The 57,671-nt window shown below is 62.2% G+C and carries 47 protein-coding genes and 4 tRNA genes (1 of these 51 running past the window's edge); 43 read left to right on the top strand and 8 right to left on the bottom strand.

The features are described 5' to 3' along the window. The 8 genes from AB5Z25_RS01470 to AB5Z25_RS01435 form a co-directional block, all read left to right on the top strand. Positions 1 to 450: the 3' portion of an acyl-CoA dehydratase activase gene (locus tag AB5Z25_RS01470; RefSeq protein ID WP_347478383.1), read on the top strand. Its footprint begins 315 nt before the window's first position; the window shows 450 of its 765 coding nt (coding positions 316-765); its start codon lies beyond the left edge, outside the window; the stop codon is at positions 448 to 450. A 70-nt stretch (positions 451 to 520) separates the two neighbouring features. Beyond that, on the top strand, positions 521 to 1,570 hold the full coding sequence (gene selD, locus AB5Z25_RS01465; RefSeq protein WP_368134612.1) for a selenide, water dikinase SelD: 1,050 nt from the start codon (positions 521 to 523) through the stop codon (positions 1,568 to 1,570). Between the two features lie 59 nt (positions 1,571 to 1,629). Continuing rightward, a complete protein-coding gene (gene yedF / locus AB5Z25_RS01460; protein WP_347478385.1) occupies positions 1,630 to 2,256 on the top strand; it encodes a sulfurtransferase-like selenium metabolism protein YedF in 627 nt (208 codons plus the stop codon). Between the two features lie 19 nt (positions 2,257 to 2,275). Beyond that, a complete protein-coding gene (locus AB5Z25_RS01455) occupies positions 2,276 to 2,527 on the top strand; it encodes a putative Se/S carrier protein (RefSeq protein WP_117736415.1) in 252 nt (83 codons plus the stop codon). Continuing rightward, positions 2,524 to 3,663 (top strand): aminotransferase class V-fold PLP-dependent enzyme, encoded by a 1,140-nt coding sequence (locus tag AB5Z25_RS01450; protein ID WP_368134611.1) that lies wholly within the window; start codon positions 2,524 to 2,526, stop codon positions 3,661 to 3,663. Before AB5Z25_RS01455 ends, AB5Z25_RS01450 begins: the two co-directional genes overlap by 4 nt. A 67-nt stretch (positions 3,664 to 3,730) precedes the next feature. After that, positions 3,731 to 5,089, top strand: a complete 1,359-nt coding sequence (gene brnQ, locus AB5Z25_RS01445) for a branched-chain amino acid transport system II carrier protein (protein WP_347478387.1) — start codon at positions 3,731 to 3,733, stop codon at positions 5,087 to 5,089. A 91-nt stretch (positions 5,090 to 5,180) separates the two neighbouring features. Continuing rightward, positions 5,181 to 5,257, top strand: a tRNA-Pro gene (locus AB5Z25_RS01440). Positions 5,258 to 5,263: 6 nt separating this feature from the next. Beyond that, positions 5,264 to 5,337: transfer RNA gene (locus AB5Z25_RS01435), tRNA-Gly, on the top strand. A 210-nt stretch (positions 5,338 to 5,547) separates the two neighbouring features. Here AB5Z25_RS01435 and AB5Z25_RS01430 read toward each other — a convergent pair. From AB5Z25_RS01430 to AB5Z25_RS01420, 3 genes are all read right to left on the bottom strand, one after another. Then, a complete protein-coding gene (locus AB5Z25_RS01430; RefSeq protein WP_347478388.1) occupies positions 5,548 to 6,543 on the bottom strand; it encodes a hypothetical protein in 996 nt (331 codons plus the stop codon). Between the two features lie 267 nt (positions 6,544 to 6,810). After that, positions 6,811 to 7,287, bottom strand: coding sequence for a type II toxin-antitoxin system VapC family toxin (locus tag AB5Z25_RS01425; RefSeq protein WP_368134610.1), 477 nt, complete (start codon positions 7,285 to 7,287; stop codon positions 6,811 to 6,813). After that, the gene (locus AB5Z25_RS01420; protein ID WP_006234119.1) at positions 7,280 to 7,603 is read right to left on the bottom strand and encodes a type II toxin-antitoxin system RelB/DinJ family antitoxin; all 324 of its coding nucleotides are present in this window, start codon (positions 7,601 to 7,603) and stop codon (positions 7,280 to 7,282) included. The genes AB5Z25_RS01425 and AB5Z25_RS01420 overlap by 8 nt, the downstream gene beginning before the upstream one ends. A 429-nt stretch (positions 7,604 to 8,032) precedes the next feature. On the opposite strand from AB5Z25_RS01420, the gene AB5Z25_RS01415 reads away from it, so the two are divergent. The 29 genes from AB5Z25_RS01415 (at position 8,033) to AB5Z25_RS01275 (ending at position 44,587) form a co-directional block, all read left to right on the top strand. Continuing rightward, complete coding sequence (locus AB5Z25_RS01415) at positions 8,033 to 8,551, top strand: 4Fe-4S dicluster domain-containing protein (RefSeq protein WP_022095206.1); 519 nt, start codon at positions 8,033 to 8,035, stop codon at positions 8,549 to 8,551. 76 nt (positions 8,552 to 8,627) lie between these two features. Further along, on the top strand, positions 8,628 to 10,850 hold the full coding sequence (gene fdhF, locus AB5Z25_RS01410; RefSeq protein WP_347478391.1) for a formate dehydrogenase subunit alpha: 2,223 nt from the start codon (positions 8,628 to 8,630) through the stop codon (positions 10,848 to 10,850). A 78-nt stretch (positions 10,851 to 10,928) separates the two neighbouring features. Then, complete coding sequence (locus AB5Z25_RS01405) at positions 10,929 to 11,546, top strand: 4Fe-4S dicluster domain-containing protein (RefSeq protein ID WP_022095203.1); 618 nt, start codon at positions 10,929 to 10,931, stop codon at positions 11,544 to 11,546. Then, positions 11,539 to 13,557 (top strand): hydrogenase 4 subunit B, encoded by a 2,019-nt coding sequence (gene hyfB, locus AB5Z25_RS01400; protein WP_347478392.1) that lies wholly within the window; start codon positions 11,539 to 11,541, stop codon positions 13,555 to 13,557. The genes AB5Z25_RS01405 and hyfB overlap by 8 nt, the downstream gene beginning before the upstream one ends. Positions 13,558 to 13,574: 17 nt before the next feature. Continuing rightward, positions 13,575 to 14,498, top strand: coding sequence for a respiratory chain complex I subunit 1 family protein (locus AB5Z25_RS01395; protein ID WP_006234113.1), 924 nt, complete (start codon positions 13,575 to 13,577; stop codon positions 14,496 to 14,498). Between the two features lie 16 nt (positions 14,499 to 14,514). Beyond that, positions 14,515 to 15,972, top strand: coding sequence for a hydrogenase 4 subunit D (locus AB5Z25_RS01390; protein WP_006234112.1), 1,458 nt, complete (start codon positions 14,515 to 14,517; stop codon positions 15,970 to 15,972). Positions 15,973 to 15,982: 10 nt separating this feature from the next. After that, positions 15,983 to 16,636: a hydrogenase 4 membrane subunit gene (gene hyfE / locus AB5Z25_RS01385; RefSeq protein ID WP_347478393.1), complete on the top strand. Its 654-nt coding sequence runs from the start codon at positions 15,983 to 15,985 to the stop codon at positions 16,634 to 16,636. A gap of 3 nt (positions 16,637 to 16,639) precedes the next feature. After that, entirely contained in the window at positions 16,640 to 18,205 is a 1,566-nt protein-coding gene (locus AB5Z25_RS01380; protein ID WP_035138046.1) for a hydrogenase 4 subunit F, read from the top strand. 4 nt (positions 18,206 to 18,209) lie between these two features. Beyond that, positions 18,210 to 19,982 (top strand): hydrogenase large subunit, encoded by a 1,773-nt coding sequence (locus AB5Z25_RS01375; protein ID WP_349088028.1) that lies wholly within the window; start codon positions 18,210 to 18,212, stop codon positions 19,980 to 19,982. 1 nt (position 19,983) lies between these two features. After that, positions 19,984 to 20,700 (top strand): formate hydrogenlyase complex iron-sulfur subunit, encoded by a 717-nt coding sequence (locus tag AB5Z25_RS01370; protein ID WP_368134609.1) that lies wholly within the window; start codon positions 19,984 to 19,986, stop codon positions 20,698 to 20,700. A gap of 2 nt (positions 20,701 to 20,702) precedes the next feature. Continuing rightward, entirely contained in the window at positions 20,703 to 21,485 is a 783-nt protein-coding gene (locus AB5Z25_RS01365; RefSeq protein ID WP_022095195.1) for an NADH-quinone oxidoreductase subunit B family protein, read from the top strand. Continuing rightward, positions 21,486 to 22,067, top strand: coding sequence for a formate hydrogenlyase maturation HycH family protein (locus AB5Z25_RS01360; RefSeq protein ID WP_368134608.1), 582 nt, complete (start codon positions 21,486 to 21,488; stop codon positions 22,065 to 22,067). Then, entirely contained in the window at positions 22,067 to 22,570 is a 504-nt protein-coding gene (gene hycI / locus AB5Z25_RS01355) for a hydrogenase maturation peptidase HycI (RefSeq protein ID WP_117584085.1), read from the top strand. Before AB5Z25_RS01360 ends, hycI begins: the two co-directional genes overlap by 1 nt. A 39-nt stretch (positions 22,571 to 22,609) precedes the next feature. Next, positions 22,610 to 23,449 carry a formate/nitrite transporter family protein gene (locus tag AB5Z25_RS01350; protein ID WP_117790756.1) on the top strand — a complete coding sequence of 280 codons (840 nt, stop codon included), beginning with the start codon at positions 22,610 to 22,612 and terminating at the stop codon, positions 23,447 to 23,449. A 122-nt stretch (positions 23,450 to 23,571) separates the two neighbouring features. Beyond that, positions 23,572 to 25,689, top strand: coding sequence for a molybdopterin-containing oxidoreductase family protein (locus AB5Z25_RS01345; protein WP_368134607.1), 2,118 nt, complete (start codon positions 23,572 to 23,574; stop codon positions 25,687 to 25,689). A 52-nt stretch (positions 25,690 to 25,741) separates the two neighbouring features. Continuing rightward, complete coding sequence (gene selA, locus AB5Z25_RS01340; RefSeq protein ID WP_368134606.1) at positions 25,742 to 27,199, top strand: L-seryl-tRNA(Sec) selenium transferase; 1,458 nt, start codon at positions 25,742 to 25,744, stop codon at positions 27,197 to 27,199. Next, positions 27,196 to 29,163 carry a selenocysteine-specific translation elongation factor gene (gene selB / locus AB5Z25_RS01335; RefSeq protein WP_271748349.1) on the top strand — a complete coding sequence of 656 codons (1,968 nt, stop codon included), beginning with the start codon at positions 27,196 to 27,198 and terminating at the stop codon, positions 29,161 to 29,163. Before selA ends, selB begins: the two co-directional genes overlap by 4 nt. Before the next feature lie 135 nt (positions 29,164 to 29,298). Further along, positions 29,299 to 29,395 (top strand) — tRNA-Sec (locus tag AB5Z25_RS01330). A gap of 155 nt (positions 29,396 to 29,550) precedes the next feature. Beyond that, on the top strand, positions 29,551 to 30,183 hold the full coding sequence (gene mobA, locus AB5Z25_RS01325) for a molybdenum cofactor guanylyltransferase (protein ID WP_346979052.1): 633 nt from the start codon (positions 29,551 to 29,553) through the stop codon (positions 30,181 to 30,183). Positions 30,184 to 30,198: 15 nt separating this feature from the next. Continuing rightward, the gene (locus AB5Z25_RS01320; protein ID WP_195363849.1) at positions 30,199 to 30,594 is read left to right on the top strand and encodes a putative Se/S carrier protein; all 396 of its coding nucleotides are present in this window, start codon (positions 30,199 to 30,201) and stop codon (positions 30,592 to 30,594) included. 255 nt (positions 30,595 to 30,849) lie between these two features. Beyond that, on the top strand, positions 30,850 to 32,205 hold the full coding sequence (gene gdhA / locus AB5Z25_RS01315) for an NADP-specific glutamate dehydrogenase (protein ID WP_346979050.1): 1,356 nt from the start codon (positions 30,850 to 30,852) through the stop codon (positions 32,203 to 32,205). Between the two features lie 229 nt (positions 32,206 to 32,434). Then, positions 32,435 to 33,349: an FAD binding domain-containing protein gene (locus tag AB5Z25_RS01310; RefSeq protein ID WP_346979049.1), complete on the top strand. Its 915-nt coding sequence runs from the start codon at positions 32,435 to 32,437 to the stop codon at positions 33,347 to 33,349. Continuing rightward, positions 33,349 to 36,180 (top strand): molybdopterin-dependent oxidoreductase, encoded by a 2,832-nt coding sequence (locus AB5Z25_RS01305; protein ID WP_368134605.1) that lies wholly within the window; start codon positions 33,349 to 33,351, stop codon positions 36,178 to 36,180. The genes AB5Z25_RS01310 and AB5Z25_RS01305 overlap by 1 nt, the downstream gene beginning before the upstream one ends. A 140-nt stretch (positions 36,181 to 36,320) precedes the next feature. Next, a tRNA-Leu gene (locus tag AB5Z25_RS01300) sits at positions 36,321 to 36,404 on the top strand. A gap of 88 nt (positions 36,405 to 36,492) precedes the next feature. After that, positions 36,493 to 37,794 carry a trigger factor gene (gene tig, locus AB5Z25_RS01295; RefSeq protein WP_226812433.1) on the top strand — a complete coding sequence of 434 codons (1,302 nt, stop codon included), beginning with the start codon at positions 36,493 to 36,495 and terminating at the stop codon, positions 37,792 to 37,794. Between the two features lie 162 nt (positions 37,795 to 37,956). Continuing rightward, positions 37,957 to 38,577 carry an ATP-dependent Clp protease proteolytic subunit gene (locus tag AB5Z25_RS01290; protein WP_022095182.1) on the top strand — a complete coding sequence of 207 codons (621 nt, stop codon included), beginning with the start codon at positions 37,957 to 37,959 and terminating at the stop codon, positions 38,575 to 38,577. Between the two features lies 1 nt (position 38,578). Then, a complete protein-coding gene (clpX, locus tag AB5Z25_RS01285) occupies positions 38,579 to 39,985 on the top strand; it encodes an ATP-dependent Clp protease ATP-binding subunit ClpX (protein WP_368134604.1) in 1,407 nt (468 codons plus the stop codon). 287 nt (positions 39,986 to 40,272) lie between these two features. Next, a complete protein-coding gene (locus tag AB5Z25_RS01280) occupies positions 40,273 to 42,969 on the top strand; it encodes a valine--tRNA ligase (RefSeq protein ID WP_368134603.1) in 2,697 nt (898 codons plus the stop codon). A gap of 274 nt (positions 42,970 to 43,243) precedes the next feature. After that, a complete protein-coding gene (locus AB5Z25_RS01275) occupies positions 43,244 to 44,587 on the top strand; it encodes a bifunctional folylpolyglutamate synthase/dihydrofolate synthase (RefSeq protein WP_368134602.1) in 1,344 nt (447 codons plus the stop codon). A 350-nt stretch (positions 44,588 to 44,937) separates the two neighbouring features. Here the strand turns inward: AB5Z25_RS01275 and AB5Z25_RS01270 are convergent, their stop codons facing one another. From AB5Z25_RS01270 to AB5Z25_RS01250, 5 genes are all read right to left on the bottom strand, one after another. Next, positions 44,938 to 46,026: a M24 family metallopeptidase gene (locus tag AB5Z25_RS01270; protein WP_368134601.1), complete on the bottom strand. Its 1,089-nt coding sequence runs from the start codon at positions 46,024 to 46,026 to the stop codon at positions 44,938 to 44,940. A 217-nt stretch (positions 46,027 to 46,243) separates the two neighbouring features. Then, the gene (locus AB5Z25_RS01265) at positions 46,244 to 47,410 is read right to left on the bottom strand and encodes an IS110 family RNA-guided transposase (protein ID WP_225093809.1); all 1,167 of its coding nucleotides are present in this window, start codon (positions 47,408 to 47,410) and stop codon (positions 46,244 to 46,246) included. A 706-nt stretch (positions 47,411 to 48,116) separates the two neighbouring features. Then, entirely contained in the window at positions 48,117 to 48,515 is a 399-nt protein-coding gene (locus AB5Z25_RS01260) for a DUF1667 domain-containing protein (RefSeq protein WP_368134600.1), read from the bottom strand. A gap of 3 nt (positions 48,516 to 48,518) precedes the next feature. After that, on the bottom strand, positions 48,519 to 49,862 hold the full coding sequence (locus tag AB5Z25_RS01255; RefSeq protein WP_368134599.1) for an NAD(P)/FAD-dependent oxidoreductase: 1,344 nt from the start codon (positions 49,860 to 49,862) through the stop codon (positions 48,519 to 48,521). A gap of 1 nt (position 49,863) precedes the next feature. After that, positions 49,864 to 51,321, bottom strand: a complete 1,458-nt coding sequence (locus tag AB5Z25_RS01250) for an NAD(P)/FAD-dependent oxidoreductase (RefSeq protein WP_368134598.1) — start codon at positions 51,319 to 51,321, stop codon at positions 49,864 to 49,866. 302 nt (positions 51,322 to 51,623) lie between these two features. On the opposite strand from AB5Z25_RS01250, the gene AB5Z25_RS01245 reads away from it, so the two are divergent. From AB5Z25_RS01245 to AB5Z25_RS01220, 6 genes are all read left to right on the top strand, one after another. Beyond that, a complete protein-coding gene (locus tag AB5Z25_RS01245; protein ID WP_195535418.1) occupies positions 51,624 to 52,055 on the top strand; it encodes a double zinc ribbon domain-containing protein in 432 nt (143 codons plus the stop codon). 218 nt (positions 52,056 to 52,273) lie between these two features. Then, a complete protein-coding gene (gene thrS, locus AB5Z25_RS01240; RefSeq protein ID WP_368134597.1) occupies positions 52,274 to 54,037 on the top strand; it encodes a threonine--tRNA ligase in 1,764 nt (587 codons plus the stop codon). Between the two features lie 325 nt (positions 54,038 to 54,362). Continuing rightward, positions 54,363 to 54,953: a hypothetical protein gene (locus AB5Z25_RS01235; RefSeq protein WP_271737856.1), complete on the top strand. Its 591-nt coding sequence runs from the start codon at positions 54,363 to 54,365 to the stop codon at positions 54,951 to 54,953. A gap of 84 nt (positions 54,954 to 55,037) precedes the next feature. Further along, the gene (locus tag AB5Z25_RS01230) at positions 55,038 to 55,787 is read left to right on the top strand and encodes a sugar transferase (protein WP_368130108.1); all 750 of its coding nucleotides are present in this window, start codon (positions 55,038 to 55,040) and stop codon (positions 55,785 to 55,787) included. After that, on the top strand, positions 55,788 to 56,891 hold the full coding sequence (locus AB5Z25_RS01225) for a glycosyltransferase family 1 protein (RefSeq protein WP_195645084.1): 1,104 nt from the start codon (positions 55,788 to 55,790) through the stop codon (positions 56,889 to 56,891). A 9-nt stretch (positions 56,892 to 56,900) separates the two neighbouring features. Beyond that, positions 56,901 to 57,671 (top strand): polysaccharide pyruvyl transferase family protein (locus tag AB5Z25_RS01220; protein WP_368134596.1); only part of this gene is annotated, 771 nt, incomplete at its 3' end.

Genomic DNA, 57,671 nt, shown 5'->3' with positions numbered 1-57,671 from the left:
ACCAAGGTCATCCAACTTAAGGGTGGCCGCGTGGCCAAGTTTGCCATGAACGACAAGTGCGCTGCCGGCACGGGGCGCTTTTTGGAGATCATGGCCGACCGCCTAGGCATTTCCCAGCAGCAGATGGCCGTCCTGGCGCGTTCCGGTGAGCCTACCAAGATCAGCAGCATGTGCACGGTGTTTGCCGAAAGTGAGGTTATCAGCCTGATCGGTCGCGGTGAGCCGCGCGAGAACATTGCACGTGGCGTGATCGACAGCGTGGTCTCGCGCGTGGCGACCATGGCCGGGCAGGCCGCGGGCGCCCCGTACTACCTGACCGGTGGCCTGTGCGAGAACGCCTTCGTGGTGGAGCGGTTGGGCGAGCTACTGGGGTCGCCGGTGACCACCTCGCCCCAGGCTCGCTTTGCCGGAGCGATTGGCGCGGCGATTCGCGCACAGGCGCTCAATTAATGCATCCGCCGCAGGCTCGCATTCATGCGTATACTGGGAGAAAATGATTGACCGATGAGAGGAGGTATCGATGGCTGACGATCAGATTAAGCTCACGTCTATGACGGCCGCGAGCGGTTGAGCCGCTAAGTTGGCCCCCGGAGCCCTCGCCCAGGTCCTGGGCGATTTACCCAATGTGCATAACGACAACTTGCTCGTGGGGTTCGATACCTCCGACGATGCGAGCGTCTTCCGCGTAGGGGAGAACCTTGGGCTCGTGCAGTCCATCGACTTCTTCCCACCGATGGTCGACGACCCGTTTCTATTTGGCCAGATCGCCGCGGCAAACTCACTGTCGGACATCTACGCCATGGGCGGGCGGCCGAGCCATGCCATGAACTTGCTGTGCATCCCGAGCTGTCTGAGCGTTGAGGTTGCCGGTCAGATTCTGGCGGGCGGCGCCGACAAGTGCGTCGAGGCGGGTTGCTCCATCGCGGGCGGTCACACCATCAACGACGACGAGCCCAAGTACGGCCTGTCCGTGAGCGGGTTTGTCGCGCTCGACCGCATGCTCGCCAACAGCGGCGCGCGCGTGGGCGATGCGTTACTGCTGACCAAGGCGGTTGGCTCGGGCATCATCACCACGGCCATTAAGGGCGAGCTCATCGAGCAGGACGAGGCCGCAGCCATGTTTGACTCGATGCGCACCCTCAACGAGGCTCCGATTCGTCTGGCCGAGGGACTTGAGCTTCACGGCTGCACCGACATTACGGGCTTTGGTCTGATCGGGCACGCATGCGAGATGGCCGAGGGCTCGGGCGTGCAAGTTGAGCTTGCGTCGGGGGCGGTGCCACTCTTTGACCAGGTGCTCGACATGGCGCGTTTGGGCATTATCCCCGCGGGCTCCTACCGCAACCAGGACTTCTTTGGCCCGCGCGTGACGGCCGACGAGGACCTTGAGCCGGGCATGCTCGACGCGCTGTACGACCCGCAGACGTCTGGTGGCCTGCTTATCGCGGCACCTGCTGCCGATGTGGATGAGCTTGCGAGCCGTCTACATGCCGAAGGACGTATCGCCGCCGTCGTCGGGCGCGTGTACGAGCCGGTACCAGGCGGTCCTGCCGTTCGCGTTGTGCATTAAGGAAAACCGTTTATGCGACCGCCTACTGTTCTGGGCGGTCCCTTTTGAAAGGAAAAACTATGTCTACCAAAATTGAAGTCAATGCCATGGGCGATGCCTGCCCGCTGCCCGTCGTCAAGACGCTCAGAGCCCTGAAGCAGCTCGATGGCGAGGGCACAGTCGTGACCTCGGTCGACAACGAGACCGCCGTCAAGAACATCTCCAAGATGGCGCAGGAGAAGGGCTGCACGGCCTCAGTCGAGAAGGTTTCTGACGCTGAGTGGCACGTGACCGTCGCGACCGCCGGTGCCGTGGCCGTTGCGGACCCCGAGCAGGACGGCGCTGCTTTCTGCGACGCCAGCGCCGGCAAGGGCAAACTTGTCATTTCCGTCTATACCGATTGCATGGGCCGTGGCGACGACGAGCTGGGCCACAAGCTCATGAAGGCGTTTATCTTTGCCGTGACGCAGCAGGAGGAACTGCCCGCGACCATGCTGTTCTACAACGGCGGTGCCAAGCTCACCGTCGAGGGCTCGCCGGTGCTCGATGACCTGAAGGGCCTGGCCGAGCAGGGTGTCGAGATTCTCACCTGCGGTACCTGCCTCGACCACTATGGCATTAAAGACCAGCTTGCGGTGGGCGAGGTCACGAATATGTACGTGATCGTGGAGAAGATGGAGCAGGCCGTGCGCGTCGTGCGCCCGTAGCGTATTGGTTGGAGTTGCCATGAGGGAGAAGCGCCCGGCGCTTGTCATCACGTTTCCCACCACGGCGGCCGCCATGGGCTGCGAGTCCCTGTGCATCGAGCGCGGCCTTCCCGGGCGAACGATTCCCGTGCCCGGGGAGGTCGCTGCCGGCTGCGGTCTGGCGTGGAAGGCGTTGCCTGCCGATGAGGAGCTGCTGCGCAGCGAGCTTACCGCGGCGGGCGTTCCCACCGAGGGCTATACCGTGATTGATATGTGGGAGGTCGTGCGATGATCTACCTGGATAACGCGGCGACGACCATGCACAAGCCGCAGACAGTGATCGATGCCGTGACGCAGGCGATGTGTTCACTCGGCAATGCCGGGCGCGGCGCCACGTCGGGTGCCCTCGATGCTGCTCGTACGATTCACGCTTGCCGTGCCAAGCTCGCGCGCCTTTTGGGTTGCCCGAGGGCGGACCATGTGTGTTTTACGCCCAACTCTACGGCGGCGCTCAACACCGCCATCAACGGGGTGGTGCGCCCCGGCGACCGCGTGGTCACGACGGTGCTCGAGCACAACTCGGTGCTGCGTCCGCTCAACCGCCTGGCGGCAGAGCAGGGTGTGACGGTTGGGCATGCGGGTTGCGATGCGAGCGGCGTGCTCGACTACGACGAGCTCGAGCGGTTGGTCACGCCGGGCACGCGTGCTGTGGTGGTGACGCACGCCTCCAATGTGACCGGCAACGCGGTCGACATTGCGCGCGTGGCGGCCATGGCCCATGCGGCCGGCGCACTGGTAATCGTCGATGCCTCGCAGTCTGCCGGAACGGCGCATATCGATATGCAGGCCATGGGGCTTGACGTGGTGTGCTTTACCGGCCATAAGGGGCTCATGGGACCTCAAGGCACCGGTGGCCTGGCCGTGGCGGAGGGCATTGAGGTGGCGCCGTGGGCCATGGGTGGCACGGGTGTGCACAGCTTCGATCCACTGCAGCCGCTTGAGTGGCCCACGCGCCTTGAGGCGGGCACGCTCAACGGTCACGGCATCGCGGGACTTTCCGCAGGTCTTGACTTTATCGAGGCACAAGGCGGGGTCGAGGTGATTGCGGCACACGAGCGAGCACTGGCGGATCGCTTCCTTGCCGGTGTGCGCGAGATTCCGGGGATTAAGCTCTATGGTGCCTTTGGCCAACCGACGCGCTCGGCGATCGTCCCGCTCAACGTGGGCGATATCGACTCTGCCGAGATCTCGGATGCACTCATGCAAGGGTGGGGGATTGCGACGCGCCCCGGCGCCCATTGCGCCCCGCTCATGCACCGTGCGCTGGGGACCGAGCGTCAGGGCGTGGTTCGCTTCTCGTTTGGGTATTTCAACACGGACGAGGAAGTCGACACCGCGATTGACGCTTTGCGCGATTTAGCCTGCTAAAGCGTATATACTTGCGGGACGGGTCTTTTGCTCGTCCCGTTTTTGTTTTGATTCGAAAGGTGCTCTCATGGCCTCATCCGCCTCGCGTGGTCTGCGTTCCGACCATGTCGTTACCGTCGGCATCGCCCTGTTCTCGATGCTCTTTGGCGCCGGCAACCTCATTATTCCGCCGTTGCTGGCGCTGCAGGCAGGTTCTGCCACGCCGGTCGCCATGCTCGGCTTTCTGATTGCCGCCATCGGCCTGCCCGTCATGGGATTTATCGCCGTGGCGCTTGCCGGAACGGCGCGCGAGCTTGCCGGCCGCGTGCACCCCAAGTTTGGCGAATTCTTCGTTGCGGCGGTGTATCTGGCCATCGGCCCGTGCCTGGCTATTCCGCGCACGAGCTCCACGGCCTTCGAGATGCTGGTACCGCTGCTGCCCGAGGGCGTCTCGCTCGGCACGGCACGTCTGGTGTTTGCCGTTGGCTTCTTTGTCGTCGCGTTTGCGCTCACGCTGCGCCCGGGTGTCATCACACGCGTGCTCGGTCGCATTACGGGCCCTGCGCTCATTGCGCTTATCGTGCTCGTTGTCGGCGCCGCCGTGATCTCGCCGCTGGGACCGGCTGCTGCCCCGCAAGCTCCCTATGATGCCGGCGCTGCGGTCCAAGGCTTCTTGACCGGCTACCAGACCATGGACCTGCTTGCGTCGCTCGCCTTCGGCATCATCATCGCCGAGACCATTCACGAGCTGGGCGTGACCGATGACAAGCGCGTCGCTTTTGAAATTTCGCGCTCCGGTGTGATCGCCGGCGTGCTCATGGCCATCATCTACTGCGGCTTGGGCCTTGCCGGAATGCAGCTCGGCACCGTGATGCCCGACGCTACCAACGGCGCCGCCATCCTTGCCCGCTCTGCCTCCATGCACTTTGGCCTTGCCGGCACGGTCGTGGTCTTCGCCATCTTCTTCCTTGCCTGCATGAACGTGTGCATTGGCCTTATCAGCTGCTGCTCGCGTTACTTCTGCGAGACGTATGTGGTTAAAGGGGGAGCGGAGGCCTCCGAGGAGGCCATGCGCCGTCCCTTTGCGATTCTTGCCTTTGTGTTCGCAGCGTTTTCGTGCGTGCTCTCCAACGTGGGCCTCGACGTGATCCTCATGTTCTCGGTGCCCATACTCAATGCCTTGTATCCCGTCGCCATCGTGCTGGTTCTCATGGGTTTGGTACACGGCTTTTGCGACGCTCATCCGCAGGTGTGGGTCTGGGTCGGCGGTGTGGTTGCCGTGCAGAGCGTGATCACCTCGGTCCGCGATGCGTTCTTTGCGGGCGCGTGGCTGCCGTTTGATGTGCTGCCGCTGGCGGATATCGGTGCCGCGTGGGCGCCGGTTGCCGTGGTTGCCTTTGTGATCGGCCTGCTCCATAGTCGTTTTGTTGCACATTCGAGGAGCTAAGGCATCAATGCTTGCACAGGCGGGGAGTCTCCCCTATAATTTCCTTCGCTTTGGGACACGCAAGGTTTAGACCTTAGCTGCTCAACACCTTCGGGACGTGGCGCAGTTTGGTAGCGCGCCTGCTTTGGGAGCAGGATGTCGCAGGTTCAAATCCTGTCGTCCCGACCATATCTTGCGGGCGTAGTTCAATGGTAGAACCCCAGCCTTCCAAGCTGATGACGCGGGTTCGATTCCCGTCGCCCGCTCCATAGGATAGTTTTAACGGCTTTGGCTCCATTTGGTGCCAGAGCCGTATTCATATACATGTCGGGGACCCCACATCCCCTCCTAAGTTGCGGTGAAATAGTTCCTGGACTAGCCAATAGCTGTTATCCAGGAACTATTTCACCGCAACTTATTGAGGCCGAGCGGGCTGGGTCGATGATGGGTTCTTTTGTCGAGAAGATGAGGGCGGCCGGTCAGGAGTCTGCGTAGGGTTTTGTGGTCGGTATACCGTAGCCGCGCATCATGGAGCCGAACGCTTTGACATCGTAGGTGTCTAAGAGCTTGAAATGAATGACGTTGTGGCCCATAGCACGCAGGTTCGCGTCGCGCACGAGGGCAGCTCGATAGGTTTTTGCCGCAGTATGTTCCGGATCATTTTGGGCATCGCCCTCAAACTTGCCCAGTCCATGCAGCTCAGCCAGCATCCAAGAGCCGTTTGGCATCTGCCAGCCGTAATCTGCCAAATAATAGCCGGTGTTTCCCGGTCGAGTGATTTCAACCTGAAGTTCGGGAGCGGCAACTCCTGCCATAATCATTGCCGCCCGTGCTTCGGATTCTCCACCGTTATCCGACCTGCCATCCATGTGTTCAAAAACGTCAAATGCGCGCGCGATGCCGTGCAATCCGCGGCAGTTCGCTTGTGCATATGCACGCAATTCTTCACGCTCGACACCGTACTCACGAGCCAACCCGTCGACATAGCCTAGTGCATATCGAAAAGCGCTCGTTCGGGCGATGTCGACCACCGTGCGATATGGATCCGTTAGCGTAAACGGGCCGAGCTGCCATACGTCGCCCGGTCGCCAGCGTCGGTATTCAACGAATTCGTACATATCGCGTCTGGTGGAACGCGGTAGCAGCACTTGCACCTTGTCGAGAAGCGAATATGCAGAACCGATGCCATAGAGCAGCGCCGCCGTTGCTCCACAAAACACGGCATCCGGTTCAACGACCGCAATAGCGGATGCCAATTGAAAGATGCGATCTTCGACGCCGAGGTCATTCCAATACGCGGGATCAGCGTAGACATGGTTGTAGAGTCGAATAATCATCTCTTTTTGCATGAGCGCGTAGGCACAGCGTTCGTCCCATTTTTTGGTAGCTACAAACAGGTGCCCGCCATGATGGGCCTCGAATAATCGGAAGAACAGCTCTGCTTGCGGTTTGGAACAGCGTTTATCATGACTCATTTTCGACCCCATGGTCTCGAGGGGGAGTGAATGACACTACGCTATCCCATATTTGGTCCGCCAGACCTTGCCATGAACTGACCAAAAGCTTGACGGGGCAGGTCAGAGCCATGAGCCAGAGCCAAACATATCGGCAAACGGTTGATTAGTGCCCCTCGGTGGCACTAAAAACCACCCTTACAGAAAGTTGCGGTGAAATAGTTCCTGAAAAGCTCGAATAAGCCTAAATCCAGGAACTATTTCACCGCAACTTAGGAGGGGATGGGGTTAGCTGCGAGGGCGGTGGCGGAGCTTGTCGATGGTGGAGTCGGTGCTTCGGCTGCGGGCTTCGGCGGCGCGGTCGCGGGCGTCGGCAGCGGTTTGGCGCTTGTGGCGGTAATCGATCATGCCTTGGATGATGGGCTTGCCAAAGCTCACGACATCGTCGTTATAGATGGCGGTACGGGCGGCAAGCAGACAGTCGGTAAAATCCATATGGGTCTTGCCAAAGAGTTTGATGGCAAGGGCGACAACGGTGGGCTCGTCGACCATGACGTCATCGAGCAACCTCTTCATGGCCGCAGCAATCTCAACGCGGGGAACCTTATAGACGTCGCGCAGCGTGACCACGACGCGCGTGATGATTTCGGGGTAGACACGTGCGGTGCGCGTGGCGATGACCTTGGCGGCGCGCGGTGACAGGACCTCGTCGTCGTCAAGCAGGTAGCGAAGGATGACGGTCTCGTCGATGATGGTGCTACTCATGGATATCTACTTCCTCGGGACCCAAAATCGAATCGTCGCATTCTGTGGCAAGGTACTCAATCCAGGCATTGCGCTCCTCGGAGCGGCGATTGGGGTCCCCATATGCTTTGAGCGATCCATAGGCGGCGGTGCCGTCCTTTGAGCGCACGGCGACCGGCTGAAAGGGAAGCTTGCGCATCAAAATGCTCTGCGCGACAAATAGGCGAACGGCCTCGGCAAGCGATGTGCCCATGGCGTCGTAGAGGCGCTCGGCATGCTGTTTGTCCTCTTCGCGAATGCGCACCTGCAGGATGGCTCGTTTTTGCGTCGATGACATCACTGGCCTCCCTTAATGAGCGTGCAATATGAATGGTCAAATACAACATTGGCTAATAATAGCCAATCTTATAACCACTGCTTTATTGCACTCAAGTTAATGAGCGCGAAATATATATCAAACGTATTACATCCTTTATAAACGAGCATGAAATCTCCCCTGGATGTACGCGTGTAATACACTTACCTTTATAGCTACCCAAGAATAATCCTAACCAGCCAAAACCCCTGCAATACACCCGTATTGCAGGGCCTATGCTCAAGTTTGCCACCTACAACTGCGTATATTTAACCTGTATATCGTTGGAGGAATTCTATCGAAGTGCTTGTTTCGCCGCATGCACTCGATACGCCGATGCCGGACCACGGGCGGTCCGGGGCAACGTCGACAGGGTCTCTCCGGCATGGGATTCAGGAGGGAGTGAACAACATGGGCAATAAACGAGTCGTAGCCGATTCTTCGCGCTGCATTGGGTGTCAAACCTGCATGGCGGCGTGCATCGAGGCACACGACATTCCCGGCAACATCGCCGCGCCGCGCCTGCGCGTGACGCGTACGTACGAGATCTCCGCACCGGTGGCTTGCCATCACTGCGAGGATGCCCCGTGCGCGAAGGCCTGCCCCACGGGTGCCTTGTTCTTTGATCCAAAGAACCATCGTATCGGCGTCAACGAGGACAACTGCATCGGCTGCAAGAGCTGCGTCATGGCATGCCCCTTTGGCGCCGTGAGCGTGGCGACCACGCAGGTTCCGGTCTTGATGGGCGACGTTCGCGTGGGTTCGCAGACCAAGAGCTTCGTGCTCAAGTGCGACCTGTGCGTGGACCGTCCCGGCGGTCCGGCGTGTGCCGAGGCGTGCCCGACCAAGGGCCTCACCCTGGTAGACGAGGAGCGCCTGGCGGAACTGACTGCCGAGCGTGCCCGCGCCACCATCGAAAACGAGGCGTAAGCGGGCGGCCATACAGGCCCAATGATTGTCAAATAAGTACCGAGTATTCGGTAGCAGAGAAAGGAAGGAGGGTGTCATGGAGAAGCATAAAGTGATCTGCCCGTATTGCGGCGCCGGTTGCCAGTTTAACCTCTTGGTCCAAAACGGCCAGGTCGTGGGTACCGAACCGCTCAACGGCATCACCAACCAGAGCGAGCTGTGCCTTAAGGGCATGAGCGGCTACGACTTCATCAACGACACCAAGATCTTGACTCCTCGCGTACTGCACCCGATGATCCGCCGCACCAAGGGCGCGGATCTTGAGCGCGTAAGCTGGGACGAGGCACTGGATTTCACCGCATCTAAGATGCAGGCCATAATTGACGAATATGGTCCTAACGCTGTCATGACCACCGGCTCTTCGCGAGGCGGCGGCAATGAGGCGAACTACGTCATGCAGAAGTTTACGCGTGCGTGCATCGGCACCCACAGCGTGGACAACTGCGCCCGTACTTGACACGGCCCTACTGTCCTCGGTCTGATGGACACGGTTGGTTCAGGTTGCATGTCATGCTCCATCCCCGGTATGGAGGATGCGGGCTGCATTTTCCTCTTCGGCTATAACCCTGCCGATTCGCACCCCATCGTCGCAAGGCGTATCGTGCGAGCCAAAGAAAAGGGTTGCAAGATCATCGTCGCCGACCCGCGCCATATCGAAACCGCGCGTATCGCCGATCTCTACCTTCCGATCAAGAACGGTTGCAATGTCGCGTTCCTCAACGCCTTTGCCAACTGCTTGGTCAACGATGGCCTCTACGACAAGAAATTCGTCGCCGAGCACACGAACGGCTTTGACGAGTGGTGGGAGACCATCAAGAATTACACTCCCGAATCCGTACAGGACATCACGGGTGTCGAGCCCGCGTTGATCCACCAAGCTGCCGAGATGTACGCCACGGCGAAGCCCTCTGCCATCATTGGCTGGGGTATGGGCGTATGCCAGCAGAAGCAGAACCTGAAGACGGTGCACACCATCGCCTCCATCGCCTGCGTTGCCGGTCAGATCGGCAAACCCAATTCCGGCCTCGCGCCCGTGCGCGGTCAGAACAACGTCCAGGGCTCCTGTGATATGGGCATGCTGCCCAACCTGTACCCTGGCTACCAGAAGGTCACCGACCCGGCTGTGCGCGCCAAGTTTGCCAAGGCTTGGGGCGTGCCCGAGGAAAAGCTCCCGCTCGAGGAGGGCTACAAGCTCACCGACCTGGGCCACCTGGTCGACGAGGGTAAGGTGCACTGCTTCTACAACTACGGCGAGGACCCGGTGCAGACCGAGCCCGATTCGGCCGGCATGCGCAAGACGCTCTCCGAGCTGGACCTGTTCATTTGCCAGGACATCTTTATGACGCAGACGACCATGCTCGCCGACGTCATCCTGCCCGCTACCTCTTGGGGCGAGCACGAGGGTGTCTTTACCGCATCCGACCGTAGCTTCCAGCACTTTGACGCGGCCGTTCCGCCCAAGGGCGAGTGCCGTCACGACTGGGAGATCTTCGCGGACCTGTCTACGCGCATGGGCTATCCCATGCACTACGACAACACCGAGCAGATCTGGAACGAGTGCATTAGCCTGTGCCCCAACTTTGTGGGCGCGACCTACGAGAAGATGGCTCCCGAGGGCGGTTACGCCCAGTGGCCCGTCAAGAGCACCGATGTGAACGACCGCGGTACGCCCGACATGTTCGCTGGTGGCAAGTTCACCACCAAGGACGGCCGCGCCAACCTGATGGCACACGACTGGGAGGCGCCCTCCGAGCTTCCCGACGATGAGTACCCGCTCATCCTGTGCACCGTCCGCGAGGTCGGCCACTACAGCTGCCGCTCGATGACCGGCAACTGCAAGACGCTGGCACTGCTTGCCGACGAGCCCGGCTTTGTCCGCATGAATCCCGCGGACGCCCAGGCACGCGGCATCAAGAATGGCGACATCGTCTCGATCCACAGCCGCCGCGGCCAGGTATACAGCCGCGCCGACGTGAGCGACCGCATCAACAAGGGCACGGTCTATATGACCTACCAGTGGTGGATCGGCAAGTGCAACGAGCTGACCATGCACAAGGTCGACCCGGTCTCGCATACGCCCGAGGACAAGTTCTCCGCCTGCCAGGTCGACGCTATCGCCGACCAGGTCTGGGCCGAGGGCGAGGTCGAGCGTCAGTACACCGAGCTCAAGCAGGCTCTGGTGGACGCCGCCGCTCCCCAGGACGTTGAGCCTGGCGCCGCCAAGTTCGACGACGAGACGCACGTGAATCAAATCGTGTAGTCCCGTTCTCGTTGGCTTTTTGGGCCGGGCGTCCCGTACGTTCGGGAGCCCGGCCCGTTATTTTGAAAGGAAGTGGGGATGAACCGCTTCATCGACATCAACCCGGAGAGGTGCATCGGCTGCGGAACATGCCAGTCCGCCTGTGCCGACGCCCACCGGATGCAGGGTCTTCAGGATACGCCGCGCCTGGCGCTCGTGAAGACCGGCGGTATTTCGGCCGCCCTTGCCTGCCACCATTGCGAGGGTGCCCCCTGCGCCGAGGTCTGCCCGGTGAATGCCATCGAGCACGATGGCGATCGCATCCACGTCAAGGAGCAGGAGTGCATCGGGTGCAGGCTGTGCGCCATCGCGTGCCCCTTCGGAGCCATCCATCCCGATGGCACGTCTATCGCCGGTGTCGCAGGCATGTGCGACCCGACGCCTTCGTATCCTAAGTCCCTGAGCAGCCTGCTTACGTGGGCTCCCGGCCAGTACACCTGCGCTGTTAAGTGCGACCTGTGCGCCTTCGATCCGGACGGTCCGCATTGTGTGGCGGCGTGCCCCACCAAGGCGCTGACCGTCATGGGCGGCGCGGCCGATCGCGAGCTCGACGAGGCCAAGCGCCTGCGCTCGATCGAAAACGGTCCGGTCGTCGACGTTACCGCTGTGGCCCAGGGTCTGTCCGAGAAAGCAGAAGGGAGCGTAAACAATGGATAGCATGACGCTGTTTATCGCATCGCTTGCCGTCTCGTGCGTCGGTGCGCTCGCCTCGGTTCTGCTGATTAAGGCCGACAACGCCGCCAAGACCGCCGGCTGCCTGATCGGCGCCGTCGCGGCCGTGCTGTCGTTCATCGCGGGCCTCGAGGCCGTGCTTGGCGACGTTTCGTCCCTCAACACGGTCTTCTTCTTCCCGTTCGCCCGTCTCGAGCTCTTGCTCAACGGCCTTGCGGGCCTGATCGTGGTCCTCATCTCGATTCTCGCCTTTGCGGGCTTCATCTACGGTCTGTCCTACTTCGACGAGTACCCGGGCAAGGTCGGGCGCGCCGGCTTCTTTATGAACACCTTCGTCGCCTCGATGATGCTCGTCATCACCGCCGACAACGTGTTCTGGTTCCTGGTCGCCTTTGAGCTCATGTCCCTTACGAGCTACTTCCTTGTCGTTATCGAGGAGAACAAGAACTCCATTAGGGGCGGTTGGCTCTACTTCGTCATCGCGCACGTGGGCTTCGTTCTCATCATGGCGAGCTTCCTGCTCATGACCAACGGCGTGGGCGGTTCCTTCAGCTTCAGTGATTTCCGTACGCATGACTTTGGACCCGCCGTCTCCTCCGCGTGCTTCGTCCTCGCGTTCTTCGGATTTGGCGCGAAGGCCGGTATCATTCCGCTGCACTCCTGGCTGCCCCAGGCGCACCCCGAGGCGCCGTCCAACGTGTCCGCCCTCATGTCCGGCGGCATGATCAAGATCGGCATCCTGGGAATCCTCAAGGTCGGTCTCGACCTGCTCGCGGGTTCGGGCGTCCAGCTCTGGTGGGGCCTCATGGTCCTGGTCTTCGGATCCATCTCGTCGGTCCTGGGTGTCGTCTACGCCCTACACGAGCACGACATCAAGCGCCTGCTTGCCTATCACTCCGTCGAGAACATCGGCATCATCTTGCTCGGTGTCGGCGCGTCCATGACGGCGCACGCCCTGGGCAACGACGTCATCGCGACGATCGCGCTCATGGCCGCCCTCTACCACACGCTCAACCACGCCATGTTCAAGGGCGAGCTGTTCCTCGGCGCGGGCTCCCTGCTCTATGCCACGGGTACGCGCAACATGGAGAAGATGGGCGGTCTGTTCCGCCGCATGCCGGTCACGGCCGTCTGCTTCCTCATCGGTGCCCTTGCCATCTCGGCCATCCCGCCGCTCAACGGCTTCGTTTCCGAGTGGTTCACCTACCAGTCCCTGTTCAACATCTCGACGCTCTCCGACCCGGTCGTCATGGTGTTCGCCGTCGCCTCCGCGGCCGCCCTCGCCATCACCGGTGCCCTGGCCGTCACGTGCTTCGTGAAGGCCTACGGCGTCTCGTTCGCGAGCAGCCCTCGTTCCCAGGAGGCCGCGAACGCCAAGGAGTCCCCGGCTCCGATGTTGTTCTCGCAGATGCTCCTCGCGGCCATCTGCGTGGTACTGGGAATCGGCTCCCCGGTCATCGCCCCGGTTCTGGGCGACGTCGCCCAGAGCGTGCTTGCCGGCTCCGCCGTCACAGCCACCTCGGGCGTGTCTCTCGTGAACGAGATTTCCGGTGCCGCCACCTCCACCCCCGCGATCGCCATCGCGCTCGTGGTCCTCACCGGCCTCGCGTTCGCGTTGAGGTCCTGCCTCGGCGCCAAGGCCCCCGCTAAGAAGACCGACCCTTGGGCGTGCGGCTACGAGCCCAACGAGCACATGCCCGTCGTCGCCACGAGCTTCGCGTCCGACGTCGAACTCTTCATGGGCCCGCTCTACACCCTGCGCGAGGTATGCACCAAGATCTGCTGGTCCATCGCGCACGTGTTCCAGAAGCTCACCGGTGTCGCCCAGGGCGTCGAGCCCCTGCCCGACCGTTTCCTGGTCGATGCACCGAGCGAGGGTGCCGACAAGCTGGCCGGCCTCGCCTCCAAGATCGAGGGCGGCAACTACTCCGTATACATCTGCTACATCGTCGCGGCGCTCGTGGTCTTCCTCGTGCTCGCCGTGGTCATGGTCTAGAGAGGGGAGAGGATATTATGAACATCGTTCTTGCGATGGCGCAGGGCCTCGTGGTCATGCTGGTCGCGCCCTTCTTCTCCGGCCTCGCCCGTGTGATTCGCGCGAAGATGCACAATCGCCGCGGTCCGTCCATCCTTCAGGATTACCGGGACCTCGCGAAGCTCATGGCGCGTCCCGAGTCCGTGAGTTCCGACTCGAGCTTCGTGCTGCGCATCATGCCGCCGCTGTTCCTCGCGGTGTCGTTTATGCTCGCCATGGGCCTGCCCATGTTCACGCTCCAGAGCCCCATGCCCGTCTTTGGTGACGCCATCACCATCATGTACGCGCTCGCGCTGTCCCGCTTCTTCTTCGCGCTGTCCGGCGTGGATTCCTCCAACGCCTACGCGGGCTTCGGCGGTATCCGCGAGCTCCTCATGAGCGTGCTCATCGAGCCGTCCATGCTCATCGCGCTGTTCACCGTCGCCATCGTGTGCGGCTCCACGGACATTGCGACCATGGGTCAGCACATCGTTACGGGCAACGTCTCGAGCGTCGTCGCCGTTATCCTCGCCGGCGTCGCCTTCGCGGCCGCCTGTTACATGGAGCTCGGCAAGCTTCCGTTCGATCAGGCCGAAGCCGAGCAGGAGCTCCAGGAGGGCCCGCTCGCCGAGCTCTCCGGCCCGTCCCTGGCCATGATGAAGCTCGCCATGGGCATGAAGCAGGTCGTGGTCGTCGCTTGGTTCACCTCCATCTTCATCCCCTGGGGAGAGCCCGCGACCATCGGCGTCACCGCTCTCGTGGGCGCCGTCGTCTTCCTCGTCAAGTGCCTGGTCGATTTCGTCGTCTGCGGCGTGCTCGAGAACTCCGTTTCCCGTTCGCGCTTCAAGGTGCTCGGTAACCAGACCTGGGCCGTCGTCGGCATCGCGGTCCTCGCGTTCGTCTTCGTCGTCGTAGGCGTGTAGGGAGAAGGGAGAAACTATGTCAATCGAATCGAGCTTGTCCCTCTTTGCCATGGTGGCGATCGCCGTCCCCATGCTGGGCTCCCTGCTCATCGTCATGCTGCCGCGTCCCTACGCTAAATGGATCTGCGCCTTTGCCGGCGGCATCGCCACGGTCGCTTCCGTTGGCTTGGCCGCGACGTTTGCCGGAAACGGCATGAACGCGGTCGATGTAACCTGGGCGAGTATGGGCCAGACCTTGGTCATGGGCTTCATATTCGACCGGATGAGCACGCTGCTCGCACCCGCGTTCGTCGCTATCGGCCTGCTCGTCGTCATCTATTCGTTCCCGTACATGAGCGATAAGAATAAGGAGCATCCCGACGCGCCCCGTCGTCGCTTCTACGTGTACTTCTCCACGTTCATCGGCGCCATGGCCGGTCTCGCCTACAGCTCCACCATCGTCGGCCAGCTCGTTTTCTTCGAGATCACCGGTGTGTGCTCCTGGGGCCTCATCAGCTACTACATGACGCCCACGGCCAAGAAGGCCGGTATGAAGGCGCTCATCATCACCCATATCGGCGCTCTGGGACTCTACATCGGCGCGGCCTTCCTGTTCGCCGGAACCGGCACGTTCGCGCTGAGCGCGATCTCCCAGCTCGATTCCGGTATGAAGACCGTCGTGCTGCTGCTCATCCTGTTCGCTGCTTGGGCCAAGTCCGCCCAGTTCCCGCTCTACATGTGGCTGCCCTCCGCAATGGAGGCCCCCACGCCCGTTTCCGCCTACCTTCATGGCGCGTCCATGGTTAAGGTCGGCGTGTGCGTGTTCGCCCGCGCTCTTGCGAGCGCCGGCGATATCCCCGAGATCGTCGGTTGGGTCGCCATCATCGACGCCGTCGTGACCATGCTCTTCGGCTTCCTCATGTACCTGCCCCAGAAGGATATGAAGCGCCTGCTCGCCTTCTCGACGATCGCGCAGCTCGCCTACGTGTTCTTTGGCCTGGGCCTCTCCGTGTTCGGAAGCCAGATGGCGTTTAACGGCGCCGTCGAGCACATCTTCAACCACGCGTTCACCAAGACCCTGTTCTTCCTCATCGCTGGCTCTCTCAGCTTCACGCTGGGAACCCGTATGCTGCCCAAGATCCAGGGCCTCATGAAGAAGTACCCGGTCACGGGCGTGGGCTTTGCGGTCGCCGCGACCGCTATCGCCGGCGTGCCCCCCATGAGCACGTTCTTTTCCAAGTTCCAGATCATTTCCGGTGGCTTCGCGGTTGGTGCTACCAACACGGTCATCTTTGTCCTCGTGTGCGTCATGGTCGTCGAGACCGTCGCCACCTTCGCATGGTTCCTGCGTTGGATGGGTAAGGTCCTGCCCGGTGAGCCGAGCGAGACCGTGGCCGCCGGCCAGCCCCTTCCGCGCGCCATGGCGTTCGTGTTCGTCGTCCTCATGATCATGGTCGTCGTCGCCGGTCCTCTGTCCTCTAGTTGGATGGGTTAGGAGGTAGGACATGGGTTATTCGTTAGTCAATATCCTGGGCGGTCTTCTGATCGTGACCTCCACCATGGTGGTCGTCTCGAAGACCATCCCGTCCGCCATTAAGTGGTACGCGATCCAGTCGGTTGTCCTGGTGGGCGTGCTGCTCACCCTGGGCCTCACCACCGGTGCCACCGAGCTTCTCATGTGGGCCGCGTCGGCCTTCGTCACCAAGGTGATCCTCGTTCCGTTCATTCTCAACCGTGCCTACAAAAAGATGGGTTCGCCTGCCGATAGCACGCTGACCTCCTCCATCAAGCCGGCCTGGACCATCATCCTCACCGGTCTGGAGGTGGCCATCTGCTTCACGGTGGTCACGCGCCTGAGCCTGCCCACCGCCGAGGTGGCTACTCCGGCCCTCGCCATCAGCTTCGCGCACTTCTTCGTCGGCCTCACGTGCATCATCTCCCAGCGCAACATCCTCAAGCAAATCTTCGGGTACTGCCTTATGGAGAACGGTAGCCACGTGACGCTCGCCCTGCTCGCGCCCACGGCCCCCGAGATCATCGAGATCGGCATCGCCACCGACGCCATTTTCGCCGTCATCATCATGTCCGCCGTCGTCGTGAGGATCTGGAACGACACCAAGTCGCTCGACTCCCACGACCTGACCGAATTGAAGGGGTAGGCCATGGATGTTTCAATGCTGACGGTCGCCCTGCTCGCTTGTCCCCTCGTGTTCTCCCTGATTATGGCTGCGCTCCCCAAGACGACGTCCTACAGCGTCTTTGCGGGGCTCAACACCATCTCCGTCGCGGCGACCCTCGTCCTTTCGGTCGTCACCGCGGGAACCATGCTCTCGAGCGGGCAGAATATCGACGCTTTGGGCCTGTGGCTCCATCTCGATTCGCTCTCGTCGATCTTCGTCCTTCTGGTAGGCATCATCGGGTTCATCACCGGCGTGTACTCCATCTCCTATATCAAGATCGATATCGAGGAGAAGACCATGCCGGCCGAGCGCACCAAGCAGTACTACGCGCTGTTCAGCCTGTTCGTCTTCACGATGCTGCTCGCCTGCCTGTCCAACAACATCATCCTCACCTGGGCGGCGGTCGAGGCCACTACGCTGTCGACCGTGTTCCTCGTGGGCATCTACAAGAACAAGCAGGCGCTCGAGGCGTCTTGGAAGTACGCGATGGTCTGCACCGCCGGTGTGGCCTTCGGCCTGTTCGGCACGCTGCTCATCTACGCGAACGCCGCCGATATCATGCCCAACGCGCATGAGGCCGCCTTCCTCACCTCCATCATGCCCTACGCCGACCAGTTCGACCCGATGCTCGTGCGCCTCGCGTTCGCGTTCATCGTCATCGGCTTCGGCACCAAGGCGGGCCTGTTTCCCATGCACACCTGGCTGCCCGACGCGCACTCCCAGGCTCCGAGCCCGGTCTCCGCGCTGCTCTCGGGCGTGCTGCTCAAGTGCGCCATGCTGGTGATCATCCGCTTCTACTCCCTGTCCATCATCACGGTGGGCGACACCTATCCGCGAACGCTCCTGCTCATCCTGGGCACGCTGTCCATCCTGGTGGCTGCCCTGTGCATCTTCAAGCAGGACGATATCAAGCGCCGCTTCGCGTACTCCTCCGTCGACAACGTCGGCGTGGTCGCGCTGTGCCTGGGTATCGGTGGCCCGCTCGGTATCGCCGCCTGCCTGCTGCACTGCATCTTCCACGGCTTCACGAAGGCGCTCGCCTTCTGCATGGCCGGTAACATCCAGCACATCTACCACACCCGCGACCTGAACAAGATCAAGGGCGTCGTCGAGATCGCTCCCGTCACGGCAGCGCTCACCATCATCGCCCTGCTCGCGCTCGCCGCCTTCCCGCCGTTCGCCCTGTTCATCTCCGAGTTCCTCACCTTCGTGGCCGGCGTTCAGTCCGGTCCCATCTGGGTGGTCGTGCTCGTGGCCATCGGCCTCACCGGCGTGTACTTCGCCCTTACCGGCATCGCGCTCAAGTCCATCTTCGGCAAGGCGCCCGAGGGCATGAAGCGCCACGAGGTGCCCGCCCTCATGATCATCCCCGAGATCGCCCTCGCGATCGTGGTCATGTGGTTCGGTATCGCCACCCCGGTCGCCATCACGAGCGGCGTCGAGGATGCAACGTCCGTCGTTTTGAACCAGAGCGTCGAAGAGCTCCACGAGGCCCCTCTCTACCGCATGGTGTTCAGTTCCCAGACCAAGACAAGTGAGGTGAATTAGCACCATGGCAGAACCTGAAAAGAAGGACTACGCTCGTCGCTGCGAAAGCCACGTCGAGGCCCTGCGTGCTGCAGTGCCGGGCGCTATCGAGAAGGTCGAATGGCAGTGCGAGGACCAGCTGACGATCACCGTCAAGCTGGACCGTCTGCCCGAGGCCGTCCACTACCTGTATTACGAGCGCTACGGCTGGATTCCTGTGATTGTCGGCAACGACGAGCGCAGCCTGTGCGGCCGTTACGCCGTGTACTACGTCATCTCCATGGAGGGGGAGGACCCCGGCTGGGTTACCGTGCGTGCCGAGGTCGACCCCGCCAAGATGACGTTCCCGTCCGTGACGCCGTTCGTCCCCGCCTGCGTGTGGGGCGAGCGCGAGCTGCGCGATATGTTTGGCCTGATTCCCGAGGGTCTGCCCGATCGCCGTCGCCTGGTGCTTCCCGACGATTGGCCCAGCGGGCTGTACCCGTTGCGCAAGGATTCGATGGATTACCGTTTCCGCCCCGCCCCCGCGAGCGACATGGAAAACTACGAGTTCTTGGCCGACACCAAGGGCAAGGAGACCACGCTCGTTCCCATGGGACCGCTGCACATCACCTCCGACGAGCCCGGCCACTTCCGCCTGTTCGTCGAGGGCGAGACGATCGTCGACGCCGACTACCGTCTGTTCTACGTGCACCGCGGCATGGAGAAGGTCGCCGAGACGCGCCTGAACTATGACGCCGTGACGTTCCTCGCCGACCGCATCTGCGGCATCTGCGGCTGCGCCCACTCGGTGGCCTATGCCGAGGCCGTCGAGCGCGCCCAGGGCATTCATGTCCCGCCGCGCGCCCAGTACATCCGCGCCATCATGCTCGAGGTCGAGCGCCTGCACTCGCATCTGCTCAATATTGGCCTGGCATCGCACTACACGGGCTTCGACTCCGGCTTCCAGCAGTTCTTCCGCGTCCGTGAGAAGTCCATGGACCTGGCCGAGAAGCTCTCCGGTCACCGCAAGACCTACGGCCTCAACGTGATCGGCGGCGTGCGTCGCGACATTTTGGCCGAGCAGAAACTCTCCACGCTCACGACCATCCACCAGCTGCGCTCCGAGGTTCAGGAACTCGTCGACATGCTGCTCTCCACGCCCAACTTTATTGAGCGTACGAGTGGCATCGGCATTCTGGATCGAAAGATCGCACGCGACTTCTCGCCGGTCGGCCCGCTCATGCGTGGCTCGGGCTATGCCCGCGACGTGCGCTTTGACCATCCCTTCGACGGCTACGCCGATCCGGATGTCCAAAAGATGCACGCCGCTACGGCCGACACCTGCGATGCCTTCGGCCGTACCGCCGTTCGCATCCAGGAGGTCTATGATTCGATCGACATGATCGAGACCATGCTCGAGAACTGCCCGTCGGGCCCCATCCTCACCACGGATTGGGAGTACACCCCGCACAAGTACGCCATCGGCGCCACCGAGGCGCCGCGCGGCGAGGACGTGCACTGGGCCATGCTCGGCAACAACCAGAAGTGCTACCGCTGGCGCGCCAAGGCGGCCACGTACAGCAACTGGCCGGTCCTGCGCTACATGTTCCGCGGCAACACCGTGGGCGACGCGGCGCTGATCGTCGGCTCGCTCGACCCGTGCTACTCCTGCACCGACCGCGTGACGGTGACCGATGTCGCCGCCAAGCGCGACCACGTGCTCGACAAGGAGCAGTTCGAGAACGTCTGGCGCGACAAGTCGCCGCTTGCGGGCGAGGGCACCATGGCCGCTCCGCTCGATGAGGAGGCGCTCTAATATGCTGAAGCTTTGGAAGGTCAACGCCAAGGCCGGCGACGCGACGGTCAAGTACCCGTTTGCGCCGTTTCCCACCAACAAGGACATGCGCGGCAAGCCCGAGCATAATGCCGAGCTCTGCATCGCCTGCGGTGCCTGCGGCGTGGCGTGCCCGGCCGATGCCATTCGCATGGACACCGACCTGGCGGCCGATGCCATTACCTGGTCGATCGACTACGGCCGCTGCATCTTTTGTGGCCGCTGTGAGGAAGCCTGCCCCATGGAGGCCATCAAGCTCACCGAGGAGTTTGAGCTGGCCGTCATGAGCAAGGACGACCTCACCAGCAAGAGCGTCTATACGCTCGAGCACTGCTCGCGCTGCGGCAAGCCGTTTGCCCCGCACAAGGAGATCGACTACGCCAAGCGTCTGCTGCAAAAGGCCGGCGGCATGGAGGCCGAGCAGGCCGCCCGTACCGTCGGTATGTGCCAGGAGTGCAAGCGCGAGCTCGACGCCCTGCGCGCCGCCTCGGCCGTAAAGACCGGCAACGCTGCCGGCATGGCTGCCAACGAGACGCTTGCGTCCGGTGAGCCCCAGGGCCCCGGCATGGAGTATCTGGGCGGCCACGGCGTGAACCCGGAGTATATCGACCGCGAGCTCAACCCCGATGCGCCCGAGATTCCCGCCGGTCCGGCGCCGGTCGAGGGCATCATCATGGATTTTGAAACGAAGGAGGAGTAACCATGGCCGAACCCACGCTTTTGCCCGAGCGGCTTCAGTACCGCCCGACCAAGATCGAGCTCGACGAGAGCATCGAGAAGGCCAAGGCGACCCTTCTTAAGAAGATCAAGCGCTCGGTGTACGTCTACCGTGTCGACTGCGGCGGCTGCAACGGCTGCGAGATTGAGATCTTCGGTTCCATCACGCCCGTCTTTGACGTCGAGCGCTTTGGCATCAAGGTCGTGCCCTCGCCCCGTCACGCCGATGTGCTGCTGTACACCGGCGCCGTGACGCGTGCCATGCGCATGCCGGCCCTGCGCGCCTTTGAGGCCGCACCCGATCCCAAGATCGTGGTGTCCTATGGCGCGTGCGGCTGCACGGGCGGCATCTTCTACGACAACTACTGCGTCTGGGGCGGCACGGACAAGATTCTGCCGGTCGACGTCTACATCCCCGGCTGCCCGCCCAGCCCCGCGCAGACCATCTACGGCTTTGCCATGGCGCTCGGTCTGCTGGACCAAAAGCTCCATGCCGAGACCACGGTGGAGGCCGCCGGCGAGCAGGCCGATATCCTGCACCCCGGCGTGCCGTACAAGCTGCGCGTTGCCATCGAGCGCGAAGCTCGCGCCATGAGCGGCTACCGTTACGGCCGCGATTTGGCCAACGAGTTTATGGACACGCTCGAGGGTGCGCCCAAGGGCGATATCCGCGGTGCCATGGCACTGCTCATCGACAAGCAGGATGATCCGCGCCGCGTTGAGGTCTACTCGGCGCTGCAGGATCTGGTGCTGGCCGGAGGTCGCTAGATGGAGCTCACGGACCGCTCTGGTTACTTTGCGGGCCCCGGCATGCTCGGCGGCTCTTTTGGCGATGCCTCGCGTGCAAGCGACGAGGCCGCCGAGGGCGTCGCTGACCCCTGCCTGGGCCACGCGCCCGACCAGGTGGTCTTCTACGAGCTCACGCGTAAGTTTGTGGAGACCGAGGAAGACGTTCCCCAGGAGGCCTGCGACGTGCTGTACTACACGCTCGCCGTGGGCCACCACACCGGCGTGCTCGATTGCTTTGAGCCGCGCCTGTCGGTGCCGGTGAACGTCTTTTATTCGCTCGTCGACGCGTTGCCGGAGGGGGAGGCCAAAACCAAGTTCGAGGCCATCCGCTCCTTTGGCGAGTGCCAGCTCGACAAGGCGGCGGTGCCGTCGCTGCTCGAGGCCTGCGATGCTCTGCTCGACGAGCGCGGTTTTCGTGTTTCGGCCAAGGCTGGCATTTCGGTGTTCGATGACGACTTTGGCCTGCATGCCCAGCAGGTCGCTTTCTTAATGAAGTTTCGCGATCTGGTTGAGCGCGTGCGCGATGTGTCGGGCGTGTATCTGACGGGAAGGTTGCAGTAATGGGTCGCGTTGTAGATGGTCGTGTGAACGGCGCCCCGTTTGCGGGTATCGTGCTCACGGCGGGAAGCGTGCTGCGCGCCGACGATGCCGCCGGCCCCGTGCTCTCCAAAAAGATGGAGGACGCACCCATCGCCGGTTGGTACACCATTGACGGCGGCCAAACGCCCGAGGACGACATCATCGAGGTCAAGCGCGAGCGTCCGCCGCGTCTGGTCTTGGTCGATGCCGCCGACATGGCGCTGCCCGTCGGCGCCATCCGCTTGCTCGACAAACGTGATGTGGCCCGCAAGTCGATGTTCACCACGCATTCGCTTCCCTTGTCGATTCTGATCGAAGAGATTGAGCAATCGTGCGATGATATCGTTTTCGTCGGAATTCAGCCGGGCGACACGGAGTTCTACAACCCCATGTCCCCGGAAGTCTTTGACGCCGTCGACGCCGTGTATGACGCCGTGGCCGCCAACGACTTTTCCCACTTTGTCCGCTTGGGGCAGGAGCTATAGGAGCGCTTGTCCCTGCTGATTAGGAAAGAAGTGATTGACATGGCAGATTCCAAGGTGGAGTACCCCGCTCCCGATTGCCTGGCGCCTGCCGCGATCGAGGCCAAGACCGAGGCCGCCGGCGTGACCAAGGCCAACCTGCCGGTCGCAAAGGCCTTTCTGTTGGCAATGTTCGCCGGTGCGTTTATTGCCTTCGGCGGCCTGTTCTTTACCGTGTTCTTGAGCGATAGCACGCTGGGCTGGGGCGCCCAGCGCGTCGTGGGCGGCCTGTGCTTTTGCCTGGGCCTGGTGCTCGTGCTGGTGTGCGGCGCCGAGCTGTTCACCGGTAATTCGCTTATGGTCTGCGCGCTCAAGAGCAAAAAGATCACCCTGGTCCAGATGCTCAAGGCTTGGGTCGTCGTGTGGCTTGGTAACTTTGCTGGTGCCCTGTTCATCGTCTTTTTGGTGTACATGGCTGGCATTTACAAGCTCAACGGCGAGGCGGTCGCCAATTCCATGGTGAGCGTCGCCGCCGGCAAGGTGACGGTCGACTGGGTGACGATCTTCTTCCGCGGCATCCTGTGCAACATCTTTGTGTGCCTGGCCGTGTGGATCGGTACCGCCGGCAAGACCGTGGTCGATAAGGTCGTGGGCATTTTGCTGCCCATTGCCGCCTTTGTGGCCTGCGGTTTTGAGCACTGCGTTGCCAACATGTACTTTTTGCCCATGGGTGCCGTGATGCACGCGTGCGGCTATGGTGCCGACGTCGCCGGCGCCGATGCGCTCAACGCCGCGGGCATTGCGTTTAACCTGTCCGCCGCCACGCTGGGCAACATCGTGGGCGGCGCGGTTCTGGTCGCGCTCGGCTACTGGTTTATCTACGCCAAGAAGTCCGAGGCGTAAGATACCGTCTGTTTGACGTTGGGCCTCCTGCGGGGCGTTGCCGTGCGGGAGGCTTTTTGGGTCTGGGGCTCGTTGCCGGGCTTTTGGCCTGTTGTGTTTGGCTGATGAAAGGGGTAATCGAGATGGCATCTGCTGTGAAGCGTGACGGTCGCGCCGTGGTGACCACATGCGGGGGATGCTATGCCGATTGCGCCTTTGCGGCACGCGTTGAGGACGGTCGCGTGGTGGCCGAGCTGCCGGTGCCGGGGCATCCGTGCGCGGCGCGTGCCCTCTGCGCCCGCGGTCGGCATCGCCTGGCAATGCCGTTTGACGAGCACGATCGCATTGTGCACCCCATGCGCCGACGAGCTGATGGCTCGGGGTTCGATGTGATTTCGTGGGACGAGGCGTTCGCGCAGATCGCAGCGCGCCTTGGGGAGATTGTTGACGGGCATGGTCCCCGTGCGCTGGGCATGACGCTCGGCGTGCCCTCGTTCGACCGTTACTGGGCGCATCGCTTTATGCATGCGCTTGGCTCGCCCAACGTGTACGGTGCCGACGGCGCCTGCGAGGTAAGCCGTCTCACCGGTTGGGAGCACAGCCTAGGCTACAGCCCCGCCTCCGACCTGGCGCATACCGATTGCATCATGTACCTGGGGCGTTCCATCGTCGATTCGTCGACGATGGGGGCCGTTGATGCGCTCAACGATGCGCGTCGCCGTGGGGCGAAGATTATCGTGGTTGACCCCCGGCGCAGCGGTTCGGCTGCTATTGCCGACCGCTGGTTGCGCGTGCGCCCGGGCTGCGACCTGGCCTTGCTGCTGGCCATTGCGCATGTCTTGATTGCCGAGGACCTGTATGACCATGAGTTCGTGACCCGCTATACCACGGGTTTTGACGAGCTGGCGCAGGCGGCCCGTGCTTGGACGCCCGAGTGGGCCGAGTCGATGTGCGACGTGCCGGCTACAGAGATTGTCGCCACGGCGCGCGATCTCGCTGCCGCCGCGCCTGCCGCTGTGGTGGATGCGGGCTTTCATGGTGGCATCGGTATCGCGTATGCCAATAGCACCCAGACCGCGCGCGCTATCTGCTTGGTCGATGTGCTGCTGGGCTGTATCGGACATGCGGGCGGCGCGCTCAATCCACCCACGCCGCTTGTGTTGGGCGACCTCGATCCCGCACGCTTTGCGACGCCGCCGGTGCCGCGTGAGCCCAAGTTGGGGTCCGAGCGCTATCCACTGGTCGATCCGGTGCGCGGCCTGTGTACGACCATCGGTCAGTCGATTCTTGCCGGGGACCTGCACGGGCTGATCGTTTACGCCAGCAATCCCGGCGCGGGCTATGGCAACGCCGGGGCGTGGCTATCGATTCTGGAACAGCTTGATCTGCTCGTGACCGTTGGTATTCGCTGGTCCGAGACAGCGCGCGTTTCTGACTTCGTGCTGCCCGACGTGACGTATCTGGAGGCCGACCGTGGCGTGGGAACGGTGATAGGCAGCAACGATGCGCGCGTGTTCTACCGTAATGCCGTGCTGCCCGTGCAGCATGACGACACGCGTCCCGGTCGGGAGATCTTTGCCGGGTTGGCTGCTGCCTGCGGCGTGGGCGAGTACTTCCAGTTTACGTCTGACGATCTGGCGGCTGCCCAGGTGGCGCCTTTTGGGATCAATCTGGACGAGCTCAAGGAACGCGGCTGGGCCGACACGGGTGTTGCGTTGCCGTCGCGTACGGGCGAGCCGGCGATTCCCTTGAACGGTGGCAGGATCGCGCTAGCAAGCGACGTGTGGGGCCGAACCGGCCTGGGCCGCGTTCCCGGTTGGATCGCGCCCATGGTGGAGCCCGGCCCGGGGATGTTTCGCCTCATTAGCGGCAACCGTCCCTTTGAGTCGCATACCTCGCGAAGGCTCGCGGCCCAAGGTGCCGCCGAGGCTGGATCGGACCTGGATGCCGTGCAGATGAATGCCGATGCTGCTGCGCACATGGGCATCGCCGACGGCGAGATCGTCGAGCTCGTGAGCGATATGGGCCGCGACCGCGTGCGCGTGGAGCCGACGCCGTATCTGCATCCGGCGTGTATCTTTACGTCGGCCGCCCCCGGCGGGCGTTCGTTTGGCGCCGATGCCGGTGGCGCTCAAGCCTTGGGCGTGGGCCCGCTCGACCATACGCCGCTGCGCTGGGACCCGTTGACGGGTGCCGCGCTCACCCAGGAAAACGCCGTTCGTGTGGAAAAGATCGCGGCGCGCGAGGATAATAACGAGTAATTGACTCAGCTGATGTATTCGACTGATCCACGTTTCTTTTGAAAGGCCGCACATGAGCGATAGCCAGAACATGTCCGATGAGGTACGCGCCCGCCTGCGCGCCATTCCTTCCGTCAACGAGCTGCTTGCCGAGTGGCCGGTTGTGAAGGCGGCGGGGGAGACCTACGACGCGGTGGTCCATGCTGCTGTGACTGCTGAGCTCGACGAGGAGCGCGCCGCGATTCGCGCCGGTGCCGCGCCGCGTTCCAAGCGCGAGCTGGCCTCGGCCATCGAGTGGCGTGCGCATCGCTCCGCGCTGCCGAGCCTGCGTCCCGCCGTCAACGCCACGGGTGTGGTTATCCATACCAACTTGGGTCGCGCCCCGCTCGCGGAATCGGCTGCCAAGGCCGTGGCCGAGGTCGCGCGCGGCTACAGCACGCTCGAGTACAGCGTGGACACCTGCTCGCGCGGGTCGCGTAAGGAACATGCCGCGCAGCTCATTCGCTCGCTTACCGGAGCCGAGGACGCGCTGGTCGTTAACAATAACGCCGCCGCCGTGCTGCTAGTGCTGGCGACTCATGCTGCGGGCAAAGAGGTTATCGTCAGCCGCGGCGAGCTTGTCGAGATTGGCGGCAGCTTTCGCATCCCCGATGTCATGGCGGCTTCGGGCGCCAAGCTCGTCGAGGTCGGCGCCACCAACCGCACACACCTGACAGATTATGAGCAAGCCATTACGCCCGATACGGCCATGATCCTCAAGGTCCATCCTTCCAACTATCGCATCGAGGGCTTTCACGAGGAAGTGGGCTCTCGGGAGCTTGCCGCCCTGGCCCACAAGCATGGTCTGCTGTTCTACGAGGACCAGGGTTCGGGCGCGCTGTTGCCCGACGACATCTTGGTGCGCGGCGGCGAAGAAACCACGCCGGCTTCGGTTTCGGCAGGGCTCGATATCGTGTCGTGCTCGGGTGATAAGCTGCTGGGCGCCGCGCAAGCGGGCATTATCATGGGCCGTCGCGATCTGGTCCAGGCCTGCGGGTCGCATCCGCTTATGCGTGCCCTGCGCCCGGGCAAGCTCGCACTCGCGGCGCTCGAGGCTACACTGCGCATTTACATGGATGGGGCGGATGTGGCCCATCGTGAGGTGCCGGTGCTCAACATGCTCACGCTTCCGCAGGCTCATCTGGAGCGTCGCGCACGCAAGCTGCGCGAGCTGATGGTGGCGGGCTTCGATAAGGCTGGCTGCCCGTGTGCCGTGCAGGTGGAAATCGTCGAGGAGTCGTCGACTCCCGGCGGCGGCTCGCTGCCTACCGTCGAGTTGCCCACCATGTGCGTTGCCGTGCGTCTTGTCGATGAGCGTCTTTCCGTTGACGCACTCAAGCGCTCGCTCGTCCAAGATTTCGACACTCCGGTCGTCACACGAACCTCGCACGATCGCATTTTGTTTGACGTCCGTACGCTCGTGGGCGACCGCGATATCGAGACAGCGGCATCGACGCTCGTTGCGTGCGTTAAGAAGGCGATTGCTCGATGAGTGAGGTTCAGGCGCTGGTGGAGTGTCCCGTTATCGTTGGCACGGCGGGTCACGTCGACCACGGTAAGTCGGCACTGATCGAGGCGCTGACCGGCAAGAATCCCGATCGCCTGGAGGTCGAGCGTCGCCGGGGCATGACGGTGGAGCTGGGCTTTGGCGAACTGGCACTGCCGAGCGGCAAGATCGTTGGCCTTGTCGACGTGCCGGGCCACGCGCATTACCTGCGCGCTATGGTACAGGGTGCGACAGGCATCGACGTTGCCGTGCTGGTGGTCTCTGCCGTCGAGGGCGTAATGCCGCAGACGCGCGAGCACGTGCACGTGCTGGAGCTGCTGGGCGTCACGCATATGGTGGTGGCGCTGACGATGTGTGACCTGGCCGATGCCGAGATGACCGAGCTTGCCGAGCTCGATGTCGATGACTTTTTGTCGGGTACCGTGTTTGCGGGCGCGCCGATGGTCCCCGTGTCGTCCAAGACCGGCGAGGGGATTGGCGCGCTGCTGGCCGCGCTTGACGATCAGGTTGGTACCTGCTGGGATTCCTGCCGCGACCGTGCCGAGCGTACCGATGCCGCGCCGCGCTTGCCGATTGACCGCTGCTTTACGATCAAGGGCACCGGCACCGTCGTGACGGGAACGCTGCACGATGCGCCGGTTGCGGTGGGCGATGTGCTCGTTGCGCTGCCGTCGCGCACGGCCTGCCGCGTACGTGGGATCCAAGTGCATGGCGACACGCAGCAGGCGCTGCCCGGTCAGCGTGTGGCGCTCAACCTGGTTGGCGATGGCGTCGCTGCGCTCGATCGTGGTGAGATGCTCGGCGTGGAGGGTCGCTTTGGCCAGACGCTGCGCTTTATGATGGCGTTTACGTATTTGGGTCGCGAGGGAGCCAAGCCGCGTGTGCTCGAGTCGGGTGCGCGCGTGCATGTGATGGCGGGTACGGCCGAAGTCGTCGGCCGCATCATGTTCATGGAGGGCGAGGCCCTCATGGCGGTGGGCGAGACGCGAGTGGTGCAGGTACGCTTGGAGGAACCACTTCCGCTGCGTGCCGGCGACCATGCCGTGGTGCTGTCGTATTCGCCCGTTATGCTTATTGGCGGCGGACGTGTGCTGCTTTCGCGCTGCCGTCGCTCGCGCGAGCTTTCGGCGGGGGAGCGCGCACTGCTTGCGGCACTTGAGGCCGGCAATGCCGTTGCTGGTGTTGAGGCGTGGTTGGCGCTGCAGACGTTGCCGGTCGTGGCTGCCGACGTTGCCGCGGCGCTGGATCTTGTTTCCGGTGGGGCCGATGCCGCGCTGAAAGAGTTGGTGGCGCGAGGTGCTGTATACGAGCTTGCCGGCTCGGGCGATGCGCTGTATGTGAATGCCGCCGTGCTCGACGCTGCGATGGATTCACTGGCGGCGACCCTGTCAGCCATGCACGCGGCGGCTCCCAAGGAAACGGGCTTTACGCCTGGCGCCGTTGCCCATGCTGCGTGGCCTGCCGCTGATGAAGGCGTTGCCGCGGCCCTGATTGCCGAGGGCTGCTCCCGTGGCGTGTGCGCCGCCGAGGGCGCCGAGGTATTCGATCTGCATTCGGCCGCCGCGGCGGCACGCGTGGTGCGAGAGGCTTGCGAGCGCATCGTCGCGCTGCTTGACGAGGCTGGCCTGGATGCACCGGCGCTTCCCGAGGTGGGCGAACAGCTGCAGCTCGGTCGCGACACCATGACGCGTGCCCTGCGCGAGCTTTCGCTCAACCGCTCGATCGTTAAGGTCGAGCGCGACGTTGCCCTGTCCGCTGCCGCCGAGTCCCATGCGCGTGAGCTTGTCGCCGCCGCCATAGAGGCAGCCGGCGGCGCTGCCACCACGAGCGTGCTGCGCGAGGCCCTGGGTGTGTCGCGCAAACGCGCCATCAGCATCTTGGAACACCTGGATGCCGTGCGCTTTACGGCGCTCGACAAGGAAGCCGGTGGCCTGCGCTCCCTGCGCTAGCCCACCCTTATCAGTTGCGGTGAAATAGTTCCTGTTTTCGGCATCTAACGCCAAACCAGGAACTATTCCACCGCAACTTCTTGCTCGTCTTTTTGGGATGGAGCCGTTTCGGTTTGGTAAAATACCGGCGCACTTGGGAACGGATGGGCTCCGGTGGGCTCCGCGGTCCTCAAAACCGTTGCGAGGCGTGCAAAACGTCTTGGATGTGTTCGATTCACATACGTTCCCGCCATACGCTACCAGCGCTTTTGTGCTCGCGGTCTTGCTGCGTGCCGCAAGGGCGCTGTTTTGTTTTTGCATGGGTTTGCCGTGCCGCCCGCTTTATCGGCGACGGTATTTGGCTTCGTGCACCGGGTTTCGAGCATGCCGATGGAGGTGTTTTGCCGTATGACTACCGTAAGACGGGCCGATCTTTCTTGCGTCGTCCAAGCGGGCGGGCTGTCCTCACGCATGGGCCGCGATAAGGCGCGCATGGCGTTTTGCGGCGAACCGCTCATCGAGCGCGTGCTGGGTCGGCTAGCGACAGTTGCCGGCGAGTTGGTCGTGACGACTTCGCGTCCCAGCGAGCTTGCCTATCTTGAAGAGCACGCGTTTGGCGGTCTGGTGCCGCGTGTGGTGGCGGACCTTGAAGGACCGGCGGGTGCCATGCGCGGCATCGCGAGCTCGTTGGCCGCGGCGCGATTGCCGTTCGTGGCGATCGTCGCCTGCGATATGCCGTTTGTCTCGCCGGAACTCATCGGCGCGCTCGCCGATCGTGTTGAGGCCGAGGCGCTCGATGTGTGCGTGCCGCGCGAGGAGCGGGGGATTGAGCCGCTTTGCGCCGTCTGGCGCCGTGACGCGTGTGCGCCGGTTGCCCAAGAGCTGCTCTCCTGCGACCGACAGCGCATTCGCTGTCTGATCAATCGCGTTCAGGCCGGTTATATGGATGAGCCGCAGATCGTTAAGGCCGCGGGCTCGACGCTCTGCTTCGAGAACGTCAATACGCCCGAGGAGTTTGCGGCGGCCGAGTTACTCGCCTAGACGATTGGAGTTGCCATGTCTCACGATATTTGTCCCGACACGGGAGAACCTTGCACTTGCGACGGGTCCGAACCCTGTACCTGCGGTTGCGGTGGCTGTGGACATACTGCGGAAGAGGAAGCGGCCGCCGCGGCGTATCGCGATGCACGCCGCGAAGGCCCGTCCGGTGATGCTCTCGACCATGAACGCAAGATCATCGTTTCGTTCGATAGCACCTTCGATGTGATGGAATGCGAACAGCTGTGCCTTGCCGCCGGTGTGCCCGGGCGCATCATGCCGCTGCCCGGCTCCATTACCGCAGGTTGCGGCCTGTGCTGGGCCATGCCGTTCTCGGGCGATGCCCTTGCCGCCTTCCGCGCCGCCACCGAGGGCCGCGTAACCCCCGCCGACTACCATCAGCTCGTCCTCTAACCGCCACACTACCACAAAGGTGCCTGTCCACAATGTGGTGGTTCGGAACATGTGGGCGAAACAGGTTTGAAACACGGGTTTTGCACGTCAGGCACTCAAAAACGCTTCTACCTGCATCGTAATCAAAACGAAACATCTGCTCGTCGGCTTATGCGAAACTTTCCCGCAACAGTGCGATATTATCCATACACGATAAAGCTCGCGGCGCATAGGGTGCCGCGACCAACATTTTCGTTTCCCATCATTGGAGGAAGCATGAGCTACACGCAGAAAGTTCTCGAAGAGCTCAAGGCCCGCTATCCCGAGCAGCCTGAGTTCATCCAGGCCGCGACCGAGATTCTCGGCACCATTCAGCCGGCGCTCGACGCCCACCCCGAGTACGAGGAGGCCGCCCTGCTGGAGCGCCTCGTCGAGCCCGAGCGCATCGTCATGTTCCGTGTTCCCTGGGTCGACGATCAGGGCAAGGTTCAGGTCAACCGCGGCTATCGCGTCGAGTTCAACTCTGCCATTGGACCCTACAAGGGCGGCCTGCGCTTTAACCCGACGGTCACCCTGGGCATGCTCAAGTTCCTGGGCCTGGAGCAGATCCTCAAGAACAGCCTGACCACCCTTCCCATGGGCGGCGGCAAGGGCGGCTCCGACTTTGACCCCAAGGGCAAGTCCAACAACGAGATCATGCACTTCTGCCAGTCCTTCATGACCGAGCTCTATCGCCACATTGGCCCCAACACCGACGTTCCCGCCGGCGACCTGGGTGTTGGCGGCCGCGAGGTTGCCTACCTGTTCGGTCAGTACAAGCGCCTGACTAACGAGTGGACCGGCGTCCTTACCGGCAAGGGCCTCTCCTTTGGCGGCTCGCTCGCCCGTACCGAGGCCACCGGCTACGGCCTGGCCTACTTTGTGGACGAGTACCTCAAGAGCCGCGGCGACTCCTTCGAGGGCAAGAACGTCGTCGTTCACGGCTCCGGTAACGTCGCCATCTACGCCGTCCAGAAGGTTTCCCAGCTCGGCGGCAAGGTGCTCGCCTGCTCCGACACCCACGGCTGGGTCGAGGATCCCGACGGCATCGACTACACCGTGCTCGAGCACATCTACAACAAGAAGCGCTCCGGCCACGACAAGGGCGTTACGCTCGCCATGTACGTCGACGAGAAGCCCAATGCCACGTGGCACGAGGGTGACGGCCGCGGCGTGTGGCAGCTGCCCTGCGACATCGCGCTGCCCTGCGCTCGCGAGAACACGCTGCTGCTCGAGGATGCCCAGGCGCTCGTCGCCAACGGCTGCAAGGTGGTCGGCGAGGGCGCGAACATGCCCACGACCATCGAGGCCACGACCTACTTCCAGGAGAACGGCGTTGCCTTTATGCCTGGTAAGGCTGCCAACGCCGGTGGCGTGCTCGTGTCCGGCCTGGAGATGAGCCAGAACGCCGAGCACCTGTCCTGGACCTTCGAGGAGGTCGACGGCAAGCTCGAGCAGCTCATGCGCGGCATGTTCCACAATGTGGACGACACCGCCAAGGAGTATGGCCAGGAGGGCAACTTTGTCATGGGCGCCAACATCGCCGGCTTCCTGAAGGTTGCCGACGCCATGCTCGCCCAGGGCGTCTGCTAAATCTTCGCTCGACATAGCATGTGATGAGGCTCCCAGCTATCTGGCTGGGAGCCTTTTCTATCCCGGAGGACTCCTCATAACTTGCGGTGATATACGGACTGTTTTGCGTTCCAGAACGGCTAATCAGTCCGTATATCACCGCAAGTTATGTATGGGTGGGTGGATTTTGTCCTAAAACGGTGTGCGGCCCCTCGTTTGGTACACTTAAAGGTACTGGACAAGTGAAGAGATGGGGGAGAACGTGCTCAAGTTCGGTACCTACGTCCGTGTTGGAAACGCGGCCGAAGCCTATGAGCTCTTGCAGAAGAACCGCAACAACAAGATTGTGGGCGGTGGCATTTGGATGCGCTTGGGTTCGCGTCGCGTCGCGACGGCGATTGACCTTTCGGCCTGCGGACTCGATCAGATCGAGGAGACCGAGACCGAGTTTCGCATCGGTGCCATGTGTACCCTGCGCCAGCTCGAGCGTCATGCCGGGCTCAACGCGCTTGTCAACAATGTCTTTGAGTTCGCCGTCCACGATATCGTAGGCGTGCAGCTGCGCAATACCGCCACGGTGGGCGGCAGCATCTACGGCCGCTTTGGTTTTTCGGACGTGCTCTCGGCCTTTTTGGCGCTCGATTCCTATGTTGAGCTGACGGGCGCCGGCCGCGTGCCGCTCGCGGAGTTCGTGGACATGGGCTACGTACGTGACGTGATCGAGCGCGTCGTGGTCGTCAAGCACGATTACCGTGCGAGCTACGAGGCCGTGCGCAAGGCCGCGACCGACTTCCCCTCCTTAAACGTCACCGCCGCCTGGTGGGACAACAGCTGGCATGTCACCGTGGGCGCCCGCCCGCTGCGCGCGACCCTGCTGCAGGGCGAGGCTTGTGGCCTGGTGAACGAGCAGCCTTCCGAGGACGAGCTTCGCGCCCTTGCCGCATCCGTGCGTTCCCTGAGCTACGGCACCAACCTTTGGGGCTCGGCCGACTACCGCCGCCGCATCTCGGCCCCGCTTGCCGTCCAGGCTGTGCGTCGCGCCGCCGGCATCGAGCTCTCGGCTGCGCTTGCCCGCGAGCTCGAGTCCGTGCAAGTGCCTAAGTTTGCCACGGACGAGTATTCCTGCCGCCGCGTGCCCGGCGTCGATTCTAGCGAGGTGCGCTAATGGCTGCCAAACTCATCGATCTTTCCTTTACGCTCAACGGCCGCAAGGTCAAGGTTCAGATTGCCCCCGACACCATGCTCTTTTCGCTTTTGCGCGAGCAGGGCTGCGCGTCGGTGCGCTGCGCCTGCGAGACCACCAACTGCGGTCTGTGTACGGTGTGGCTCGACGGCGACCCGGTGCTGAGCTGCTCGGTTCCCGCCGCCCGTGTTGAGGGCCACACCATCACCACGCTCGAGGGCCTCAAGGCCGAGTCCGAGGCGCTCGCCCGCGCAATGGCTGCCGAAGGCGCCGAGCAGTGCGGTTTTTGCGCCCCCGGCCTTATCATGAACGTGCTGGCGCTTGCCCGCGCCGCCAAGGAGGACCCGAGCCTCGTCGCCACGCGCGAGGAGCTCTCGCGCCAGCTTGCCGGCAACCTCTGCCGTTGCAGCGGCTACGAGAGCCAGCTGCGCGCCATCGTGCGCTTCCTCAACGAGTCCGGCGTGCAGGTGGGCTTTGAGATGCCCGAGCTGCCGGTCAACGACACCAGCTGCGACGGTGTCTCCTACAAGCAGATCACTCACAAGCAGCCCAAGAAGGACTCGAAGGCCCTGCTCGAGGGACGTCCCGTCTACACGGGCGACCTGGTGCCCGCCGGCGCCCTGATCGTCAAGCTCAAACGCAGCCCCTATGCCCGCGCCAAGATCCGCTCCATCGATACATCGCGCGCCCTGAAGGTGCCCGGCGTGGTGGGCGTCTACACCTACGAGGACGTGCCCCAGCGCCGCTTTACCATCGCCGGCCAGAGCTATCCGCAGCCGAGTCCCTACGACCGCCTGATTCTCGAGAACCTCGTCCGTTACCAAAACGAGGAGGTGGCGATCGTCGCCGCCGAGACCGAGGAGGCCGCCGACAAGGCACTCAAGCTCATCAAGGTCGACTATGAGGTGCTCGAGCCCCTGCTCGACTTTACCCAGGCGCTCGATAACGACATCGTGGTCCACCCCGAGGGCGACGTGACCTTTATGTTCCCGCAGGGCGGCGACGTTGCTCGCAACCTGGTGTGCAGCGGTACCAGTGATTTTGGCGACCTTGACGAGGCATTCGCCCAGAGCGACATCGTCTTTGAGCGTACCTACACCAGCCAGGCCACGCAGACCGCGCCCATGGAGACCTTCCGCGCCTTCGCGACGACCGACGCGTTCGGGCGCATCTCGGTGACCACCTCCACGCAGGTGCCCTTCCACGTTCGCCGCATGGTCGCGCAGTCGCTCGACATTCCGCAGTCGCAGGTGCAGGTCATCAAGCCGCGCATCGGTGGCGGCTTTGGCTCCAAGCAGACGGGCTGCTGCGAGATCTTCGTGGCGTTCGTGACGCAGCAGACCGGCCGCCCGAGCTACTGCTGCTACACCCGCGAGGAGACCATCACCGCGGGCAACTCGCGCCACCAGATGCAGATGACCGTTAAGCTGGGCGCCATGAACGACGGCACCATCACGGCCATCGACCTGCATACGCTGTCCAACGCCGGCGCGTACGGCGAGCACGCCACCACGACGATCGGCCTTTCGGGCCACAAGAGCCTGCCCATCTACAACCATGTGAAGGCAAGCCGCTTTAGCTGGGACGCCGTCTACACCAATACCAACCGTGGCGGCGCGTATCGCGGCTACGGTGCCACCCAGGGCCAGTTTGCCGTGGAGAGCGCCGTCAACGAGCTCGCCGACATGCTGCACATGGACCCCGCCGACCTGCGCGTTAAGAACATCGTGCGCGAGGGCGAGGTCATGCCGCAGTACTACAACGAGAAGCTCAACGCCTGCGCGCTCGACCGCTGCCTGCTGCGCGCGATGGACATGATCGGCTGGCGCGACAAGCCGCTGGCCGTGGACCTGGGCGACCGCGTGCGCGCCCTTGGCTGCGCGCTCACCATGCAGGGCTCTGGTATCTCCAACGTGGATATCGCCGGCATCGACATGCGCCTGGAAGAGGACGGCTTTATTACCATCGGCACCGGCGCTACCGATAACGGCATGGGCGTCGACACGATCCTGGCGCAGATTGCCGCCGAGGAGCTGGGCGTGGAGAGTTCAATGATCGTGGTACGCGGCGTGGACACCGACGTGTCGCCGTTCGATGCCGGCTCGTACGCGAGCTCGGGTACGTACGTGACGGGCCTTGCCGCCAAGAACGCCGCGACCGAGCTGCGTGAGAAGATTTGCGCCAAGGCAGCCCAGATGTGGGACGTGGACGCCGCCGACGTGGTCTTCGATGGCCAGTACGTGCGTCTGTCCGACGAGCGTGCCGCGCGCGAGCAGAACCGTTACCTTACGCTGCGCGACTTTGCCAACCTGTGCGTCAAGAACATCGCGGGCGGCGACGCGCTGACCTCGCATGCCTCTGCCTGCCTGCCCGTTTCGCCTCCGCCGTTTATGGCCGGCATTGCCGAGGTCGAGGTCGACAAGGCCACCGGCAAGGTGACCGTGGTGGACTACGCGGCGGCTGTGGACTGCGGCACCGTGATCAACGAGGCGCTCGCGCGCGTCCAGGCCGAGGGCGGCATTGCCCAGGGTATCGGTCACGCGCTCTACGAGATCGTCGAGCATGATGACCGCGGTCGCCTGCGCACCGGCAACTTTATGAGCTACAAGCTGCCCACGCGCCTGGATATCGGCAGCATTCGCGTGGCCTTTGAGCCGAGCTACGAGCCGACGGGCCCGTTTGGCGCCAAGTCGATCGGCGAGGTCGTCATCAACACGCCACTCGCCGCCGTTGCCTCGGCCGTGGCGCACGCCACTGGCCATCAGGTTCGCTCACTGCCCATCACGCCCGAGAAGGCCCTGCTGGGGGAGTAGCGGGTCAGCGAACAAGTCGTAATGGGCGGGGCGGGGCAACTCGCCCCGCCTTTTGCACTCGTGGTGAGGTCGTGAGCCTGTAAAACGTGTGCGTGCGCTTGTCGTTCGTATCTGCTATCATTCCTAGTCTGTGCGCTCATGCGGGCGTGGCGGAATTGGTAGACGCGCCAGATTTAGGTTCTGGTGGGATTCCCGTGAAGGTTCGAGTCCTTTCGCCCGCACCAACGCATCTGCGTCGGCTTCGGCCGTCGCGACTCTTTGTTGCATAAAGGTACCAGCACCTCAGATAAGCTGGGCAGTATGAGGAGGAACGTGTTGAACATCACCGCTTCTGACGTCAAGGACGCCAAGCTCACCGCTACGGTCACCATCCCGGCCGCCGACGTCGACGCCGCGATCAAGAAGGCCTACAAGGACACCGCCAAGAAGTACCGCTTCCCGGGCTTCCGCGCCGGCAAGGCTCCCCGTCCGGTCATCGACTCTGCTCTTGGCGCCGAGGCTACCCTCGCTCAGGCCACCAACGACCTGATCGCCGCCAACGAGCCCGCCGTCCTCAACGAGCTGGACATCGTCCCCACCAAGAACGGTGACTACAAGGAGCTCGACCTCGCCAAGGATCACGAGGACTACACCTACACCGTCGAGTTCTCCCTGCGTCCCGCCGCTGAGCTCTCCTCCTTCGACGCTGTCGAGATCGAGATGCCCCCTGCGGAGGTCACCGAGTCCGAGATCAACAACCAGGTCGAGATGCTCCTCAACTACCGTGCCACCTTCGAGGACGTCGAGGGTCGCGCCGTCGAGGCCGAGGACTACGTCACCGTCGACCTCAAGGCCGTCGAGAACGCCGACAACTTCGCCGCCGAGGGCCGCATGCTCATCGCCGGTAGCGACAGCAACCCCAAGGAGTTCAACGAGGCTCTGATCGGCGCTAACGTTGACGACGTTAAGACCGTCACCTGGACCGACGAGGTCGAGGAGGGCGAGGAGGCCGAGACCCACACCGTCGAGGTCACCGTCAAGGGCATCAAGGTCCGCAACACCCCCGAGCTCACCGACGAGCTCGTCAAGTCCGACTTTGGCTTCGACAGCATCGAGGCCATGCGCGACGCCATCAAGATCGAGATCGAGCAGGACAAGGCTTCTCGCCTCCCGGCCGAGAAGGAGAACCGTTGCGTCTCCGCTCTCGCCGAGCGCCTGCAGCTCGACGAGATGGATGCCGACTACGAGCAGTCCGTCTTTGAGGAGCTTGGCCAGAACTTCCTGTCCAACCTCGCTGCCCGCGGCATGACGCTGGACACCTGGCTGCCCGCTTCCGGTCTGACCATGGAGCAGTTCATCGGCGACCTGCACAAGCAGGCCAACGACGTTGCCCGTGAGTCCCTGGCTCTGGACGCCCTCGCCCGTGAGCTCAAGATCGAGGTCACCGAGGACGACATCAACGCCGAGTTCGAGAAGGCCGGCGTCAAGGACGTCGAGGCTTCCAAGGCCGAGTTCATCGCCGATGGCCGCATGCCTGCCGTCCGCGAGTCCATCCGTCGCTCCAAGGCCGTCGACCACCTGGTCGAGAACGCCAAGGTGACCGAGGTCGACGAGACCGCCAAGGACGCCGAGTAATTCTCGCCACCTTGCCCGCGAGCGCATGCATGCGCCCGTGATGGGGTAAAGTTATACACCGGTTATCCGGTTGCTTCGTACGGTGCCAGCCAATGCATAGCATGCGGGCACCGTACGTTTATCTAGAACCACTATTGGTCCGTAAGAGAAATGGAGATGCGTATGATCGCTAAGTTCGATTCCGCCCTCGTGCCATACGTTATCGAGCAGACGCCGCGCGGCGAGCGCAGCTACGATATCTATTCGCGCCTGCTCAACGACCGCATCATCTTCTTGGGCGAGGAGATCAACTCCGTCAGCGCCAACCTGGTCGTTGCCCAGCTGCTGCATCTTGAAAGCCAGGATGCCGAGAAGGATATCTCGCTCTACATCAATTCGCCCGGCGGCGAGGTCTACTCCGGCCTGGCGATTCTGGACACCATGAACTTCATCAAGCCGCAGGTCTCCACCATCTGCGTCGGTATGGCCGCGTCCATGGCCGCCGTGCTGCTTTCGGCCGGCGCCAAGGGCAAGCGCTTCTGCCTGCCGCACTCCAAGGTCATGATTCACCAGCCCAGCGGCGGTGCACAGGGCCAGCAGACCGAGATCGAGATCGTGGCCGAGGAGATCAAGAAGACCCGCCGTGAGCTCAACCAGATCCTGTCCGACGCCTCGGGCCAGCCCATCGAGAAGGTTCAGGCCGATACCGAGCGTGACAACTACCTCACGGCTGCCGAGGCCCTCGACTACGGCCTGATCGACCGTATTGTCACCTCGCGCGACCTCGCCGCGAAGGACGCCTAGGATGGCCGGTAACATGCTGGACGGCTTCGACGAGAACGGCAACCCCATCCGCTGCTCCTTCTGCGGAAAAGAGCAGGGTCAGGTCCGTCGCCTCGTAAAGGGCCCGACCAATATCTTTATCTGCGACGAGTGCGTTGCCGCCTGCTCCGAGATTCTTGAGGAGTCGCTGGCTTCGGACTTTATGGACGCCGCCCGTAACGGCAAGCTGCCGGGCTTCCTCAACGACCACGGCCAGACTGCTGGGCAGCCCGCCGTGGACCCCGAGACCGAGGGCTTTGAGCTCGAGGACGACCGCCAGGTCATCACGCACGTGCCGACGCCGCACGAGATCTATGACGAGCTTTCGGCCTATGTCATGGGTCAGGAGGACGCCAAGCGCGCTATGTCGGTTGCCGTGTACAACCACTATCGCCGCGTGATCGAGGGCGGCGCTGCGGTGTCCGCTTTTGACGGCGGCATGGGCTCGCAGTTCGACAACGATATGGACGAGGTGGAGCTCGCCAAGTCCAACATCTTGCTGCTCGGTCCCACTGGTACCGGCAAGACCCTGTTGGCCCAGACGCTCGCGCGCATCCTCGAGGTGCCGTTTGCCATCGCCGATGCCACCGCACTCACCGAGGCCGGTTACGTGGGCGAGGACGTGGAGAACATCCTGCTTAAGCTCATCAATGCTGCCGATGGCGATATCGAGCGCGCGCAGGTTGGCATTATCTACGTGGACGAGATCGACAAGATCGCCCGCAAGGCCGAGAACCTCTCCATTACCCGCGATGTCTCGGGCGAGGGCGTTCAGCAGGCGCTGCTTAAGATCCTTGAGGGCACGGTGGCAAGCGTTCCGCCCACCGGCGGCCGCAAGCATCCCCAGCAGGAGCTGCTGCAGATCGACACGACCAACATCCTGTTTATCTGCGGCGGTGCCTTTGTGGGTTTGGACAAGATTATTGCCGATCGCGTGGGCAACAAGGGCGTGGGCTTTAACTCTGAGATCGCCGGCCCCACTTCGGTCGACGAGAACGACCTGCTGCGTCAGGTGCTCCCGCAGGACCTCAACGCCTTTGGCATGATTCCCGAGTTCGTGGGCCGTACGCCCGTTGTCACCCAGACGCAGGCGCTCGACGAGGACGACCTGGTGTCGATCCTGACCGAGCCCAAGAACGCCGTGGTGCGTCAGTACCGCAAGATGTTCCAGCTCGAGGACGTTGAGCTTGAGTTTGAGGATGCGGCCCTGCATGAGATCGCCCGCATGGCGCTCGCCCGCAAGACCGGCGCCCGCGGCCTGCGTTCCATTTGCGAGGACGTGCTTCAGCAGACAATGTTCGATCTGCCCAGTGAGGAGGGCGTTTCCAAGGTCGTTGTGACTGAAGCCTCCGTCAAGGGCGAAGAGCAGCCCCAGCGCATATACGGGTAAACCAGCAAAAAACTTGCTTGCAAATAGCCTCTGACCATCCGTGGTCGGAGGCTATTTTATATATCCGCAATAACCCCAACTACCTGTGTTATTCTGTGTGTTTGTTTAAGCCTCAGCGAAGTCATATCAGACTGAAGTAATCGATACCTAAGGGGAGGAATGTAGGCCCGATTTTCGTAGATTCCGCACGAGCCGAAGACCACTTAATGTGGTCTTCGAGCGAGCCCAGGACCTGACCGTGCGAAAATCGGGCCTACATTCCTCCCCGGCGGGACAGGGAGAGATATATGGAAGAGATGCCCAAGAACTACGATCCGTCGACCAACGAGCCGGCGATCCTGCAGAAGTGGCTCGACGGCGGCTACTACAAGCGCCGCGAGGGCGTGGGCGACTGCACCGTCACCATTCCGCCTCCCAACGTGACCGGCAAGCTCCATATGGGCCATGCTACCGACGACTCCATCCAGGACGCCATCATCCGTATGGCTCGCATGCGCGGCAAGTCCACGCGCTGGGTGCTCGGCACCGACCACGCCGGTATCGCTACGCAGACCAAGGTCGACAAGAAGCTCAAGAGCGAGGGCATCAGCCGCCTGGAGATCGGTCGCGACAAGTTTGTCGACGCCTGCTGGGATTGGACCCACGAGTACGGCGGCATCATCGTCGAGCAGATCAAGCGTATGGGCTGCTCCGTCGACTTCGATAACGAGCGCTTTACCATGGACGAGGACTACGCCCAGGCCGTGCGCAAGGTCTTCTGCGACTGGTACCACGACGGTCTGATCTACCGCGGCAAGCGCATCGTCAACTGGTGCCCCAACTGCACCACCGCCATCTCGGACGACGAGGCCGAGTATAAGGACGAGAAGGGCCACCTGTGGCACCTGCGCTACCCGCTGACCGAGCCGGTTAACGGCCAGGACTACATCGTCGTTGCCACCACGCGCCCCGAGACCATGCTCGGCGACACGGGCGTCGCCGTCTCTCCGAAGGACCCCGAGAAGGCTGCCTTCGTGGGCAAGACCGTCATGCTGCCGATCGTTAACCGTGAGATCCCCATCTTCTCCGACTACCACGTCGACGCCAACTTTGGCTCTGGCTTTGTCAAGGTCACCCCGGCTCACGACCCCAACGACTATGCCATGGGTCAGGCCCACGACCTGCCGCAAATCAATATCTTCGATGAGCACGCGGTGGTCGTCGAAGGCTACGGCGAGTTCACCGGCATGAACCGCGATGAGTGCCGCGAGGCCGTCATCAAGTGGTTCGAGGAGCACGGCCTGCTCGACCACGCCGAGGACCTCGATCACTCCGTCATGCACTGCTACCGTTGCGACGCCGCGCTTGAGCCGTGGCTGTCTGAGCAGTGGTTCGTGGCCGTTGACAAGCTCAAGGGGCCGGCGCTCGACGCCGTCAACTCCGGCAAAGTCACCTTCCACCCCGCGCGCTGGACGCAGACCTACACCACCTGGATGGAGAACCTCAAGGACTGGTGCATCAGCCGTCAGCTGTGGTGGGGCCACCGCATTCCCGTGTTCTACTGCGAGGACTGTGGCTGGGAGGACGCCCTGACCGAGGACACCGACGTGTGCCCCAAGTGCGGCGGCCATCACGTGCACCAGGACGAGAACGTGCTGGACACCTGGTTCAGCTCGCAGCTGTGGACCTTCGCCACGCAGGGCTGGCCGCAAAAGCCGGAGCTGCTCGAGGGCCATCACCCCACGACGGCGCTCGTCACCGCGCGCGACATCATCGCGCTGTGGGTCGCCCGCATGGTCATGAGCTCGCTGTACTTCCTGGACGAGGTGCCGTTTAAGGACGTCGTCATCTACCCGACGATCCTGGCCAAGGACGGCAGCCGCATGTCCAAGTCCAAGGGCAACGGTGTTGACCCCATGGACCTTATTGGCATGTACGGCGCCGACGCCATGCGCTTCAACTTGCTCACGCTGTGCACCAACAACCAGGACGTCAAGTTCGATGCGAACATCGACAAGAAGACCAAGAAGCTTATCGACAGCCCGCGTACCGACCAGGCCAAGTCGTTTGTGACCAAGATCTGGAACGCCAGCCGCTTCCTGCTTATGAACATGGAGGGCTACACGCCCGGCGAGCCCGTCGTTGAGACGCCGGCCGACGCCTGGATGTTCAGCCGCCTGGCCAAGGCCGTGAAGATGGTCACCGAGGGTATTGAGAACTACACCTTTGGCGACATGGCCCGCGGCGTGCAGCAGTTCTTCTGGAACGAGGTCTGCGACTGGTATGTCGAGGTCACCAAGGCCCGCCTGAAGGGCGAGGGCCGTCTGCAGGCGCAGCGCAACCTGATCTTTGTGCTCGACACCTCCATTCGCCTGATGCACCCGCTCATGCCGTTTGTCACCGAGGAGATTTGGGACAACATGCCGGCGAGCGTGCTCGACCTGGACGCCGAGGGCAACGTGGACCGCGCCGAGGCGCTCATGATCGCCAAGTGGCCCGAGCCCGCCGACTACGCCAAGTACGTGGACGAGGACGCCGAGCGCGCGTTTGAGCTGTGCCGCGCCGTCGTTTCCGCCGCCCGCGCCACGCGTTCGCGTTATCGCTTGAGCCCCAAGGCCGAGCTCGACGTGGTCGTGCGCGCCGGTGCCGAGGATATCGAGAAACTCGAGAGCCTGCGCTCGACGATTGAGCCGCTGGCCAACACGGCTTCGCTGGTCATGGGTACCGGCGTTGAGAAGCCGGCCGCGAGTATTGCCGTGGTCGATAGCGGCGTCGAGGTCTTTGTGGTGCTCGAGGGCAAGGTCGACCTTTCGGCTGAGAAGGCGCGCCTGGAGAAAGAGATCGCCGCGGCCCAGAAGGAGCTCGCCGGCTGCGAGAAGACGCTGGCCAACGAGGGCTTTGTGGCCAAGGCCGCGCCCGCGGTGGTCCAGAAGAAGAGGGACCGTGCAGCTGAGCTCAAGGAGATCCTGGCGGCGCTGAACTCGCAGGTTGCTGACTTCTCGTAGGCGGTACTGGGGGACGCGGTTTGGGGCTTTGCTCGCTACTGCGGACAGTCCTGCTCGCACGAAGGCCACATTAAGTGGCCTTCGGCTCGTGCGGAACTTGTATCGAGCAAAACCCCAAACCGCTCCCATAGCGGTTACGGGGGCGTTCGCTGCCTGGTAGGGCCACTTGGTTGTGGCCTTGATCTCGCTGCAAAGCGGTGTTTGGCTGATATTTTGAATGGGAGGGGCTCGTTGTTGATTCGGGCCTCTTTTTATGTTGAGGGGACTTTGGGTTATGGCTAAGCGTTCTGGGTCGTATGTCGTTCCTTTCTCGTTTGAGTTGCTTTCGTTTGATGAGGCTGTGGGACTTGCTGCTGATACGGGGCGGATTTCTGGGGATGCTGGTCCTCTGCTCGAGACGGTTGTCGATATGCTCGATGAGCTGGGGCGTCCGGACGAGTATTTCGATTGCATTCAGGTTGCCGGTACCAATGGCAAGACTTCGACTACGCGTTTTTCGGCCGCCATCCTTCGCGGCGAGGGGCTCAAGACCGCGCTGTATACGTCGCCGCAGCTGGTGCGCTATCCCGAGCGCATGGAGGTTGACGGGCGCGTTGTTAGCGACGAGGCCTTTGCCTGTGGCGTTTCGGCAGCTGTCGAGGCGGGTCGTCGCGTGAATGCGCGCCGTGTGGCGGCAGGGGAGCGTGCCTATTCCATCACGCCGTTTGACCTGCTGACGGCTGCCGCACTTGTAGTGTTTGCCGAGGCCGCGGTGGATGTTGCCGTGCTTGAGGTCGGTATGGGCGGGCGTTGGGATGCTACGAGTGCGACCGATCCCTTGGCCGTCGCCATTACGGGCATTGGACTCGACCATACACGCATTTTGGGCGACACGCTTGAGGCCATTGCGGGGGAGAAGGCCGCGGTTATCAAGCCCGGACGTCTGGTTGTGCTGGGTGAGGGTACGCACGAGTCGAGCGTTCAGCGTGTGATGGACGCCCGTTGTCGCGAGTGCGGCATTGTGCCGCTGGTGGTGAACCATGCCACGACCAAGGTGCCGGAGCACGTGGGCGATACGGTTGAGTTTAGCTGCACCACGCCGCGTGCGATCTATACGTCGAGCATGGTTAAGCCAGCGTATCAGCCGCAGAATGCTGCGTGCGCGATTATGCTGTGCGAGGGCTATCTGGGCCGCGAGCTCGACCATGACAAGCTCGATGCGTCGCTTATGGGCTGCCCCACGCCGGGTCGATTTGATGTGCTGGGAACTGGTCCGCTCAAGCTGATTGACGCCTGCCATAACCCTCAGAGCTGCGAGAACTTTGTGAGCGCGCTGGACGAGATCGATCCGTGCGTAGAGAATCGACCCACGCTACTGTGCGCTGCGCTGGCCGACAAGGACGTGGCGGGCATCGTTGACGTTCTGGTTCCGGCGTTCCCCCGCGTGGTCGTGACGCAGACCGATTCCGATCGCGCCCTGCCGGCAGAGGAGCTCGCCGCCCTTGTGGACGCCGATAAACTCGCGGGCGTGTACGCGAGCGTGCCCGAGGCCCTCGCGGCTTTCGAGACCGCGGGCGAGCCCTTCGTAGCAGCCGGCACCATCACCCTAGCCGGCGAAGTAGCCGGCCTGCTGCGCTAACCCATCCCCTCATCAGTTGCGGTGAAATACGGACTGTTTTACAAGCCAGAAGCCTCAAACAGTCCGTATATCACCGCAACTCAAAAGCAGCTAATTTGGGATGGGGCTTTTTGGCTGCCCTGTGCCCCGAGCTGACTCGTTTGCCACGAAATGGGCCCATCTACTACGTTTGACCGGTAACCCTCAACCATGCCGGGAATTACAAAAATAAAACTGCAGGTAGACGGCTTGCTGGTTTTCAAAAAAGACCCGCATGCTCGACCCATGCGGGTTAAACGTAGTAGATGGGCCGTTTTCGTGGCGCGGCGTAATCGCAATATGACAAAGGGGCTGTCCCTTTGTCATATTGGCTAGTCTAGGCGGACTGGGTCGTGGGGGTAGGCGTTGAGAATCTCGACGCCGGACTCGGTGACCAGGACCAGGTCTTCGATGCGGACGCCGGTGCGGCCGGGGAGGTAGATGCCCGGCTCGATGGAGAACGTCATGCCCGGCTCCACGACTTGCTCGTTGACCAGCGATACGTCGTCCGGTTCATGGTCCTGCAGACCGATCGAGTGACCCAGGCGATGCGTAAAGTACTTGCCGTAGCCAGCATCCTCAATCACGTTGCGCGCGGCTCGGTCCAGGTCGCACATGCGCACGCCCGGTGCGATGAGCGCCTCGGCGGCCTCGTTGGCGCGGCGCACGATGTCGTAGATGCGCGCCGTCTCCTCGTCCGGCTCGCCCCAAAAGAACGTGCGCGTCATGTCCGAGCAGTAGTTGCGATGGCGTCCGCCAATGTCGAACAGCACCACGTCGCCGCGCTTGAGTGCCGTATCGTCGGGCTCGTGGTGCGGGTCGCCGGCGTTGGCGCCAAAGCTCACGATGGGCGGAAAGCTAAAGCCCTCGCAACAGTGCTTGCGATACAGATTGAGCATCTGGTCGGCAATCTCGCGTTCCGTCACGCCCTCGTGGACGAGCTTGATAACATCGGCCATCACGGCATCGTTAGCGGTCGAGGACGCGCGCATAAGCTCCTGCTCGGCGGCATCCTTGTAGGTGCGTGCGGCGGTGACGGCAAAGTCACCCAGGAAAAACTCGCTGGCTGCGTGGCGCTCCATGAGCGGCATCAAAAAGCCAGAGCGCATGACGGTGTCGATGCCGAGTGGTTTGGTCGGATCGACTTCGCGAGCGATGGCATCGGCCACGACATCGTTGTCGGTGTGATAGGCGATGCGGGCATTGTCATACTCGGGCAGCTGATGCAGCGCGTTGACCAAGATCACGGGCTCGCCGCCGCGTGCGAGCAGCACGCCACAAAAACGCTCGAACATATCGGCATAAAAGCCGGTCAGGTAATAGATCGACCATGGGTCGTTTACGAGCAGCTGTGCGCCGGGGTGCTGAGCCTCGAGCGCATCGAGCACGCGCGCCACACGCTGGTCATCGACATGTGCCATACATCGTCCTTTCGTTAGGGTGCCACCATGGTATCCCCAATGCCAGGGTAGTCAATTTGCGTCGGGGCTATTTTAGCTGCGTCCAACATGCGGAATGATTTTTCTGGGACGTGTCTCTATAGTTTTGTCAACTGCGTGCTTCGCGCCATTTCGGCATGACGCATCCGGGCATCTGGCGCCCCCGCTTGGTTTCCTCTTCGGTTGATCCCGCCGCCCGCTAGGCCGCGTACGGGACGGCGTCGCGCATGATCGCGTAGATGACCTTGAGCCTCTTCCTCGCGACCGCCTTCAGCGCCTTGCTGTGCCTCATCCCCCTCGCCCTGCACTCCCCGTAGTACCTCCCGAACCTGTTGTCCGTGCCGATGAGGGAGTTGCAGCTGAATATGAGCAGGTTCTTGAGCCGCCTGTTCCCGCCGTGCTGAGGCGACGTCGACCTGATGCTGCTCCCGGAGCGCCTGTCTGACGGCGCCACGCCGCAATAGCTCGCGAGCTCGTCGTGCCCCCTGAACGCGGATATGTCGATCGACGTCACCAGCGCCGCGGCGGTCTTGGGGCCGATCCCGGGCACCGTGAGGAGGCACTCGTAGACCTCGTCGCCCGCCAGCGAGTCGGCCACGAGCGAGTCGAGTTCCTCGATGTCGGCGTCGAGGGAGGCTATCTCCCGGGCGAGTATCCGGACCGCGACGTCCTCGCCGGCCGGGAGCCGCCTTCCCGAGCGCGACGAGGCCAGCAGCGCCTCCCAGAGCCTCCTGGCCCCCGCCGCGGGGGCGCCCGCGCGCCTGGCGGCGTTCGAGAACCTGCGCCAGCCGGCGGCCGAGCACCCGGCGGCCCCGCCGAACTCGGCCAGCATCGACACCTGCCAGCGGCTCGACGGGTCGACCGCGCCCTCGAGCGCGGGGTCGGCCTCGAGCAGGGTCGCGCGCAGCCTGTTCTTCGCGCGGGTCCTGGCGGACGACGCAAACTCGCGCTGCGACGACAGGATCCGCAGCGAGGCGGTCCCCTCGGGCTCCTCGGGCGCCGGCCTGAGGGCGCGGGGCACGCCGAGCGCGGTGCGCGCGATCACCTCGGCGTCGATGGCGTCGGTCTTCGCGATGCCGGGGAACATCCCGCGGGCCTGCTTCTCGGCATATCCGGGCAGGTAGGCGCAGGGGTTCCCGTGCGCATGGGCGCGCGCGAGGACCAGTGCGCCGATGTTTCGCTTCTGGTCGACGACGACCAGCGCGCCGGAGCCGGCCCGCTCGAGCAGCCGGTCGATGTCGTCGGGCCTGTTTGCCAGCTCGGCCCTGAAGGCGACGCCCCCTCCCGCATCGAGCGCGCACGCGCTGTGCGAGCTCTTCCCGACGTCGATCCCCAGGTAGGCCACGGGCGTCTCTGCTGCAGGCATGGTGTATCCTCTCCCTTGAGCCGGCCGTTAGCCGCGGAAGCGACACCCACATTACCCCGCCGTGGCCCGGTCCGGGCCCGGCACATCTCTATCAGTCGTTCCCCGCGGCCCCTCCCGCCCCGGCGGCAACACGTCCCGGGCCCTCTACGGGGCAGGGGCTGACGGCCGTCCGGGGCGGTCGGCCAGCGACCACCGGTACGGCTCAATCGTATAACCGTGCAACGGAAAAGAGCCGCCCTTTCGGACGGCTCAAACTGTAATGGGGATGAAATAATCATTCGGCACCCAATGATTATTTCATCCCCGTCCCAGAAAAATCATTTGAGCGAACGTTCGGGCAAAAGTAGCTAAAAGAGGCCCCTCCCAAATGGGCTGGTTTTTAAAAGTATGGCGGATTACGGGGCTGGACCTGTATTACTTGACCATGGGTAAAATCGCGAAAATCAAACCGCAGGTAGACGGATTATCAAAAATCGAAAAATGCCGGCATGGATGGGGATCTCCGAATTGGCCCCGTAATCCGGCATAGTTTTGAAATGGTACTAAAATAGTCAAAAGCTAATTACCGATTCGAAGGATAGTTGCGGTGGAATAGTTCCTGGATGCCGGGGTTTTGGCGGAAATCAGGAACTATTTCACCGCAACTGAGGTCGGGGATGGGGTGGATGGTGGGATAGCTAAAAGAGCCTCGTACTAAATGAGCTGCTTAGGCTGGGTCGATGTCCATGCTGGCGATGAGGTCGATGCCCGTGTTGAGGAGGTTGGGGAGGACGACGTTGCCCATGCGGATGGGGGCGTTGACGACTAGGTCTCGGATTAAGTTCATGGCTTGGGCGTGGAGCTCTAGCGGGATGGCTTCAGCGGTGCGCACGGGGAGCAGGGCTTCGTCGCCGCCGGATACGGCCACGGTGGTGGTGAGCACGCGCATGGGGCAGGTGAGTTCCTGGTGTGCGAACTTATCACCGCGCGGGCAGCTGTTGCCGGTCACGGAGCGTACCTCTGCCACGGCGCCGTCTGCGTCGCGCTCTACCTCCACGGTCAGGAGACACTCGGATGGGCAGGTGGTGCAGTTGAACTGCAGCGTATCGATTGCGTTATTGCTCATGAGCTATGCCTTCTCGATGGGATCGACGGACAGGACAATCTCGCTGGCACCCAGGTCGAGTGCGCGTTGAATCACCTTTGCCGGCAGCGGGAAGCTTTCCATCACGCTCGGTTTAAACGGGCGGATCTTGCCTGCAAACAGTTCCTCGTTGCCTGCCAGAATGCGCACGCGGGCGGCGTCGACCGGCCGGCGTACACGGAAGTTGAGTTTGGTGAGCGCCATGGCCGTAATGCGTCCCGGCAGCGCGTAGCCCGCGATACCGGCAGGGGAGACCGTGAGTTCGCAGCCAGGCGTCACACCCGCGCCGCCACCCAGCGCCCACGCCGCCGCAGCTGCGCCAGCCCCCTCGGACTCGGTCGTCACGTTGTCGGCCAGGTCGTGCACGTGCAGGACGTTGCCGCAGGCAAAGATGCCCGGCACGCCCGTCTGCAAACTCTGGTCCACCACGGCGCCGCGCGTGTGTGGGTCAAGCTCTACGCCTGCGGCAACCGAAAGCTCGTTCTCGGGAATCAAGCCCACCGAAAGCAGCAGTGTGTCGCACGGAACAATGCGCTCGGTCCCCGGAATGGGCGCCAGGCGCTCGTCGACCTGGCTCACCTCGACGGCTTCCACGCGGTCGTGCCCGATCACGCGCGTGACCGTGGTAGACAGATGCAGCGGAATGTCAAAGTCGTTCAGGCAGTTCTTCACATTGCGGCGCAGGCCGTTGGCGTATGGCATGATCTCGTACACGCCCTCGACCGAAATCCCCTCGAGCGTGCAGCGGCGTGCCATGATAAGCCCGATGTCGCCGGAACCCAAAATGACGGCGCGCGAGCCGGGTTTGAGGTTCTCGATATTGATGTATCGTTGCGCCAGGCCGGCCGTAAACACGCCGGCGGGACGACTGCCGGGGATCTTGATCTCGCTGCGGGTGCGCTCGCGGCAACCCATGGCAAGGACGACCGCGCGCCCGGTGAGCTGCAGTATGCCGGCAGGGCTCATAAGCGTGACGGTATGGACTGCGGTGTCTTCCGTAGGCTCGCCTGAATCAATCCCAAGCACCATACTGTTCAGGAACAGCGCAATGTCGGTTGCGTGCACCTGGTCGATAAAGCGCTGCGCGTACTCGGGACCGGTGAGCTCCTGCTTAAAGTGAGACAGGCCAAAGCCGGGGTGGATGCACTGGCGGAGGATGCCGCCCAGGTGCTGCTCACGTTCAACGATGGCCACGCGCGCGCCGGCCTTTTGCGCGGCCAGCGCGGCCGCCATGCCGGCGGGTCCGCCACCGATGACGACCACGTCGAAGGCTTGCGTTGCGACGGCGCTCGCCTCCGCGCGTCCGTCGCGCATATCAAACGTTGCCATCCTAGCGCACCCCCTTTAGCGGTCCCTCAACCAACCAAGATCCGGTATCCTCCAACAGCACCTCGCTGGGGTCGCAGCCCAGCTCGCGCGCGATGATCGCCACCACGCGGCTCTGGCAAAAGCCACTCTGGCACCGACCCATGCCGGCCCGGCAGCGGCGCTTGACGCCTTCGACCGAAACCGCGCCCGGCTGGCGTCGGATCGCGGCCACGATTTCGGCCTCGGGCACCGTCTCACAGCGGCAGACAATCTGTCCCCACGCGGGATCGGACTCGATCAGCTCCTCCTTGCGCGCCAGCGGTGCGCGGTCAAAGTCGTCCGGCGCGCGGCGAATTGGGTTCCAGTCCGCCCGCTCGTGCAGCTCCACGCCCGCCTTGCGCATCACAAGCTCCATGCGCTCGGCAATGGCCGGCGCGCTTGCCACACCCGGCGACTGAATACCCGCCGCCTGGAACAGCCCCGGCACCACGGCCGACTGCCCAATAAAGAAGTCGTTCGTACCCTGAATGACCGGACGCCCGCCGGCAAACGCACGCACCACGCGGCGCGTATCCAGGTCGGGCACCAGCTTGCGCGCGCCGGTCAGGAGCGCGTTGACATCGCCCGCGTAGGTCTGTGTATCGCCCGGCTCACGCACGGCGGCGGTCGCGGTAATCACGGTGTTGCCGTGTACGGTACCCGTGACGATAACGCCCTTCGATATCGGCGTCGGCACCGGGTAGAGCGGCATCAGCGCGCGCGGTTCCTTGTCCAGCACCACGATGTTGCCCTGGCGCCAGACCATCTGAAACTCCTCGGCACCGGCCATATGCGAGATGTCCGCGGCGCCGTTGCCTGCGGCGTTGATCAGGTAGCGGCAGTGCACGTCTCCTGCGGGCGTTGCCAGCGTAAAGCGCGCGGCTCCGTCATCCGAGCCGGCAACTTCAATTGCCTCTACTGGTGCAGACCGCATAAACGTCACGCCGTTGGCCACGGCGTTCTCCAGCGCGGCGATGGCAACCTCAAACGGGTCGACAAACCCAGTCGAGGGGCACCACAGCGCGCACGTTGCAGAGGCACTGGCGCGCGGCTCTAATTCGTGGATACGGTCGGGTCCGACGATCGACAACTCGGGCACGCCGTTTGCCAGGCCGTTGCTGCGAAGCTGCTCCAAGTGCGCGCGGTCCTCGTCGTTAAAGCCCAACACCATCGACCCGGTGCGGCAGAACAGAAAGCCTAGCTCCTGCGCCCACGTACCGTACAGCTCGCAGCCACGGGCGTTGACCTGTGCCTTTACGGTGCCCGGCGCCGGATCGTAGCCAGCGTGCACCAGGCCGCCGTTGGCCTTCGACGCGCCCAGCGCAATATCGTTAGCCGCCTCGACCACGCAAATGGACAGTTCAAATCGCGCGAGCTGCCGTGCGATGGCGCATCCGGTGATGCCCGCGCCGACAATCGCGATATCAAACGTTTCTGTCACAGTGCCTCCCAGACGAGTTGACAGGCTGTCAATAAGACCATCCTACGGTCTACATACCCCCAGCACGGCGGCAATGCGGCGAACAGCCCCGCAACACCCGCCAACGGCAGACGAGGGGAGACCCGGCACGGATGCCGACCTCGTTAGACCGCGGCGCGGGCACCACCATCCAAGCTCGCGGTCGATGTCGCCGCCCGCTGCAGATTGAGATGTTTCTATCCGACCATGCCTGCGACCTGCCAAATCGTTAACCCCCGTGTTACACTAACTCGAGCTGTAACTACCCCGAAAGGTACACCCCAATGTCCAAGTACATTTCTGAGCTCATGTCGCCGCAGCTTATGGGCGTCGTCTATGCCTTCGTTGGCTTTATCGTCGCCCTGTATGTGCTGTCGGTCGTCTATGTGTTCATCGACGCTCGCCGCCGCGGCGCCAGCGCCTACGTGGCATGGGGCATCATCGCCCTCATCCCGTTTGTGGGCCTCATCGCCTACCTGGTCCTGCGTCCGCACTCCTACGCGGCCGACCGCGAGGAGCAGGAGCTGGACATGGCCCTGCGCGAGCGCCAGCTTGCCCAGTACGGCACCTGCCCGCAGTGCGGCGCCCCCATCGAGAAGGACTTCGTCGTCTGCCCGGTGTGCGACACTCAGGTTCGCAACGTCTGCCCCAGCTGCCATCGCCCGCTCGATGCGCACTGGAAGGTCTGCCCCTACTGCCGAACTCGCATCCAGTAACGCATCCATCGCCGGGCCGGCCGCAAGCTGCGGGCACGCCGCAAGCCACATGCGCACCCCGCCCACACGATGAAGCATGCGTAGAAAATCGCCCGCCGTGCCATTAAGGTGCGGCGGGCGCTTGTATACCAAGGCAACCTGCCTATAATGATGCAAGTTAAAACGCCGAGCGCATCGCACGCACTTGCATCAGGCATCCGAGAGGAGAAAACATACCCATGAAGGCACTCTACAATGACGGTTCGGTGGCCGAGCTCCCGCAGGACGAGGTCACGCACGTCATCCGCCACTCCGCCGCGCACATCATGGCGCAGGCCATCAAGCGCCTCTATCCCGAGGCCGACTTTGCCTACGGTCCCGCGACCGACAACGGTTTTTACTACGACGTCGACCTGCCCGAGGGCGTCAAGATCAGCGAGGACGACTTCCCCGCGATCGAGGCCGAGATGAAAAAGATCGTCAAGGAGAACCTCAAGTTTTCCGTGTACGAGAAGCCCCGCGCCGAGGCCATCGCCCTTATGGAGGAGCGCGGCGAGAAGTACAAGGTCGAGCACATCGGCGACCTGGACGACGACGCCCGCATCACCTTCTACCAGCAGGGCGACTACATCGACATGTGCGTCGGTCCCCACATCTGCTACACCAAGGCCCTCAAGGCCTTTAAGCTCACCGGCGTCTCGGGCGCCTACTGGAAGGGCGACAAGGACAACAAGATGCTCACCCGCATCAACGGCGTCGCCTTTGCCACTAAGGAAGAGCTCGACGAGCACATGCACATGCTGGAGGAGGCCAAGAAGCGCGACCACCGCAAGATCGGCCGCGAGATGGACCTCTTTATGATGCGCGACGAGGCCCCCGGCTTCCCGTTCTTCCTGCCCAACGGCATGATCCTTAAGAACACGCTGCTGGACTACTGGCGCGAGATCCACCACAAGGCCGGCTACGTGGAGATCTCCACGCCGCTCATCATGAACAAGCAGCTGTGGAAGACCTCGGGCCACTGGGACCACTACAAGGACAACATGTACTCAACCGTCATCGACGACGAAGAGTACTGCATTAAGCCCATGAACTGCCCGGGCGGCGTGCTGGTGTACGCGAGCAAGCCGCACTCATACCGCGAGCTGCCTATCCGCGCCGGCGAGATCGGCCTGGTGCACCGCCACGAGCTGCGCGGCGCCCTGCACGGCCTGTTCCGCGTGCGCTGCTTTAACCAGGACGATGCCCACCTGTTTGTGCGCCCCGACCAGTTGACCGACGAGATCGTGGGCGTAGTCAACCTCATCGACTCCGTGTACCAAAAGTTTGGCTTTAAGTACCACGTAGAGCTTTCCACCCGCCCCGAGGACTCCATGGGCTCCGACGAGGACTGGGCGCGCGCCGAGGAGGGTCTGCGCACCGCTCTGGAGCAGCTGCACATGGACTACGAGGTCAACGAGGGCGACGGCGCCTTCTACGGTCCCAAGATCGACTTCCACCTGGAGGACTCGCTCGGTCGCACCTGGCAGTGCGGTACCGTGCAGCTCGACTTCCAGATGCCGCTCAACTTTAACCTGGAGTACGTGGACGCCGACGGCACCAAGAAGCGCCCCATCATGCTGCACCGCGTTTGCTTTGGCTCTATCGAGCGCTTCATCGGTATTCTGATTGAGCACTTTGCCGGCAAGTTCCCCACCTGGCTGGCTCCCGTACAGGTCAAGGCACTTCCCGTCTCTGAGAAGAGCCGCGACTACGCCCACGAGGTTTGCGCCAAGCTGGAAGAGGCCGGCATTCGCGTGGTCTGCGACGACCGCGACGAGAAGATCGGCTACAAAATCCGCGAGGCCCGCAGCATCGATCGCGTACCCTACATGCTCATTCTGGGCGAGAAGGAGGTCGAGGCCGGCAACATCTCCGTCCGCGATCGTTCCAACGAGACCGTTCAGATGAGCGTTGACGAGTTTGTTGCGAAGGTGCTCGAGGAGATCAAGACCCGCGCCTAAGGCAAGCTTCACAACAATTAACAAAGGCGACCGTCCGCAAAGGCCGGTCGCCTTTTTCATGCCGAAATAAGAAAAGCCGCTGGTTGAGCGGCTTTTTTTGTTGCACAAAAAGGTACAGGTTTTTGTATCTTTCGACAGATGACATTATACGAGCAATTAATCAGCGTTTGCCCAGATTACGCAAAATGTACTGACATTAGGTGCATCTCCATACCCCTCTATAAAAACCTGTACTTTTGCGACTGCGCCTAGCTGCGAGCGAGAAGCCTGTTCTAAACGCCCCTGCATTTGCGTGCATCGCAAAGCCAAAAGAGGGGGCGAGAACATGGAACAGACGGCACGGCGCCAAGAGCAGCTGCCGGGCGCATTTAACGGCGCCACCACCAACAGCCAGCACGGCCGCGTCCGCTGGTATCTGGTCCATACCCCCCATGGAAAAGAGCGCGAGATCTGCGAAAAGGTTCGCCGCATTATCCCGCACAACCTTATGCAGGACGCTTTTGTAATGCAAAAGGAGTTCTGGTTTAAGCGGGACGGCGCCTGGTCGCTCCAAACCAAACCCATGTACAAGGAATATTTTTTCGTCGCCACGCACGATGCCGCCGCGCTCGATAGGGCCTTGGCCCAGTTGAGCTTTGGCTGTCGCATCGCCGGAAGTAGGGAGCGGGCGTACATGCCCATGCCCGACGATGCGCAGGACTGGTACCGCAGCGTGTTGGACGACGACGGTGTTGTGCGCAACAGCGTAGCGCGCATAGAAGACGGCGTGTTGCACATAGAGCAGGGTCCCTTGGTGGGGCAAGAGGCCCGCGTTAAAAAGATCGACCGCCATAAACGCTGGTGCCTGGTAGACGTGGGCGAAGGTAACTCCGCATTTAGGGAGCTGCTACCGCTCGACGTTCCCAGCAAAACGTAAGGGAGACGTCGCACTGGCAATTCGTTCGCATTTTTGAATTTACCGATTGGGGGATCCCTGGGGAACGGGGATGTATTTTTGACTGTGGCTGCTAAAGAAGTAACAAAGAGCTGTGCGCCTGCGGGGGCGGCACTGATTGCCCAGGCCATGGACCGGCGCGAGGGCGCCGGCCGTTACAAGGCCATGCAATCCATCATGGACTGGGACCGCTCGCGCTTGGCATATAGGGCAGTGAAGCGCGCATTCGACATCGTGTTCAGCGGTGCCGTGCTCGTCGTCATCGCTGTGCCCAGCCTGGTGCTGGCCGCGGCCATCCGACTGGAGAGCGAGGGCAGCCCCTTCTATAGTCAGATCCGCGTTGGCCGCACCCGTCCCGACGGTAGTTTGACTACCTTCCGCATGTGGAAGTTCCGCTCCATGTACAAGGACGCCGACGAGCGCCTCGCCGAGCTCAGGGAGCAGAACGAGATCGCCGGCGCCATGTTCAAGATGAAGAATGACCCGCGTGTCACCAAGATTGGAAAGTTCATCCGCAAGCACTCCATCGACGAGTTCCCGCAGTTCCTGAACGTGTTCATGGGTCAGATGTCCGTCGTCGGCCCGCGCCCGCCGCTGCCCAACGAGGTCGCGGAGTATACCGAGTACGACCTGCAGCGCTTGGCTGTGAAGCCGGGCATTACCGGCTGGTGGCAGGTGACTGACCGCAACGATACCGACTTCGACGGCATGGTCCGCCGTGATTTGGAGTACATCGCCAAGCGCGGCCCCATCACGGACTTGAAGATTGTTCTCCTCACGGTCGTTGAGGTCTTTACCGGTGGAGGTGCTTGCTAAATGACTGAACCGGTTAGGGTGGCTCAGGTTGTTGGCAAGATGGTTGGTGGCGGCGTCGAAGCTGTCGTTATGAATTACTATCGTCACATCGATCGCGGTAAAGTGCAGTTTGACTTTCTTGTTGATTCCGATTCGACGCTTGTTCCCCGTGACGAGATCGAATCGCTCGGTGGCAGGGTCTTTGAGATACCGCCCTATCAGCATGTAGCTGAATACCAGCGAGAGCTTCAGCGTCTCTTTAAGCAAGAGGGCTGGAAGATTGTCCATAGTCACATCAACGCGCTTTCGGTCTTTCCTCTTCGTGCTGCGAAGAAGGCGGGTGTCCCCGTGCGTATCGCCCATAGCCACTCTACGAGTGGTAGGGGTGAGTATGCCAAGAATGCCCTGAAGGCCGTGCTGAAAACGCAATCAAACCGGTATCCGACTCACCGTTTTGCATGTAGTAAATTCGCTGGTGAATGGTTATTTGGATCGAGTTCTCAATTTGTAGTCATGCGTAATGCTGTCGACTTGTCTGTTTTCGCGCCAGATGATGAGGATCGCCTAAGGACGCGGCGATCGCTTGGTGTTGCTGATGGACAGCTTCTAATTGGGCACATTGGTCGTTTTACAGAGCAGAAGAATCACTCATATTTGCTTAATATATTCGATCAGGTTTTAAAGATTCGTAATGATGCAGTTTTAGTTTTGGTTGGTTCTGGTCCGTTGGTTGAACAGATAAAGGACCAAGCTGATTGTCTGGGGATTAGCCATTCTGTTCGGTTTTTGGGCACTAGAAGCGACGCAGCATCTTTATATCGAGCATTTGATGTTTTCTGCCTGCCGAGCCTGTATGAAGGCCTCCCAATGGTCGGAGTTGAATGCCAGGCATCGCATACACCCATTCTTGCGTCTGATACCGTTACCTCTGAGACCGCTGTTACATCCATGATGCAATTTGAATCACTTTCTAGCTCCTGTATAAAGTGGGCCGAAAGACTTATTGAGTTGAGCACAGAGGTCTTCGCGCCTGGCGACGATGCCGGTTTGCAGGTATTTGAAATTAATGCTGCGGCCAGAGTGTTATTGGATTGTTATATGACCTATTTAGGTTCTGTTGATTAAGGGGATAGCTTGACTATTACATGTTCTAAGCGAGTCGCAGTCGCGTCGTGTCATGACAAAATCAACTTTGGCAGCGTTCTTCAGGCGTACGCGACCCAGCGTGCCCTTGAGGAGCTGGGAGTTGAAGTCAATACTATTGATAAACGTGGCCTGGGTCATGCTATTTCTGAAGGACGCAATGATTACTATCTTGAGCATCTATTTGATGTAGATCTTTATCGTGCAAAGCTGGGTTTTGTAAAGCATCGCATCAAGCAGAAGCTTGATGCTGACTTTGGAAAGAAAATGGCAAAGAGGAAAAGTGCATTTTCATCTTTCGAGTCAACACATTTTAGTTTTACTCCTCAAGCCGCTTCGTTTGAAGAACTTGGGGCGCTTGTGGCTGATTATGACAGCGTTGTTGTTGGCAGCGATCAGCTTTGGCTGCCTGTTAACATTGCTGGTAGGTACTTTACACTATCTTTCGTGCAGCCTCCTGTCCGCAAGGTGTCTTATTCCACTAGTTTTGGAGTATCTTCCCTTTCTGAAAAATATCTTCGTAAAACAAAAGATTTTCTTTCCGATTTTTCGGCCATTTCTGTTCGCGAGGATACGGGAGCGGATTTGGTAGAGAAAGCTACGGGCGTCCGATGCTCTGTTGTATGCGACCCTACGATGCTGCTGGCTAGAGATCAGTGGGCAAGCCTTGCTTGTTCCTCTTCGATTGACGTTCCTGACGAGCCCTATGTTTTCTGCTATTTCATGGGTAAGAATGCATGGAATCGTGAATGTGCCCAAGAG

Origin of the sequence: Collinsella aerofaciens (genome assembly GCF_040910325.1) — a bacterium.
GTDB lineage: Bacteria > Actinomycetota > Coriobacteriia > Coriobacteriales > Coriobacteriaceae > Collinsella > Collinsella aerofaciens_BL.
This window is presented reverse-complemented; position numbering and strand designations above follow the sequence as displayed.

Bases quoted from the DNA above. Each gene is read 5' to 3' on its own strand.
- yedF (WP_347478385.1), top strand. From the start codon at position 1,630: ATGTCTACCAAAATTGAAGTCAATGCCATGGGCGATGCCTGCCCGCTG.
- AB5Z25_RS01455 (WP_117736415.1), top strand. From the start codon at position 2,276: ATGAGGGAGAAGCGCCCGGCGCTTGTCATCACGTTTCCCACCACGGCG.
- AB5Z25_RS01450 (WP_368134611.1), top strand. From the start codon at position 2,524: ATGATCTACCTGGATAACGCGGCGACGACCATGCACAAGCCGCAGACA.
- brnQ (WP_347478387.1), top strand. From the start codon at position 3,731: ATGGCCTCATCCGCCTCGCGTGGTCTGCGTTCCGACCATGTCGTTACC.
- AB5Z25_RS01430 (WP_347478388.1), bottom strand. From the start codon at position 6,543: ATGAGTCATGATAAACGCTGTTCCAAACCGCAAGCAGAGCTGTTCTTC.
- AB5Z25_RS01425 (WP_368134610.1), bottom strand. From the start codon at position 7,287: ATGAGTAGCACCATCATCGACGAGACCGTCATCCTTCGCTACCTGCTT.
- AB5Z25_RS01420 (WP_006234119.1), bottom strand. From the start codon at position 7,603: ATGTCATCGACGCAAAAACGAGCCATCCTGCAGGTGCGCATTCGCGAA.
- AB5Z25_RS01415 (WP_022095206.1), top strand. From the start codon at position 8,033: ATGGGCAATAAACGAGTCGTAGCCGATTCTTCGCGCTGCATTGGGTGT.
- AB5Z25_RS01405 (WP_022095203.1), top strand. From the start codon at position 10,929: ATGAACCGCTTCATCGACATCAACCCGGAGAGGTGCATCGGCTGCGGA.
- hyfB (WP_347478392.1), top strand. From the start codon at position 11,539: ATGGATAGCATGACGCTGTTTATCGCATCGCTTGCCGTCTCGTGCGTC.
- AB5Z25_RS01395 (WP_006234113.1), top strand. From the start codon at position 13,575: ATGAACATCGTTCTTGCGATGGCGCAGGGCCTCGTGGTCATGCTGGTC.
- AB5Z25_RS01390 (WP_006234112.1), top strand. From the start codon at position 14,515: ATGTCAATCGAATCGAGCTTGTCCCTCTTTGCCATGGTGGCGATCGCC.
- hyfE (WP_347478393.1), top strand. From the start codon at position 15,983: ATGGGTTATTCGTTAGTCAATATCCTGGGCGGTCTTCTGATCGTGACC.
- AB5Z25_RS01380 (WP_035138046.1), top strand. From the start codon at position 16,640: ATGGATGTTTCAATGCTGACGGTCGCCCTGCTCGCTTGTCCCCTCGTG.
- AB5Z25_RS01375 (WP_349088028.1), top strand. From the start codon at position 18,210: ATGGCAGAACCTGAAAAGAAGGACTACGCTCGTCGCTGCGAAAGCCAC.
- AB5Z25_RS01370 (WP_368134609.1), top strand. From the start codon at position 19,984: ATGCTGAAGCTTTGGAAGGTCAACGCCAAGGCCGGCGACGCGACGGTC.
- AB5Z25_RS01365 (WP_022095195.1), top strand. From the start codon at position 20,703: ATGGCCGAACCCACGCTTTTGCCCGAGCGGCTTCAGTACCGCCCGACC.
- AB5Z25_RS01360 (WP_368134608.1), top strand. From the start codon at position 21,486: ATGGAGCTCACGGACCGCTCTGGTTACTTTGCGGGCCCCGGCATGCTC.
- hycI (WP_117584085.1), top strand. From the start codon at position 22,067: ATGGGTCGCGTTGTAGATGGTCGTGTGAACGGCGCCCCGTTTGCGGGT.
- AB5Z25_RS01350 (WP_117790756.1), top strand. From the start codon at position 22,610: ATGGCAGATTCCAAGGTGGAGTACCCCGCTCCCGATTGCCTGGCGCCT.
- AB5Z25_RS01345 (WP_368134607.1), top strand. From the start codon at position 23,572: ATGGCATCTGCTGTGAAGCGTGACGGTCGCGCCGTGGTGACCACATGC.
- selA (WP_368134606.1), top strand. From the start codon at position 25,742: ATGAGCGATAGCCAGAACATGTCCGATGAGGTACGCGCCCGCCTGCGC.
- selB (WP_271748349.1), top strand. From the start codon at position 27,196: ATGAGTGAGGTTCAGGCGCTGGTGGAGTGTCCCGTTATCGTTGGCACG.
- mobA (WP_346979052.1), top strand. From the start codon at position 29,551: ATGACTACCGTAAGACGGGCCGATCTTTCTTGCGTCGTCCAAGCGGGC.
- AB5Z25_RS01320 (WP_195363849.1), top strand. From the start codon at position 30,199: ATGTCTCACGATATTTGTCCCGACACGGGAGAACCTTGCACTTGCGAC.
- gdhA (WP_346979050.1), top strand. From the start codon at position 30,850: ATGAGCTACACGCAGAAAGTTCTCGAAGAGCTCAAGGCCCGCTATCCC.
- AB5Z25_RS01310 (WP_346979049.1), top strand. From the start codon at position 32,435: ATGGGGGAGAACGTGCTCAAGTTCGGTACCTACGTCCGTGTTGGAAAC.
- AB5Z25_RS01305 (WP_368134605.1), top strand. From the start codon at position 33,349: ATGGCTGCCAAACTCATCGATCTTTCCTTTACGCTCAACGGCCGCAAG.
- AB5Z25_RS01290 (WP_022095182.1), top strand. From the start codon at position 37,957: ATGATCGCTAAGTTCGATTCCGCCCTCGTGCCATACGTTATCGAGCAG.
- clpX (WP_368134604.1), top strand. From the start codon at position 38,579: ATGGCCGGTAACATGCTGGACGGCTTCGACGAGAACGGCAACCCCATC.
- AB5Z25_RS01280 (WP_368134603.1), top strand. From the start codon at position 40,273: ATGGAAGAGATGCCCAAGAACTACGATCCGTCGACCAACGAGCCGGCG.
- AB5Z25_RS01275 (WP_368134602.1), top strand. From the start codon at position 43,244: ATGGCTAAGCGTTCTGGGTCGTATGTCGTTCCTTTCTCGTTTGAGTTG.
- AB5Z25_RS01270 (WP_368134601.1), bottom strand. From the start codon at position 46,026: ATGGCACATGTCGATGACCAGCGTGTGGCGCGCGTGCTCGATGCGCTC.
- AB5Z25_RS01265 (WP_225093809.1), bottom strand. From the start codon at position 47,410: ATGCCTGCAGCAGAGACGCCCGTGGCCTACCTGGGGATCGACGTCGGG.
- AB5Z25_RS01260 (WP_368134600.1), bottom strand. From the start codon at position 48,515: ATGAGCAATAACGCAATCGATACGCTGCAGTTCAACTGCACCACCTGC.
- AB5Z25_RS01255 (WP_368134599.1), bottom strand. From the start codon at position 49,862: ATGGCAACGTTTGATATGCGCGACGGACGCGCGGAGGCGAGCGCCGTC.
- AB5Z25_RS01245 (WP_195535418.1), top strand. From the start codon at position 51,624: ATGTCCAAGTACATTTCTGAGCTCATGTCGCCGCAGCTTATGGGCGTC.
- thrS (WP_368134597.1), top strand. From the start codon at position 52,274: ATGAAGGCACTCTACAATGACGGTTCGGTGGCCGAGCTCCCGCAGGAC.
- AB5Z25_RS01235 (WP_271737856.1), top strand. From the start codon at position 54,363: ATGGAACAGACGGCACGGCGCCAAGAGCAGCTGCCGGGCGCATTTAAC.
- AB5Z25_RS01225 (WP_195645084.1), top strand. From the start codon at position 55,788: ATGACTGAACCGGTTAGGGTGGCTCAGGTTGTTGGCAAGATGGTTGGT.